42 protein-coding genes and 2 pseudogenes (2 of these 44 running past the window's edge) are annotated in these 57,671 nt (G+C 46.7%); 17 read left to right on the forward strand and 27 right to left on the reverse strand.

All coding sequences use genetic code 11. The features are described 5' to 3' along the window. Both hutU and hutC read right to left on the reverse strand, forming a co-directional pair. Window positions 1-901 carry the 5' portion of a urocanate hydratase gene (hutU, locus tag NE536_RS05060; RefSeq protein ID WP_261271987.1) on the reverse strand. Its footprint begins 767 nt before the window's first position, so the window shows 901 of its 1,668 coding nt (coding positions 1-901); the start codon lies at window positions 899-901; its stop codon lies beyond the left edge, outside the window. Between the two features lie 155 nt (window positions 902-1,056). Further along, complete coding sequence (hutC, locus tag NE536_RS05065; protein ID WP_261271988.1) at window positions 1,057-1,764, reverse strand: histidine utilization transcriptional repressor HutC; 708 nt, start codon at window positions 1,762-1,764, stop codon at window positions 1,057-1,059. 233 nt (window positions 1,765-1,997) lie between these two features. On the opposite strand from hutC, the gene hutI reads away from it, so the two are divergent. After that, window positions 1,998-3,224, forward strand: a complete 1,227-nt coding sequence (hutI, locus tag NE536_RS05070; RefSeq protein WP_261271989.1) for an imidazolonepropionase — start codon at window positions 1,998-2,000, stop codon at window positions 3,222-3,224. Window positions 3,225-3,336: 112 nt separating this feature from the next. Here the strand turns inward: hutI and NE536_RS05075 are convergent, their stop codons facing one another. After that, complete coding sequence (locus tag NE536_RS05075; RefSeq protein ID WP_261271990.1) at window positions 3,337-4,095, reverse strand: siderophore-interacting protein; 759 nt, start codon at window positions 4,093-4,095, stop codon at window positions 3,337-3,339. After that, window positions 4,088-4,648 (reverse strand): MarR family winged helix-turn-helix transcriptional regulator, encoded by a 561-nt coding sequence (locus NE536_RS05080; protein ID WP_261271991.1) that lies wholly within the window; start codon window positions 4,646-4,648, stop codon window positions 4,088-4,090. The genes NE536_RS05075 and NE536_RS05080 overlap by 8 nt, the downstream gene beginning before the upstream one ends. A 479-nt stretch (window positions 4,649-5,127) precedes the next feature. Here NE536_RS05080 and NE536_RS05085 point away from each other — a divergent pair, with 479 nt between their 5' ends. After that, window positions 5,128-7,863: a M16 family metallopeptidase gene (locus NE536_RS05085; RefSeq protein WP_261271992.1), complete on the forward strand. Its 2,736-nt coding sequence runs from the start codon at window positions 5,128-5,130 to the stop codon at window positions 7,861-7,863. Window positions 7,864-8,319: 456 nt separating this feature from the next. Further along, window positions 8,320-8,946 (forward strand): FMN-binding negative transcriptional regulator, encoded by a 627-nt coding sequence (locus tag NE536_RS05090; protein ID WP_261271993.1) that lies wholly within the window; start codon window positions 8,320-8,322, stop codon window positions 8,944-8,946. A 293-nt stretch (window positions 8,947-9,239) separates the two neighbouring features. Here the strand turns inward: NE536_RS05090 and NE536_RS05095 are convergent, their stop codons facing one another. Continuing rightward, entirely contained in the window at window positions 9,240-9,818 is a 579-nt protein-coding gene (locus NE536_RS05095; RefSeq protein WP_261271994.1) for a hypothetical protein, read from the reverse strand. A gap of 309 nt (window positions 9,819-10,127) precedes the next feature. Here NE536_RS05095 and NE536_RS05100 point away from each other — a divergent pair, with 309 nt between their 5' ends. Further along, window positions 10,128-12,023, forward strand: coding sequence for a DUF885 domain-containing protein (locus NE536_RS05100; protein WP_261271995.1), 1,896 nt, complete (start codon window positions 10,128-10,130; stop codon window positions 12,021-12,023). 108 nt (window positions 12,024-12,131) lie between these two features. On the opposite strand, the gene NE536_RS05105 is transcribed toward NE536_RS05100, so the two are convergent. After that, on the reverse strand, window positions 12,132-12,863 hold the full coding sequence (locus NE536_RS05105; protein WP_261271996.1) for a hypothetical protein: 732 nt from the start codon (window positions 12,861-12,863) through the stop codon (window positions 12,132-12,134). A 121-nt stretch (window positions 12,864-12,984) separates the two neighbouring features. Continuing rightward, the gene (locus NE536_RS05110) at window positions 12,985-13,998 is read right to left on the reverse strand and encodes a DUF3137 domain-containing protein (protein WP_261271997.1); all 1,014 of its coding nucleotides are present in this window, start codon (window positions 13,996-13,998) and stop codon (window positions 12,985-12,987) included. A gap of 353 nt (window positions 13,999-14,351) precedes the next feature. Here NE536_RS05110 and NE536_RS05115 point away from each other — a divergent pair, with 353 nt between their 5' ends. Together NE536_RS05115 and NE536_RS05120 are read left to right on the forward strand one after the other, a co-directional pair. Then, complete coding sequence (locus NE536_RS05115; RefSeq protein WP_261271998.1) at window positions 14,352-16,550, forward strand: TonB-dependent receptor domain-containing protein; 2,199 nt, start codon at window positions 14,352-14,354, stop codon at window positions 16,548-16,550. Between the two features lie 138 nt (window positions 16,551-16,688). Next, window positions 16,689-17,099: pseudogene (locus tag NE536_RS05120) on the forward strand (transposase); the annotation flags it as partial. Window positions 17,100-17,457: 358 nt separating this feature from the next. Here the strand turns inward: NE536_RS05120 and NE536_RS05125 are convergent. Next, the gene (locus tag NE536_RS05125) at window positions 17,458-21,555 is read right to left on the reverse strand and encodes an InlB B-repeat-containing protein (protein WP_261271999.1); all 4,098 of its coding nucleotides are present in this window, start codon (window positions 21,553-21,555) and stop codon (window positions 17,458-17,460) included. A 294-nt stretch (window positions 21,556-21,849) separates the two neighbouring features. Here NE536_RS05125 and NE536_RS05130 point away from each other — a divergent pair, with 294 nt between their 5' ends. Next, the gene (locus NE536_RS05130) at window positions 21,850-23,970 is read left to right on the forward strand and encodes an ATP-binding protein (RefSeq protein ID WP_261272000.1); all 2,121 of its coding nucleotides are present in this window, start codon (window positions 21,850-21,852) and stop codon (window positions 23,968-23,970) included. Further along, a complete protein-coding gene (locus NE536_RS05135; RefSeq protein ID WP_261272001.1) occupies window positions 23,963-24,688 on the forward strand; it encodes a response regulator transcription factor in 726 nt (241 codons plus the stop codon). The genes NE536_RS05130 and NE536_RS05135 overlap by 8 nt, the downstream gene beginning before the upstream one ends. Before the next feature lie 35 nt (window positions 24,689-24,723). Here the strand turns inward: NE536_RS05135 and NE536_RS05140 are convergent. Further along, window positions 24,724-25,540: pseudogene (locus tag NE536_RS05140) on the reverse strand (bifunctional UDP-N-acetylglucosamine diphosphorylase/glucosamine-1-phosphate N-acetyltransferase GlmU); the annotation flags it as partial. Between the two features lie 28 nt (window positions 25,541-25,568). Here NE536_RS05140 and NE536_RS05145 point away from each other — a divergent pair. Continuing rightward, entirely contained in the window at window positions 25,569-25,976 is a 408-nt protein-coding gene (locus tag NE536_RS05145) for a TonB-dependent receptor domain-containing protein (protein ID WP_261272026.1), read from the forward strand. A gap of 249 nt (window positions 25,977-26,225) precedes the next feature. Here NE536_RS05145 and NE536_RS05150 read toward each other — a convergent pair whose 3' ends face one another. Both NE536_RS05150 and NE536_RS05155 read right to left on the reverse strand, forming a co-directional pair. After that, window positions 26,226-26,654 carry a hypothetical protein gene (locus NE536_RS05150; RefSeq protein WP_261272002.1) on the reverse strand — a complete coding sequence of 143 codons (429 nt, stop codon included), beginning with the start codon at window positions 26,652-26,654 and terminating at the stop codon, window positions 26,226-26,228. 210 nt (window positions 26,655-26,864) lie between these two features. Continuing rightward, window positions 26,865-28,022, reverse strand: a complete 1,158-nt coding sequence (locus NE536_RS05155; protein WP_261272003.1) for an alpha/beta hydrolase-fold protein — start codon at window positions 28,020-28,022, stop codon at window positions 26,865-26,867. A gap of 242 nt (window positions 28,023-28,264) precedes the next feature. On the opposite strand from NE536_RS05155, the gene mtnC reads away from it, so the two are divergent. Then, a complete protein-coding gene (gene mtnC, locus NE536_RS05160; protein WP_259544565.1) occupies window positions 28,265-28,945 on the forward strand; it encodes an acireductone synthase in 681 nt (226 codons plus the stop codon). Between the two features lie 94 nt (window positions 28,946-29,039). On the opposite strand, the gene NE536_RS05165 is transcribed toward mtnC, so the two are convergent. From NE536_RS05165 to NE536_RS05180, 4 genes are all read right to left on the reverse strand, one after another. Then, window positions 29,040-30,131, reverse strand: coding sequence for a hypothetical protein (locus NE536_RS05165; RefSeq protein WP_261272004.1), 1,092 nt, complete (start codon window positions 30,129-30,131; stop codon window positions 29,040-29,042). A gap of 295 nt (window positions 30,132-30,426) precedes the next feature. After that, window positions 30,427-30,813 (reverse strand): carboxymuconolactone decarboxylase family protein, encoded by a 387-nt coding sequence (locus NE536_RS05170; RefSeq protein ID WP_261272005.1) that lies wholly within the window; start codon window positions 30,811-30,813, stop codon window positions 30,427-30,429. Window positions 30,814-30,866: 53 nt separating this feature from the next. Next, window positions 30,867-31,034 carry a MerR family DNA-binding transcriptional regulator gene (locus NE536_RS05175; protein ID WP_261272006.1) on the reverse strand — a complete coding sequence of 56 codons (168 nt, stop codon included), beginning with the start codon at window positions 31,032-31,034 and terminating at the stop codon, window positions 30,867-30,869. Between the two features lie 3 nt (window positions 31,035-31,037). Further along, window positions 31,038-31,433: a GFA family protein gene (locus NE536_RS05180; protein WP_261272007.1), complete on the reverse strand. Its 396-nt coding sequence runs from the start codon at window positions 31,431-31,433 to the stop codon at window positions 31,038-31,040. A gap of 156 nt (window positions 31,434-31,589) precedes the next feature. On the opposite strand from NE536_RS05180, the gene NE536_RS05185 reads away from it, so the two are divergent. Together NE536_RS05185 and NE536_RS05190 are read left to right on the forward strand one after the other, a co-directional pair. Then, complete coding sequence (locus tag NE536_RS05185; protein WP_261272008.1) at window positions 31,590-32,018, forward strand: acyl-CoA thioesterase; 429 nt, start codon at window positions 31,590-31,592, stop codon at window positions 32,016-32,018. 60 nt (window positions 32,019-32,078) lie between these two features. Further along, window positions 32,079-32,345 (forward strand): GNAT family N-acetyltransferase, encoded by a 267-nt coding sequence (locus NE536_RS05190; RefSeq protein ID WP_261272009.1) that lies wholly within the window; start codon window positions 32,079-32,081, stop codon window positions 32,343-32,345. A 344-nt stretch (window positions 32,346-32,689) separates the two neighbouring features. On the opposite strand, the gene NE536_RS05195 is transcribed toward NE536_RS05190, so the two are convergent. The 7 genes from NE536_RS05195 to NE536_RS05225 all read right to left on the reverse strand — a co-directional run bounded on the left by NE536_RS05195 (window position 32,690) and on the right by NE536_RS05225 (window position 45,031). After that, complete coding sequence (locus NE536_RS05195; RefSeq protein ID WP_261272010.1) at window positions 32,690-37,003, reverse strand: NACHT domain-containing protein; 4,314 nt, start codon at window positions 37,001-37,003, stop codon at window positions 32,690-32,692. Between the two features lie 333 nt (window positions 37,004-37,336). Then, entirely contained in the window at window positions 37,337-37,753 is a 417-nt protein-coding gene (locus NE536_RS05200; protein ID WP_261272011.1) for an acyl-CoA thioesterase, read from the reverse strand. A gap of 119 nt (window positions 37,754-37,872) precedes the next feature. After that, entirely contained in the window at window positions 37,873-40,359 is a 2,487-nt protein-coding gene (locus NE536_RS05205; protein WP_261272012.1) for a toxin-antitoxin system YwqK family antitoxin, read from the reverse strand. A 140-nt stretch (window positions 40,360-40,499) separates the two neighbouring features. Next, window positions 40,500-42,305 carry an AMP-dependent synthetase/ligase gene (locus tag NE536_RS05210; protein ID WP_261272013.1) on the reverse strand — a complete coding sequence of 602 codons (1,806 nt, stop codon included), beginning with the start codon at window positions 42,303-42,305 and terminating at the stop codon, window positions 40,500-40,502. A gap of 128 nt (window positions 42,306-42,433) precedes the next feature. Beyond that, on the reverse strand, window positions 42,434-43,747 hold the full coding sequence (locus NE536_RS05215; protein WP_261272014.1) for an ABC transporter permease: 1,314 nt from the start codon (window positions 43,745-43,747) through the stop codon (window positions 42,434-42,436). Further along, complete coding sequence (locus NE536_RS05220; RefSeq protein WP_261272015.1) at window positions 43,744-44,607, reverse strand: ABC transporter ATP-binding protein; 864 nt, start codon at window positions 44,605-44,607, stop codon at window positions 43,744-43,746. The genes NE536_RS05215 and NE536_RS05220 overlap by 4 nt, the downstream gene beginning before the upstream one ends. Before the next feature lie 52 nt (window positions 44,608-44,659). Beyond that, window positions 44,660-45,031 (reverse strand): GntR family transcriptional regulator, encoded by a 372-nt coding sequence (locus NE536_RS05225; protein ID WP_106648657.1) that lies wholly within the window; start codon window positions 45,029-45,031, stop codon window positions 44,660-44,662. A gap of 93 nt (window positions 45,032-45,124) precedes the next feature. Between NE536_RS05225 and NE536_RS05230 the strand changes: the two genes are divergently transcribed. From NE536_RS05230 to NE536_RS05245, 4 genes are all read left to right on the forward strand, one after another. Further along, a complete protein-coding gene (locus tag NE536_RS05230) occupies window positions 45,125-46,786 on the forward strand; it encodes an alpha/beta hydrolase (RefSeq protein ID WP_261272016.1) in 1,662 nt (553 codons plus the stop codon). A 3-nt stretch (window positions 46,787-46,789) separates the two neighbouring features. Then, window positions 46,790-47,524, forward strand: a complete 735-nt coding sequence (locus NE536_RS05235) for an ABC transporter ATP-binding protein (RefSeq protein ID WP_071940578.1) — start codon at window positions 46,790-46,792, stop codon at window positions 47,522-47,524. Window positions 47,525-47,618: 94 nt separating this feature from the next. Continuing rightward, window positions 47,619-48,758, forward strand: coding sequence for an ABC transporter permease (locus tag NE536_RS05240; RefSeq protein ID WP_261272017.1), 1,140 nt, complete (start codon window positions 47,619-47,621; stop codon window positions 48,756-48,758). 79 nt (window positions 48,759-48,837) lie between these two features. Then, window positions 48,838-49,086 (forward strand): hypothetical protein, encoded by a 249-nt coding sequence (locus tag NE536_RS05245; protein WP_106648667.1) that lies wholly within the window; start codon window positions 48,838-48,840, stop codon window positions 49,084-49,086. A 72-nt stretch (window positions 49,087-49,158) separates the two neighbouring features. On the opposite strand, the gene mog is transcribed toward NE536_RS05245, so the two are convergent. From mog to NE536_RS05265, 4 genes are all read right to left on the reverse strand, one after another. After that, window positions 49,159-49,692, reverse strand: coding sequence for a molybdopterin adenylyltransferase (gene mog, locus NE536_RS05250; protein WP_106648670.1), 534 nt, complete (start codon window positions 49,690-49,692; stop codon window positions 49,159-49,161). 254 nt (window positions 49,693-49,946) lie between these two features. Continuing rightward, entirely contained in the window at window positions 49,947-50,906 is a 960-nt protein-coding gene (locus tag NE536_RS05255) for a carbohydrate kinase family protein (RefSeq protein WP_261272018.1), read from the reverse strand. Window positions 50,907-51,025: 119 nt separating this feature from the next. Further along, window positions 51,026-53,422 (reverse strand): TonB-dependent receptor domain-containing protein, encoded by a 2,397-nt coding sequence (locus NE536_RS05260; protein WP_261272019.1) that lies wholly within the window; start codon window positions 53,420-53,422, stop codon window positions 51,026-51,028. A 278-nt stretch (window positions 53,423-53,700) separates the two neighbouring features. Then, complete coding sequence (locus NE536_RS05265; protein ID WP_261272020.1) at window positions 53,701-54,921, reverse strand: MFS transporter; 1,221 nt, start codon at window positions 54,919-54,921, stop codon at window positions 53,701-53,703. 261 nt (window positions 54,922-55,182) lie between these two features. On the opposite strand from NE536_RS05265, the gene gtfA reads away from it, so the two are divergent. Next, window positions 55,183-56,661: a sucrose phosphorylase gene (gene gtfA, locus NE536_RS05270; RefSeq protein ID WP_261272021.1), complete on the forward strand. Its 1,479-nt coding sequence runs from the start codon at window positions 55,183-55,185 to the stop codon at window positions 56,659-56,661. A gap of 114 nt (window positions 56,662-56,775) precedes the next feature. Here gtfA and NE536_RS05275 read toward each other — a convergent pair whose 3' ends face one another. Further along, window positions 56,776-57,671, reverse strand: partial view of a LacI family DNA-binding transcriptional regulator gene (locus tag NE536_RS05275; protein ID WP_261272022.1) — the 3' portion only. It continues 136 nt past the right edge of the window; 896 of the gene's 1,032 nt are visible here — the last part of the coding sequence; its start codon lies beyond the right edge, outside the window; its stop codon occupies window positions 56,776-56,778.

Consider the following 57,671-nt stretch of genomic DNA (forward strand, 5'->3'; position numbering starts at 1 on the left):
AGGCTTTCGCCGCTTTCACTACGCCCGCTTCATCGGTTTTACGCATGTCGGCGGCCTGTGCCATAGTCCAACCCTGTGGCAAATAGCCATTTAGCGGGTCGTGGGCCGAGGTTTGGTCGGTTACCACATCTGGTGTAACGCCGCGCTTAACCAGTTCGGCAAACACATCGGCGGCATTCGCTAATAAGCCCACAGATACTGGCTTGCCAGCTTGGTTCGCTTCTTCAATCATGGTTAATGCTTCATCGAGCGAAGTAGCTTTCTTGTCAACATAGCGGGTGCGCAAACGGAAATCGATGCGGGTCTCGTCGACTTCACAGGCTAACACAGAGAAGCCCGCCATAGTGCCCGCCAGCGTTTGCGCGCCGCCCATGCCGCCTAACCCGCCAGTGAGGATCCATTTACCTTTGGAGATACCCTCAAAGTGCTGTTTCGCTACAGACACAAAGGTCTCGTAGGTACCTTGAACTATGCCTTGAGTGCCTATGTAGATCCAAGAACCCGCCGTCATCTGGCCATACATGGCCAAACCTAACTTATCTAACTCGTTGAAATGCTCCCAGTTCGCCCAATGTGGTACTAGGTTTGAGTTAGCGATTAACACGCGCGGCGCATCGGCGTGGGTGCGAAATACGCCCACAGGTTTGCCCGATTGCACTAATAAGGTTTCGTCATCTTCGAGGCGTTGTAAGACTTCGATGATTTTGTCGTAGCAATCCCAATCGCGGGCGGCGCGGCCAATACCACCATAGACGACTAAGTCTTCTGGGCGCTCGGCGACATCTGGATGTAAGTTGTTCATTAACATACGCATTGGCGCTTCTGTGAGCCAACTCTTACAGCTTAATTGTGTGCCATGCGGTGCAATAATACGGCGGCTTGGGTCGTGGCGCTTATCCATTGAATTTTCCTCTTTCAACCTGTGGTGCTAACTCGTATTCGCTAAGTCGCTAATACGGGTTAGCACTATTGTTTTTATTGTGTTTTTATCTTTTAACTTATAAAGGTACAGCTATTAGAGTGACTGATTTACATCTGTTAATCACGCCACTGGCGTTACTTGCTAAAGGTTAAGTGGCCGCCGAGTTTAAAGCGGCTACCTGGATGAACTAATTTTGCGAAACTCACGACGCCTTGGCGTGACCAAGTGCGGCGTAAAATCTGTAAACAGGGCTCAGTGGCGGGGATTTCAAGCCTTTGCTGTAATTCGGCGCTGGCGATAATCGCTTCAATCGTGTGATGCGCCTCGGTCAGCGGTGCCACTTGGGACAAATATTCGTGGGGTGTCTGCAAGGTAAAATCCTGCAATAAATAGTCGGGCACCAACTCGGGGTTCACGAAACGCTCTTCGACTTGCAGCGGTAAACCTTGCTCGCAATGCACTAAGATCGAATGAAATACCTTTGCACCGCGCTCAAGCCCAAGGGAAATTGCGATACTCGTACTCGCAGCGACTTGTTCTAACACCCATTGCTGCACGCTATAGCCGTGGCCGCGGTCTTTTATCTCATCGGCAATATTGCGGATCGCCAACATAGACGACTGGGATTTACACCCTGCGACGAAGGTACCTAGCCCTTGAGAACGCTCAAGCACACCGCTATCCGTCAGCTCGGTTAGCGCACGTCGCGCCGTCATTCGGCTGCAGGTAAACAAATCGGCAAGCTGATTCTCAGAAGGCACGCGGGCGCTTCCTTCCCACTCGCCAGATTCGATAGAGGAAATAATGTATTGCTTAATTTCTGCAAACTTAGGAATAGCCAAAACACTTCCTCTTAAATTCAGCTTCTTGTTCCTGTGCCCTTGCGAAAGTCATGCTTGCTAAAGTGGCACTGACGCAGGCGACAAAGACACGGGTCTGTAATGCCACTTTCAAACGTTCAAAATTGCGGCTACAATCCTAGCTTGTATATACAAGTAAATACAAGCCAGCTCACATAAATTTAATAAACCGTTAATCACTTGGTTAACATCTGCCAGCACAGCGAGGGGAATACATGTCTTGGGATCAAGTTTGGATAGACGTTAACTTAGCCACAATGGACCCTTCCATATCAGCACCTTATGGTGCAATCACCAATGCGGCCATCGCAGTAAAAGATGGTAAAATTGCTTGGCTTGGCCCCCGCAGCGAACTGCCTGCCTTCGATGTGTTGTCCATTCCCGTTTACAGAGGCAAAGGCGGCTGGATCACTCCAGGATTGATTGATGCCCACACCCACTTAATCTTTGCCGGTAATCGCGCCAATGAATTTGAGTTACGCCTACAGGGCGCGAGTTACGAAGAAATTGCCCGCTCAGGTGGCGGCATTATTTCAACCGTTAAAGCCTGCCGCGAGGCGGATGAAGCAGAATTATTTGAACTGGGTCGCCAGCGCCTAAACGCGCTCGCCAAAGAAGGAGTAACTACGGTTGAGATCAAATCAGGTTACGGCTTAGATACTGAAACTGAATTGAAAATCCTCCGTGTCGCCCGCGAACTCGGCAAACATCACCACGTAGATGTAAAGACCACATTCCTTGGCGCCCATGCGATTCCGCCTGAGTATAAAGACAACAGCGACGGCTATGTCGACCTAATTATCAATAAGATGCTGCCCGCAGTGATCGCTGAGAACCTTGCCGATGCGGTGGATGTGTTCTGCGAGAATATCGCCTTTAATCTTGAGCAAACCGAACGGGTACTCAGTGCAGCCAAAGCGGCGGGCTTAGAGATTAAACTCCACGCCGAGCAGCTAACCAATATGGGCGGCAGCGCACTGGCCGCACGTCTTGGCGCTAAGTCTGTAGATCATATCGAATATTTAGATGAGGCAGGCGTAAAAGCCTTAAGTGAAAGTGGCACCTGCGCCGTACTGCTGCCGGGCGCGTTTTACTTTTTGCGGGAAACCCAAAAACCACCTATCGATTTACTGCGCCAATACGACGTACCTATGGTGCTCGCCAGCGACTTTAATCCTGGTTCATCCCCGATTTGCTCAACCCTGTTGATGCTGAATATGGGCTGTACCTTGTTCCGCTTAACACCAGAGGAAGCCTTAAAAGGCCTCACCTTAAATGCCGCCAAAGCACTCGGGATTGAAGATAACGTCGGCAGTTTAGTCGTTGGCAAACAGGCTGATTTCTGTCTGTGGGATATCGCCACTCCAGCACAATTAGCCTATTCCTACGGCGTCAATCCCTGCAAAGATGTAGTGAAGAATGGCAAGTTAGTACACCAATAGAATGCGCGTACTCGCCACAAATGTGGCATAAGTAGCAAATAAAATAAGGTCGCAAAATCAAACTTGGCGACCTTATCTTTTTTTAATAGCTCGGTTTGTTTAAAAACAAGATTTAAGCTTTAGCACTGGCACCATTTTCTAACTGCTCATCTTCTTGTTTTACCAACTTATGCTCACCTTCGTTACAACCGATTTTCCAATAGCTCGAGGTATAAAAATGACTCTTAGGCAATGAATGCGCTTGCTTAAAATGCCTTCTTAACGCGCGCATGCTATTAAATTCACATGCAATCCACACGGCTGGCTCGCCAGTAAGCCAAGGTAATTGGGCAATTCGCTCGACCAAAGGACGGCCTTCGGGATCGGCCTCAGGATTGATCACCCAATGCAGCTCAACATTTTCGGGATGCACTAAAGTCTGAATGTCAGCTTCGCTTAGCACTTCAATCACAGCGTAACCCATTGCATTGTTTGGCAATTGTGCCAAGTTCACACTGATGGCGGGCAAGGCGGTCATATCACCTGCGAGTAAAAACCAATCTGCCTCAAGGTTAATCAGTTTTTTAAGCCCAGGTCCGCCGATTTGAATAATATCGCCCACCTGCGCCGTTTTCGCCCAACTCGATGCGGGGCCGTCGGTATCGTGCAGTACAAAATCCACATCAATTTCATCATCGCGTTGCTGGCGAATGGTGTAGGTTCGCATCAGGGGACGTTCACCCGCCTGTGGGAATAATAACTTGATATAGGCACTCTCTTGATCAATAGGAAAACCAGCGAATCCCGCACCGCCTAAGGTCATGCGTAACATATGCGGAGTGATATAAGTCGAGCGGATCACTTCTAGCTCGCGTGGTGCAGGTTTATTCATTATGATTTTCTCCTATGGCGTTTTCTGCCGTTAAGCGCAACTCAATGGCTCCTTTGCCAGCCATGTCTTTTGGCTGACTAGTTGGTCTTTTTTGAGTAAGGCAATCAGTTTCACTTTTGGCGGCAGTCGCCTCATCCACACTTTTGCTAATCCGATTGGCAAGTTTAATAAAAGTATCGACTTCGGCTGAACTGAGCGCCTGCGTCATGCGCGCTACAGTTTTGCGTTCTGAGGTACTGATCTGGGTCATGATCTTTTCCCCCTCAGCCGTGGGTCGCAGCAACTGGCTGCGGCCATCCTTTGGGTTATCGATTTTAGTGATCAACCCGCCCTGCTGTAGCTCATTAAGAACACGGGTAATTTGTGCTTTATCCCGCTGCATTCGCAGGGCAATAGACTGGGCTGTCGATTCAGGATTGCGACACACACCCTTCAAGGCACGGATATGAGTGACAGGTAAATCAATCTCTTGTGCAGCAATATCGCTACGCAATTGCTTTTTGTAGGCATGCACTAATCTGTGCAAAGTTTCACTGAGTGACAATGAAGGCATAGAAGGTTCTCTATATAGTTGACTGTATCAACAATATCGAGATTGGTTGATTATGTCAACCATTCTGCTTTGGTGGTCTTTATAGGTATGTTTGTCACTAATCAGAAACCAGGTGTAAGCACTCATCATTTTTTATTTACTGAACGCAAACCCAAAAACGCAGAGTCAAATTTTATTTATAACTAAAACAATGTAATAGAGATTTAATTTATCGCATTTTTTCGCCGTCTAAATCGAAAAACTCACTCAGAGGCACAGCAATAACTTTGTCTCTTGCAATAACACACGCGGTCATTATCACATCTTCTTCAATCTCAACTGAGTGATAACAATCCCACTAACACTTTTGAAGGATTTAAGCCTTAAAAAGCTAAAACGTGTAATTCTTTGATATTTAATACTTTTAATTATCAGTCGAGAATGTTACATACAAAGGCTCGTTTAACATTGGTTTAACTACTCATAAAAGGACTTTTTAGATGTCGAAAAATGCTAAATATCATCTATCGAATGTGCATGCTGCCTTAATCATCGCCTTATTTGGTCTAACGCCATTACAAGCCTTAGCGACAACTAAGGTGACAGAGGTAGAAGGAATTAGCGAATACCGATTAGACAATGGATTAAAGGTCTTACTTTTCCCTGACCCCAGTAAAGAAACCGTCACAGTAAACGTCACCTATCAAGTCGGCTCAAAACATGAAAACTATGGTGAGACAGGTATGGCCCACTTGCAGGAACACTTAGTGTTCAAGGGCAGCCCAAAACATAAAGACATACCTTCAGAATTAAGCTCTCATGGCGCACGTCCTAATGGCACAACCTGGACAGATAGAACAAATTACTTCGAAACCTTTGCGGCAACGGAAAACAACATCAATTGGGCATTGAGCATGGAATCTGACCGTATGGTCAATTCTTTTATCGCGAAGAAAGATCTCGATAGCGAAATGACCGTCGTGCGTAATGAATTTGAAAGCGGCGAAAATAACCCGCTCCGTATTACGATGCAACGTATGTTGGCGGCGGCATTTGACTGGCACAATTATGGAAAATCAACCATTGGCGCACGTTCCGATTTAGAAAACGTGTCGATAGATAACCTGCAAGCTTTCTATAAAAAATACTATCAACCTGATAACGCGACATTAATTGTTGCAGGTAAATTTAAAACCGAAGACCTCTTAACAAAAATAGCAGATACCTTTGGTCAAATCCCTAAACCAGACCGTACTATTGCGCCGCTATATACACTTGAACCCGCACAAGATGGTGAGCGACAAGTCACAGTACGCCGCGTAGGTGATGTGCAGTTACTTGGAGCCGTTTATCATGCCCCACAAGGTTCACATCCTGACTTTGCCGCCATAAACGTGCTCAATGAAATCCTCTCCGCCACACCCAATGGCCGCTTACACAAATCGCTTGTCGAAGCAAAACTCGCTTCATCAATTATTGGGATGAACTTTCAATGGCAAGATCCCGGTGTCGCCATTTTCCTCGCCAAAGTTGATAAAACTGCAGATATAGCTAAATCTCAACAAGTATTTATCCAGACTCTGGAATCCGTCAAAGAAAATACTATCAACAACACCGAAGTGGAGCTCGCCAAACAAACTTTACTTAAAAATCTAAACCTCAGTTTTAATTCATCCGAAACCATCGCCCTTGCATTGAGCGAATGGCTCGGTATGGGTGACTGGCGCTTATTGTTCCTTAATCGTGATCAGTTAGAACAAGTCACAGTTGCAGATGTACAACGCGTTGCTGAATATTATTTCACTCAGAATAACCGTACACTCGGCCGCTTCATTCCAACCGATAAGCCCGCGCGCGTAGACATTCCCTTAGTTGAAGATGTCGCCGCCTTAACAGCGGGCTACAAGGGGCGCGAAGCTATTGCCCAAGGTGAAGCATTTGATCCTTCACAGGGTAATATCGACAGCCGTACCCAGACTGTCACGCTAGATTCAGGTGCTAAGCTCTCATTACTCGAAAAGAAAACCCGTGGCGAGTCCGTGGTTGTGCAAATAAGTGCTCAAATGGGAAGTGTCGATAGCTTACAAGGCCTAGACGCAGCAGGTAATGCTGTGGGCGCAATGTTAATGCGTGGCACAAATAAATACGACCGGACTCAAATTAAAGCAGAGCTGGATAAATTACAAACTACTGTCAACGTCAAAGCGACAAATGGTAATTTGTTCGTTTCAATTGAAACGAACAAAGCGAATTTATTGCCAAGTTTAGCGATTATAGAAACAGTCCTACGTCATCCGAGCTTCCCCAAAAATGAATTTGAAGTCTATAAAAACGAAACAAAAGTGAAGATTGAGCAGGCCTTGCAAGATCCGCAAAGACTAGCCTTCGAAGAATTTAGTCGTCACCAATCACCTTATGCTAAAAAAGATCCACGATATGCACCTACCTTTGAAGAGCAACTAGTCGACTTAAACGCGCTAACGCTTGAACATGTAAAGCAATACCATAAAAGTCTCTATGGCGCACAGCAAATGCAAATCTCTGTAATAGGTGATTTTGATCCCGCTAAAACCGAACACGCTTTTGCTCAACTCACCAAAGGCTGGAAAGCGGATAAGCCTTATTCACTGCTGATGCGTGAATATATACCATTGAAGAATGAGCCTATTACTTTCAACACACCAGATAAGGAAAATGCCACTTTTGTCGCATCCACCTCTCTACCTGTAGGCGAAAACCATGCCGATGCAGCCGCCCTCACTCTTGGTAATTACATATTAGGAGGAGGCTTCCTCAGTAGCCGCTTAGCGACACGCTTACGCCAGCAAGATGGCCTAAGTTATGGTGCTGGTTCATTTATAGATTTGGATGAAACCACAAATCGCGCGAGCTTAGCTGCCTACGCAATATGTGCTCCGCAGAATCTCAAGAAAGTCGACAAAGGATTCAAGGAAGAAGTCGCCCGTCTATTAAAAGATGGTTTTACAGAAGAGGAAGTTACAGCTGCTAAATCAGGCTTACTACAGAGCCGTAAGGTTAGTCGCTCACAAGACGATGAACTAGCGCGCAACCAAACGACTAATTTACGCCTTGGCCGCACGATGGCATTCAATAAAGATTTTGAAAATCAATTGTCTAAACTAACAGCTGAAGATCTTAACCGTGCTTTCCGTCAATATATCAAAGTAGAAAACTTTGCCATTATTCAAGCAGGTGATATGAGTAAAGCGATCTAATCCAACCTCAATAGTATGTAAAAGACTCAGGGCGCTTTAAAAGGTATTAAATAAGATGGGAGTCGGCATAATGCTTGGCTCCCATCTTTATATTTCGTAACAGCTAAAGCTTATGCCGATATGACAACAGAGGAAACGCGGCGTTAATGAGCAGCAATCATTCCACTGGCAAATTAATGTCTGTCATCAAATCACATTCATCCACTTGATGGATAAAGTTGATGCAGTGAAAAAAACAGCGGTTCATCACGTACTGACTCACCACTTACTGGCAGCCATTCACGGAAAAATCATAGATAGGCGCATCTATACCATCGTGACTACCAAGGTGTGCAATACTGCATAACGTCCACAGGGCCCTCCCACCAACTACACCTTGAGACAGCTCCCCTATCGACTCCCAACTTTTTCCTTGTAATATAACGCTTTCACTCATGTTGAAACCCAAGGATGACAATGTATACCCCTAAGAATATGGCGATGACAGATCAGCAGGCAATCACAGGTTTTATCACGCAAAACAGCTTTGGTTTACTGGTTTCGAGTTCACTGAATGCGACCCATATTCCCTTTGTACTCGATGCAACATCGGGAGAGAAAGGCGTCTTGTATGGCCATGTTTCACGAGCAAACGCACATTGGCAAGAGCTAGAAAACCAGCGGGTATTAGTGGTTTTCAGCGGCGCACACGCTTACATTTCCCCAACTTGGTATGACGCTAAACCTGCGGTGCCTACATGGAATTATGCGGCGGTGCATTGTTATGGCGTCGCAAGCCTGCTGAGTGATACCGAAACCCAAGACATGTTGGACAAGCTAGTCACAAAGTACGAACCCAAGCTATTGCAAGATAAACAAATTATGCCAGATGAGTATCAGCAGAAACTGCGCCAAGCTATAGTCGGCTTTAAAATTGTGATTGATGAGATTCAAGCAAAGGAAAAGCTCGGCCAGCATAGATCCATTAGCGATCAACAGGGTGTGTTCAACGGCTTAAGTGCCAGCCCCCATGCCGATGCAGCACAATTAGCCCACTATATGAATCAACGAGATATTGGCAGGGGTAATAAATCAGATAACTAACCTCGCCTTACTCAGTTTCCAATCTGTTAGCTTTTCCGTATATAGGCTCTATAAATAGTCTCTAAGTAGAATCACGCTGGCCAATCAATTTACCGCCAACTTGTTGAAATACGCCTGAGGCAAAGGACTTAAATTACTAGGCTGTCTATAAATAGACTCAGCCAGTCAGGAATGAGATTGTGGTGATTGATAGCCTGATCTTGGAAGAACAGGCTATCGTTTCATTTGAGCAGTGTGTTAATTAATGCCATCCGAACTAGATGCGAAAGAGTAAAATGCCTAAGAAAATCGAGTTAATTTAGCACTCTCTGCTCATCATCTGCTTGATGATAAAACTTAACTTCTTTAATCTTTTGCTCTGACTCTTCTTCCGTTAGCACTTCTTGTTTAACTAGCCATTTGAATTTGTTGATCTCATTATTCAACTCATTCTCAGGGTTGATATCTGCATACCAATGGGCAAGCTGTGCTTTGCGGCGCGCCATTAACTCTCTAATCAACGCATCATGATGTTTGTCTTTGATAATAAAGATATTAGCGCCATCGGCTTTAAATACTGTGTAAGTTACCTTAGTCATGAGTGCCCACGTTAAGCAGGAAGCCCCAATAAATATCCACATGGGGTCAAAGTAAAAAGCACCTCGCGTAAAACTGCCATAGCCACTTTGAAACAGGCCAAGCAAGATCCACAATACACCTACGTTTCTAAGCCAATCATTTTGCTCAATTTGTTCGGAGCGCTTAAGAGGCAAATCACCGTAATAAATCTCAGCATCTCCTTTACCTGACGCATCTTCATAGGCGTATTCAAACTGTTCTTGCCCTAAACGAAAGGTATGTTTGTTTTTTCCCTTTTTCTGTATAACTTCCATTTTTTATCCTTTTATCATTCGCTTATCCAAAACAAAGAGATTTAAGCAACTTACGCATCGAGTCGTCAACAAGTAAGCAATAAATAAATGCTTTTCAACATCCAACAAAAACGATAACAGTGACTTATAAATTGAGCAGACTTAACCATCCCCCCAATAAAACTAGCGACAAAAATTTTTGCGGTTTGGTTGCAATAAACTGCTAGGATAACCGTTCAAATTTGAGCTTGATCACACTAATCACGGATTAACACTTGAGGTATAGGTTCAATAACGGATTTGCCTCAATGTCTTTGTATGAGTAACCCGATGAAAAGAATAATAAATGCGTTAATGCTGGCCATGTTAGCAACGGGTTGTAGCGATCCAAACCCAACACAGACCAATCAAACCGCTGAGCAGGCCAAGGCCGAAAAGGCCGTCCAAGTATTGAGCCTCAAGCAGCAACTCGCGCCAATCACCCAACGTTATTTTGCCCTAAGACCCGAAATCGCCACCTATTATGGCGTGGCCGAGGATGAAGCGGGTAAAGATGTGCTATCTAAGCTGACCGATTACAGCCCATCGGAGGAAAATCATCGCCGTAAAGCGCTTAAGGCCATATTAGCTGAACTCAATGCTATCGATGCCAGCAAGCTTAGCGCCTCGGAGCAAGTGAGTTTAGGCTCGATAAAATCCGAAATCGCTGGTGCCCTGTTACCCGCCGAAACCGTGGCCTATGGCACTATGCTCGGTGAATACGGTGTTTGGTTTTTACCATATGTTGTCAACCACTTATCTGGATTGCATGTTGAATTTCCAGGGTATATGGAAGATAAGTTTGCGGTCACCACCCCAGAACAAGCTAAGGCCTATCTCAACCGCTTAACCATGTACCCAGCCGCCATGGGCACAGTTATCGATAAGCTGGATCAAGATGTGCAAATGGGGGTGATCCCACCCGACTTTATTATCGATAAGAGCATAGCCGTGTTGCAGCAACAGTTAGTGCACCATGCTAATGAGCATCCCTTAGTCAGCAGTTTTAAAGCCAAATTAACCGCCGCCCAAGTACCTGAAAGTGAGGCGTTGGCGAACTCTGCCGCCGAACTGGTGGAGACCAAATATTACCCTGCGACGCGCCAGTTGATTTCCGCACTGCAAGCTGTGCGCCTCAAGGCCACCCATGTGGCGGGACTCGGCCACCAACCTCAAGGCGCTAAACTCTATAAGGCGATGATTAAACACCTCGCCAATTCGGAGATGACCCCAGATGAGATCCACCAACTAGGATTAGACGAAGTTGCGCGTATTACCGCCGAGATGGATGTGTTACTCAAACAAGTGGGTTACCGCAAAGGCACAGTTGGCGAGCGCATGCAGCGATTGCTCAAGAATCCTAAATACATCTACCCCAACACCGCCGAGGGTAAACAGCAATTAATGACGGACATTCACGGCTATCTCGCCAAAGTGAATACCAAATTGCCGTTATGGTTTGGGCTGTTACCGAATCAAGACGTCGCGATTGAAGCAGTGCCCGATAGCCGCGCCGCCGCGACCAGCGGCGCATTTTACGATGCGCCTTCACAGGATGGTTCGCGTAAGGGCACCTTCTGGATAAGTCTGTACGATATGGCGGCGCTGCCCTCCTATTCGCTGCAAACCTTAACCTATCACGAGACTAATCCCGGCCATCATCTACAGACGCTCATAGGTCTGTCGGATACCTTGCCGCTGCTGAGTACCATTTTTTACTCTAATGCCGCAGGAGAAGGTTGGGCGCTGTATGCCGAGCGCTTAGCCGCCGAGATGGGCATGTATCAGGATAATCCGATTAACGATCTTGGCCGCTTGCAGTCCGAGTTACACCGCGCGGTGCGCTTAGTGGTCGACACGGGTATGCATGCCAAGGGATGGAGCCGTGAGCAAGCCATTGATTATGCGGTGGCTACTGAGGGAATACACCTCTCTGAAGCCACGGGCGAAATCGAGCGCTATGTGGTTTGGCCTGGGCAAGCCTTAGGTTACAAGTTAGGTGAGCTGAAAATTATCGAACTGCGGGCCAAGGCTAAAAAAGCCTTAGGCGATAAGTTTGATATTAAAGTCTTCCACGACAGGTTGCTCGAAAACGGCGCCTTGCCCTTAGATCTATTAGAGCAAAAAATCGATCAGTGGCTCGAGTCTGCGAAGGCGGCCAATGCTGCCGTAGAGACCAAGGTTTAGTTCGGGTAAAACCGCTCACATCATCTCAAATCGGGGCAGCTTAGGCGGCCCCTGTTCTTTTTACGGCTCCCTTTGTTTTTACGGCTCCCTATGCTTTTACGTTTCAGGCTAATCCGCAAAACGACGCTGATACTTGCCGCTTAAATAGCGGATCACCACAAAACCGACAACACCAGGCAGTGTCCACGACAGCAGGCGCAAATTGCCATGGTCGATAAACAAGCGGCTGCCACCAAAGGCGAAAAAGGCGGTGTAGCAGGCGATACCCGAACCAATCATGGCGCCTAAATGCTCAATCCACCATTCTAATTTGGTCAGGGTCGCCTTAAAGCTATAGCGTAGGAATCCCGCCCCAACTGTTGTGCCTAACAGGCCGAAAATCATCGCAAGGATCAGCTTTTCTTGGTATCCCCATAGCGCCATCACAGGGCCAAGTAGCGTCAAGGTAAGCATTAACGACAAATGCAGCGGCGATTTTAATTGCTGACGCTGCGCCTTATAACGCAGAACCAACACGCCATGCCTAACGGTCACTAAGGTTAATAAGCTGATATAGATGAGAAATATCCAAGCATTTTTACGATCCGCAATCTGCGCTGCTAAGGCGTCCGCGCTGGCCGCAGGCTGTTTAATCACGGCGAGCGGTTCAATGAGGCCCGTCGTTGCCATCGCCACACCAGTCGCTGCCACTGTATACATGGCATAGACATAATAACGGCCAAAACGACTATGGTTCGCGCTGCCCTTTTTCAGCATGGCAGGCATCCAAAATAACACTAATGCCAGTGCGCCGGCGGTAATATGCACAAATTGCGACAGGGTGAAAATCGTGTTCATCATCTTGCTCCATCAAAGTTTGAAGCTTGATATTAACGAGCGTGGGAGTCACCCATAAGTGCCAAAAGTCATGTTTTAGGGATTAGCAGAAAGCAGCCACTGGGTGTGGCTGCAATTGGGGCGCTTATAGTCCGGTATGTTTATCAAGTTTTAAAGTGTCGATGATCGAGAAGGTGTAACCTAACTCGGTAAACATTTGCTCGATATTACGCTTAAAATCGATGGGGCGATCTAAATCGAGTTGATTAATAAAGAAGTGGTGTTTTGTCGGGATCTTAATCAGCAACTGTTTTTGATAAAAACAGGCTTCAACCTCGGCATTTAACTCGCGGCTCAAAGCCAACAAATTTTCCATCATCAAGGGATTGAGTAAGTAGCGCGCCTCGACTTGGTCGCTGCTATAAACCTCAAAGCGCCGCTCGAACCTTACGTCCTCAAGCTTGACGCGCGACAGCTTAGTCTTAAAACCCTCAAGGCGATTTTTTAAACTGCCCTTATCTGTGACTAACAGCGTAGTACTATTGAATCGCTTAGGAATATTGCAAACCAGTAGCACACCATTGAAGATGATCTCCCGCTGAACCGAGCCATTATCGTTCGCTTTAGTGTTATAAGCATCGACCTCATAAAACTGGAACGGCACCTTGTTATAGGTTCCCTTAAGGCAATTTTGCGCATACTGCTTATCGGTTTTAGGCAGCAGCCCCAACTCAAGGAAGGGAGAGAAATCGACCTTAGGCTCCCTCGTTAGCGCAAAGTCATCGCCAAAATACTTAAGGCTAATGGGATAGAGTTTTTCAAAGGCGGCATTATAGAGCTCATTGCTTTCCTTACCCGAGGCAATGACCGCTAACGCTATCACGGGAGCGGGCAAGAACGCGACAATCATCAAAGGCACAAAATAATCCATAGGCACCAGCATAAACTGGACCCCGAGCAGCCCGGCGAAGGCGCCCAAAATAATAGTGATACCTATGTAGTAGATTGGGGTAGTGAACTTGGCATTTTCACGCCGCCTTTGGTTCACGCCTTCACGTTTAGCTTCAAACGGTGCGCATTTAGGGGCGACTTTTTGTTTGTAATACTTCTGAAAAGCAATACGGTGATCTTCGGGAATATCAAATTTAATCGAACTCATTGGCTCCTACTCTTACGATTCAAATCCATTTAGGCCAATGATTTTACATAATTTAGTGACCGAAAAACAGTTAAGCAGCCTGTTGGAAACAGTTACTAGTAATAAACAATAAGTAATACCAATCACATTAAATCTCTAATTTAGTTCAGAGCCTCACAGGCATTTCAATCCTAAAATCCAGCGTCCATTTTCAACTCGGCAATCCCTCATCTTATAAAATATAAAACCATCCATACAAAACACATTTACTTTGTTTGAACAATGTAAATTAAATGAGAATCGTTTGCATTTATGCGTTACAAGCTTAGAATCTCTGCGATTTTTAAAGCCTCTCAATAAAAGGACTTAGTTGTATGAAAGCTCATCCATATTCTCCTCTCTATTATGCTTTACTTCCCTTTTTATCCTTCCACGCAGTTGCAGAAGATATCCATAAGAAGACAGAAGAAGCCACTAAACTAGAGGTCATACAAGTTATTGGAACTAAACTCGATTTAAAACAAAAAGCACTTGAAATCCCTAGGTCTATTACTGTTATTACTGATAAATATATCGAAGATACCCAAGCGTCCGAGCTGACCGATGTATTAATGCAAACCCCAAGCATCAGTGTAAATAATAACGATAGGCCTCTTATGGGAGATATCAGTATTCGCGGTTTTGGAAATGAAAGGATTAACCTCCAAGTTGACGGGGTAAATTACAAACAGTATAGCGATGGAAGCAATACTAATGGTTATATTAGTCCGCTCGATTTAGACCCCAGTGTCGTTAAAGCAGTAGAAGTCACTCGTGGAGCCGACGGCATATCAGCGGGAAGCGGTGCTATAGGGGGACAAATTAAAGTTGTCACTAAAAATGCGTGGGATTATACCGCTGGAAACGCGGGGGCAGGCATTTTAGTAAGAGCTGGTATGGGCGATGTCGACTCCATGCGGCGCGGTGGAATTACCGCTTACTATGCAACTGAAGATTTAGGTATCGCATTGCATGCCAATAGACGTACCTTTGGCGATGTTGAAGTTAATCCAAGGGATGATGAAGATTCACTTAGAGGTCAAACTGAAATATTAAAAAATGATGGCAAAAATGATGACCTGCGCTTAAAACTCAATTTGGAAACTCCAATAGGTCGTTTCGACTCGGATACCTTTTACACAAAGTCCAAAATAGCTGAACTCCCCTTTGGTAATAACACCAATTGGATGGATCAACCCTTAAACGAAAGTGAAACGGGTAAGCGTTTAAGTCAGTCATTAGCCTATCACCTCGATAGCCATTCCCCTTGGATCAATCTGCGAGCACAAGTCTATTATCAAGACTACCAAAAAGTTCGCGAACAGCAAGGCAAGATCATACTCAGCCCAACTGAATATCAATTCGATAAAAATGATACTTTTGAGGATAAGAGCTTCGGCCTTAACTTGAGTAATGGCATAAGCCATGAAGTTAATAATTGGCATGGTGAAGTTACTCTATTTACCAATCTTGATTACAGCCAATTTCAAGACGAAGAATTTAATCGCCTCACGAATACCAATGGCACTTACTATGGTAAAAGCCAAGGAGAAACCTTCGCTCTTGGTCTAAGACATGAATCTGACTACAGTACTTGGCTGAGCACAGAAGCGGGATTTCGCTTTGACTCCTACCAAAATGAATCAGATAACTATCCACAATTTGGTGAGAATAGTGATAATGCATGGTCAGCTAATGCAGGCTTAACCATTCGTCCGACTGACTGGTTGCGCCTATATGGTCGCTATACTGAAAGCTTTCGAGGGCCAAATTTAAGGGAGCTATACAAGAAAGATGAATGGATTTGTCATAGACCAAGCAAACAATGCTACAGCGAACCGCAACCTGGCTTAGAAGCCGAAAATAGCCGTAACTATGAAGTTGGATTTGGCTTAGTATTCAACGAACTTGCTTATGCCGATCGGCTCTTATTCAAACTAAACTGGTTTGATACCGAAGTCGAAAATTATATCGACACTGCGCCTTATATGTACAAAATTATCGATGGCCAAAAAGTACCAGCTTCCCCAACAGAAGCCACACACAGAGATTATTCCAGTAAAAATATTGGCATGCTCTATTCAAACGGTATCGAGGCAGAATTGACCTATCAATATAATAATATTGATATTTTTGCTAATTACAGCAAAGTGAAGATGGATGTCAAGGGCATGCCCAACTTCTACCTAGGTACCATTGAAGATATTCGCCAGCCCTACAACCGCGCGCCCCAAGATAAAATCAATCTAGGAATTAGCTGGCAGCTGATATCAGAACTGAGACTGTCATGGACATCGAGTTTTGCAATGGATATGACTCGCCTTCCCGAAGCGCAACTCAAAAGAGGGATGGACGCAGAAGGCTATCAGCTTCACAGTGTATACCTAACTTATCAGGCGCCTTGGTTAGCGAGCCTAGAACTCAGGGCTGGTATTGAGAATCTTATGGATAAGAATTACTCAGTTTGGCCTGATGATGAGGAAAAAACCTTACCTGGACGTAACTACAAACTGGCACTCAGTTATCAATTCTAGAAATATATCTACGAACAATATCTACTGATTAAATTGTAAACTCACAAAATCAAGGCCATTGAAATAACTTTAATGGCCTACTTTTATAAATAACCTGAACTGGGCTAGAGTCGCACAATCATCTGGACAGAAGTCAGGGGTATAGTCGCCGCCAAAGTAACCCCTTCGAATGTACATGACACAGCTGGTGAACGAGATGGTGAACAGTGATATGGATAAACGCTATGCAGATAAAGGCTATATCAATAAAGCACTGTCCAGTGAATTGCTGGAAAAAGGCGTCACACTGGTAACAAACGTGCGTAAGAATATGAAAGCAAAGCGATATCATTGTGGGATAGAGCGATGCTGTCGAGACGTGTCATCATAGAAACCATCAACGACCAGTTAAAAAATATCTCACAGATAGAGCACTCCAGACACCGCAGTATGCATGGTTTTATGCTCAATATGATTGCGGGACTTATCGCCTATCAATTGACAGGCAATAAGCCACAACAGAACATCACTCACGCGGAGTTTAATGCTATTGCAGTTATGGCCCGTTAAATCGGCCTCAGAGGCTGTTCATAATTCTGTGTCAGGTTAACTAAGAATCTGATTTTTAGTCTTCCCATTTTTTTGCCCAACCTCGCCTCGAAACGTCATAAGCCCTAAATAAGAAGTTCAACACTCATCTCAATTCTTCTTGGACATGACATGACATGACATCGCAAGCCATCCACCTCAACACTTTAGTAAAGTCGAGCAGAGTATCCTAAATAATCCGATTTAAGCTAGTTAGCTCGATTTTCGGCGCTGACACAGTCAGATAACTGCGTACAAATAAAAACCCCGCTACAAAGGCGGGGTCAACAATAGAAAGCTGCCAGCGACTAAAACTGTAATTTGCCAGCAGTTAACAAGATCAAAAATGCCACTGAATACCAACAGCGGTCAGATTACTGACTTGTGGTGATGTCTGATAGCTACCATAACTAAGCTGAACGGACCATTGTTCTGACAAGGTCCAGCTTAGACCTGCGGTGTAGGCAGCTTGCCAATTTTGCTGCGAGCGTGATTCAGCAGCAGTATCAAATAACTGCTGCCGCTGCATTAAATACCAGCCACCAGCAGTGCCAAACACGGACACCGGGCCAGCCAGAGGATAAGACAAGCGCACCGCCAATGTTGGACCATAACCTGAACCGCTGACCAGTCGTGCAACATCAGGCAACTCAGTCTGTTGCAACACACCAGGCAGGCGCACCGTTAACTCACCAGCATCCAACCAACCGCCTTCCAGCGCCAGGTATGTATTTAACTGATAGCCCCCATGCAGTTGCCAGGCCAGCCGCTGCTCCTGCTCCGCGCTGAATTGCTGACCTTGTAACTGAAAACGGCTGTCGGTATCCATCTGACCAACAGTCGCACGCAGATACATCTTATCCAGCGCCATGGGCTCTGCGACCACAGGTGCAGAACCCGCCACTAGCAACAGCAGTCCTACCCGACGCCGCAGCACCAATGCCAACAAACCGACCAAAGACCACCAGCCGGTGCTGCCACCCGCAGTGTTATAGACTTTATCGGTCCGTACTACCTGCGCCAGTACTCCGGGATCAACAATGACACCATTGGCTTTACCATCAGCATCATTTGGACCGCCATCTTCAATAATTAACCGCACACATTCATCCTTCGCAGTTAAACCCGGTGTCCACACCACATCTGACACCAACGGACAACGGCCTTCACTATTTTTGCCTGCACTAAACAACTGATTACGGCTGTTTTGCACAAAATCAAACCAGCGGCCATTGTGATGTTTACGCCAGACACTTTCAGTATTGATCTGACGGCCTTGCGGCAACGGGATCACAACAGGCACACTTTCACCCTGATTATTCAGGTTTCGGATCTCAAAATCGACCAACTGGCTTTGTTGCTGGTAGCCTTGATCAGGTAAAGCGCCGTCATTCAACGCCACTCCAAACTGACCACTGGCCCAGGAACTGGCCTCACTTTGTTGACCCAGCGTTAGTTGATATTGCGCCGGAATTTCCAAATAACTAACGCCTGCTTCGGCCGGGGTACAGCTACTGACTCGGCCATTCTGGTCCTGCTCAACTTTCGGACAGAGTGGTAATCGGCCAGACTGATCAGTGAATAAATTCTCTGCCGCTGGCAAACCGCTCTGGTCAAGCTCGCTGCCACAATGATCATGCGCGCAACCAGCCACCACCAACAACACCAGATCGGTTTCCAGAATTTGATTATTGTCAGTCGCTTGCAGCTTAAACTGATAACGGCCTTGTAACTTGGCAGGATCCAGCATCACCACATCATCTTCCACCACAGCAACGGTAGCTAACTCGCCTAACTCCCAGCGATAATCCAGCACTTTTTCGTGACTATTGCCAGCCTGCAACCTGATCAAACCTGCTTCCTGCCGGACGGCATAACCAGATAAACCGTCCTGTTCTATGCTGACCTGCAACGCAGCAGTGCTGGCCATAGCGCCAGTCTGCAGTTGATGGATCGCCGGTGTGCCCAAAACCGCATTGCCTGAACTGACTGCGGTCAGCTTGATCGTGGCATTATTACTGGTCTGCTCCGATAACTGATAACTGCGACGCCGCTCGTCCTGCAGATCAATCAACAGCTTCTCTTCGCTAAGCTGAACGCCTTCAGCGCTAAACTCTACCGTCACCGGATAGCTGATCGCTTCATCACTGAGCCAAATACTGATTTTGGCTGCAGTTTGCTGTGCAACCTGTTGTGAGGCGGCAGTAAAAGCAACAAATGGATGCACTTCCAGCGTCAGTATCTGAATTTGCTGGCTTTGTTCATCCTGCAACTGCAACTGATAACGACCGGTTTGCTGACTGCTAAAGATAAATTCAGTGGCAGAAACCGCCTTGAAAAGAGTGCTGACTTGTTCTGGCGATAGCTGCTGCAGCTGGTTCGCTCGCAACACCTCACCACCCAACCAGCGGAACTGGCCACTGCCACCGCTGACAGTTACCGCAACAGACTGATTGGCAGTGACCAGATTCGTCTGGACGGCTGCTTGCACCGCAAAAGCAGCGAAACTTTGCAATTCGACCATACAATCTGCCGTAATGGCGGCGGTGTGGATGCTTTGTTGTCGCAGCACAGCACCGCAACCACGCACTTGCAGATAAAGCGCCGGATCGGTTTGCGTCAGACTAAACACAGCAGACTGGCCATGGGCAATATTTTGCTGTGCCGGGCTAATGTTGACTCCTGGTACTGAATTCACACTGACTTGATATTGCAGCTGGTTGTACTGAGCTTTCACCGTTAAGGCAGCAGTGACTTTGCTAAAATCAACATCCCACCCCGTGAAAGTATAACCTTCCCGCTCTGGTGCCGCTGGCGCAGTCGCCGTCTGACCATGGGGGATTTGCTGGCTCGATAACAACTGCCCCTCTGCATCAACAAAGGTTACCGCATACACATTCTGGCGGTATTGCGCTGCCACGGTTAAAGCTGAAGTCACGTTAGTAAAGCTAACATCCCAACCAGTGAAAGTATACCCTTCCCGCACGGGTGCTGCTGGCGCAGTCGCCGCCTGACCATGGGGGATTTGCTGGCTCGATAACAACTGCCCCTCGGCATCAACAAAGGTCACCGCATACACATTCTGGCGGTATTGCGCTGTCACTATCAAAGCTGAAGTCACGTTAGTAAAGCTAACATCCCAACCAGTGAAGGTATAGCCTTCCCGCACGGGTGCTGCTGGCGCAGTCGCCGCCTGACCATGGGGGATTTTCTGGGTCGATAACAACTGCCCCTCTGCATCAACAAAGGTCACCGCATACACATTCTGGCGGTATTGCGCTGTCACTATCAAAGCTGAAGTCACGTTGGTAAAGCTAACATCCCAGCCAGTGAAGGTATACCCTTCCCGCGTAGGTGCTGCTGGTGCGGTAGCCGCCTGACCATGGGGAATTTGCTGGGTCGATAACAACTGACCACTGGCATCGATGAAACTAACCTGGTAAGCAGGAGCAGTCACCTGAATAGAAAATGGCGCCAATGACGCACTCAATAAACCATCACTGACACTGATTTGGATATTGGGATAGTCACCAACATGCTCAAAATCTGGACTGCCGGATAGGCCGCCAGTGGCAGTATCAAAAAAAGTTGCCCAAACGGGTTTGTTGGCAATGGAAAATGTTAGTCTGTCTCCCTGAGCATCGAATGCTGTTGGGGTAAAACTATACAAACTGCCTGCAGACACCGCTGTTGCTGGCTTACCGGAAATAGTCGGCGCTATATTGACTGGTTTTGGAATAATGCTAAAACCTTTTAGGTAAACCTCGGCGCCCTGATTAAACTTAATCGATAATTTGCCTGTATACCCATGGGCAGCCTTCAAACTCAGTCCATTGGTGCCCGAGTTAATATCAAAAGTTTCGCTAAAGATTTCGGTATCATCTTCATTCAGAGAGGTAACAGTAGCAACGAGCTGCTTATTTGCTTTGTTAACTAACAGAATACTTTTCGGGGTAAAAGTGGCGCTGAAATTTGTGATGAGAAATCCAGTTGTATTGAACGCATTTGAATGACTCACCAAGCCTTCTTCATTGATTGCACAATAACCGCCTGGTCCCGATAGCGCCAAAATATAAACCCCGCCACCCGGGATCGAAGGATAGAAACCGCTGGAACAGAAACCGTTTGCGGCGAGCGGACCTTGAAAAAGGTAACTATCAGGCAACAGCATTATTAATTTACTGTCTTTGCTGATGTTGTAGTCCGACAAAGTGCGACCATCTGCTAATTTAGCTTGCCTAAAAAACAAAGCATAACTTTCCGGCGGATACGCTTCTTTATCTTCAATTTTAGCTTTCACGTTTTCAATACTGTCTGAGCCTTCCACATCCAACCCAATAGTTTTGCCGGAAGGTGTTTCTACAAAAATCTGCATCGCCCAGCCGGGCCATGCGGTCAGGGCAATACACAAAATAGCTAACTGCAAGAGTCGAATCATATCTGCTCCATAGCAAAGTAATAATCAGTGGTGAGTCATTCACCAGAATAAAAAATTGCCGGATGCTAACATGTTGGTTCCAATTTCTGAACAAAAAGGCCGGATGCTGTGTAACGTCATGTAACAGCTGTCGATGATGTAGCAGTCGGAAAAGTAGAAAAGTAACGGCAGCGCAGGTTAGTCACAAACCCCGTAAAAGGTACGAAAGTTACCCTATGATTCCTCACTAAACAGGGTAAAATAGCCAGGTTGTAGTAATCAGAGATGCCAATTGAAGGCAATCTAGGTGTGGTAATGTTGGATCCGCTCGCGCATTCGTTAGCTTCGGTCATGGTGACTTTGGCCTGTGCTTTATTTATCTGGCCGTTATATCTGCTGAATAAAGATTTTGCTGGCCCGAAACAGTGGGCGATTGGCAATAGCCTGCTGCCGCTGGGTTTGTTATTACTCAGTACTCAAAGCAAGACACCGGTTTGGCTGGGAGTGGTGTTAGCCAACCATATTTTGCTGGCTGCAGTGTTAGCCATTTTATGGGGCACCCGCTTATTCTTCGGCTACCAGCGCAACAAAAGCTTGTTAACTGTACTCACGCTCAGCTTTAGCCTGCCTTTTTTGTATTTCACCTATATCACGCCTTATACCGATGGCCGCATTATCCTGGTCAGTCTGATGTTTTCCCTTTGTAGCTTGCTGAGTATCCGGGTGCTGAGAGCCAAACAAAAAGCCGGATTTTCATTAGGGGTCAAACTGTTTCAGGCGGTCCTGATGTTATTAATCTTGCTGATGAGCTACCGTATTGCTTATATCATGTTGGTCGGTGACTTAGGCGGTATCTTTAGCTTTAATCTATTAAATGTGGCGGTGGCGGCTTTATCATATTTTGTGGTTTATGGGTTGACGCTGAGTTATTTCCTACTCTGCTCAGAACGACGTATCCAGATGCTGGATAGGTTACAACAACAAACCAAAGCCGAAGCCGCGTTAAAAAGCCGCTTTCTGGCGTCATTGAGCCACGAATTACGCACGCCGCTCAATGCCATCGTCGGCAAAGCACAACTGATGAGGTTACAACAACAGGATCCGCAGCTGCAGCAGGACTGCAGCATTATTATTGACGCAGGCATGGCATTATCGACCATGGCGCAACAAGTGCTGGAGCATGCCAGTCTGGAGCATGGTCAGGTGCAAATCCAATCAAAGGACACCTTATTAGTTCCCTGGTTGCACAGTATCGTCGACAGTATGCAGCCACTGGCGCAATCACGGCAATTACACTTGAGTTTGAAAACAGAACAGCTGAGTTCGCAGCAAATCTATAGTTTTGATCAGGGCAAAGTACGGCAGGTGCTAATCAATTTGCTGGGGAATGCCATTAAATATACCGATCATGGCTTTGTCCGGCTGCAGGTGCAACTGACGGATCAGACCGGACCACAACACTGCATCCACTTTGCGGTCGAAGACAGTGGGATTGGCATCAACCCTGACGACCAGCGCGATATTCTGACGCCTTTTATCCGGGCTTCGCAGCAGGAACTGCGGGAAGGTACTGGCCTGGGTTTATCTTTATGTCAAAAAGCACTGCAGTTATTGGGGGCGGAATTAAAATTTACCAGCCAGCCCGGTGTTGGCAGCTGTTTTTACTTTCAGTTGCCGCTGATACCGATCAGCGCTTCGGATTCCATAGCAACAGTCGCCAGCAGTACCATACCACCTCTGCATATTTTGCTGGTAGAAGATGTTGAATTAAATCAGCAGATCATTAAAGCACTGCTACAACACGATGGTCATCTGGTTTTGGTGGCCGCCACTGCGGCAGAAGCGCTTGGTCTCTGTCAGCAACACAGCTTTGAGCTGATATTGCTAGATATGAATCTGCCAGACAGTGATGGCCTGAGTTTGTTCCGTCAGTTGCAACAACAGCTGGCTGGCCCCCTGCCAAGCACACTGCCACCTGTGCTGGCATTAACCGCCGATACCAGCCGGCAATTGCAGCAGGATTGTTTGGCTGCAGGCATTAAACAAGTGCTGACTAAGCCGGTAGAGCTGGCACAGTTACAACAAAGTATTCGTCAATTGTTGCCCTGGCCGTTAATAGCCAACAGCCTGACCTTTCAAAGTTTCGCCTGTTATTTACCGGCGCAACTGGTGCAACAAAAATTAGCCGGGCTGGCTGCCGAATTACAACAGCAGATCAGCCAGTGGCCCAGTTTGCATGGCGCTGAACTGCAGGCCAATCTGCATCAATTGCGTGGTATGGCAGCTACTTTGGGATTGGAATTGCTGGCGGAGCGGCTAGCAGCACTAGAAACCCAGCTCAGTCGAGTGTCCGCATCACAACAGCCATTAAGTCAGCTTGCCAGCCGCAGTGCGCAGTTGCTACGGCAAAAAATCGAAGGAGTGCGGCATGACTGAACAAATCCGGGTGTTGTTGGTTGAAGACGACGAATGGCTTGGGTTGGCGCTCAGTGCCTTCCTGCAACAACAAGGTTTCCAGGTCAGCCTGGCACATTCGCTGGCTGCCGCCATGTCCATGTTGTCACAACCAGATTTACGACTGCTGATCGCCGATGTGCAATTACCGGATGGTTGTGGTATTGAACTGTGCCGCCAGCTATGCCAACCCCACATCGGTAAAATTTTAATCTCGTCCAACGCGTCGGAACAAAGCCGGGTGCAAGGGCTCGGCGCTGGTGCTGATGACTACATTTGCAAGCCGGTATTTCCGCAGGAGTTATTGCTTCGCATCCACGGTTTATTGCGTCGCTTGCCGCCGTACGCTGTGACTGTACCCGATCTGCGGTTTTTACAGTTCCGGCTTAATCTGGAAAATCGTCAGCTGTGCTATCAACAGCATGCACTGCAATTGAGTGAAAACGAGCAACAGTTGCTGATTAAACTGATTGCCCATCAGGGAAAAATTATCAGCCGAACAGAATTAGCGCTGGCATTGGGTGAAACAAATACTTATCTGGCAGGCCGAGCACTGGATATTGCCATCAGCCGGTTGCGGAAAAAGTTAGTGCAACTGAGTGGTCAAGCGGAAGAACTGCTGGTGACTTACCGTAATCAGGGCTACTTATTAGTGCAGGAATGGCCGGAAGCAGGCATCAAAGAAGGAACTGCACGCTAAACCAGTCGTGCTGCTACGATAGCGCTTAAATCAGCTTATTTTTTGATTTTGACCGGTCTTTGCCAACCGCTGATATGCCGTTGTTTGGTCCGTGCGACCACCAATTCGTCGGCAGCGACGTCATGTGTCACCACAGAGCCAGCGCCACCAGTGAACTGTTGGAACCAAAAAACACACCATCTTCAATCGTGGTCTGGAATTTGTTGGCGCCATAGTAGTTACAGGTGATAGTGCCAGCACCGACATTCACTTTACTGCCGATCACCGCATCCCCCAGATAAGTCAGATGATTGGCTTTAGAACCTTGGCCTAACACGGTTTTTTTCAGTTCAACAAAGTTACCGACATGGCTATCATCCGCCAACACAGGAACCGGGCGAAAGGACCGACCGAACAACCGGCACCAACCACTGAACTTTCCAGCATCGAATTCGGTTTAATTTCGCTGTTATCGCCAATAGTGACGTCCTTCAGGATACAGTTAGCGCCAATCGAGACCCCATTGCCTAGCACCACTTTGCCTTCGAAAATAACATTAACGTCAATCATCACGTCATTGCCAACAGTCACTGCACCACGCACGTCAATCCGTGCTGGATCGCGTAAATTGGCGCCGCTCAGCATCAGCTGTTCGGCTTGACGTTTTTGATAAGCACGCTCTAATTGAGCCAGCTGTACCCGGTTATTCGCGCCTTCAGTTTCAATCGGGTCGGCTGGATGGGCGGTAGCAATTTCAACGCCATCCCGATGTGCCATCGCAATAATATCGGTTAGATAAAACTCTCCTTGGGCATTGTTATTTTGCAAATTCGCCAGCCAATGTTTCAGCTGTTTGCCCGGCACCGCCATAATGCAAAATTATATCGACACCGCACCTTATATGTACAATATTGTCGATGGTCAAAAAGTACCAGCTTCCCCAACAGAAGCCACACATAGAGATTATTCCAGTAAAAATATTGGCATGCTCTATTCGAGCGGTATCGAAGCAGAATTAACCTATCAATACAACAGTCTTGATCTATTTGCTAATTACAGCAAAGTGAAAATGGATGTCGAGGGCATGCCCAACTTTTACCTTGGCACTATTGAAGATATTCGCCAGCCCTATAACAGTGCTCCACAAGATAAAATCAATCTTGGGATCAGCTGGCAGCTGATCTCAGCATTACGACTACCATGGATATCAAGCTTTGCCATGGATATGACCCGTCTTCCGGAGGCTCAGCTCAAAAGAGGAATGGATGCAGAAGGCTATCAACTTCACAGCGTATATCTCACATATTAATCCCCTTGGTTAGCGAGCCTAGAACTCAGGATGAGACTTACTCGGTTTAGCCTGATGATGAAGAAAAAACCTTACCGGGACGTAACTACAAACTGGCACTCAATTATCAATTCTAGAAAATGCATCAACGAACACTATCTTCTGACTAAAATTGTAAATTCACAAAATCAAGGCCATTGAAACAACTTTAATGGCCTAAACTTACAATTAAGAACATGATAAATATATTTTTTTAGGCTTCTCAATTTTTTAGTTCAACCTCAACTCGAAACGCTTAGCTCTACGCTGTAGTAACCAGAAGATGATTAACACCCCAAAGGAAGCGGCTAAAGTGGTCAGCGTCAGCGCAAAACCTTTGAATGATAATAGGTTTAAGCTAAAACCATCTAACGCTAACACAGCCAAGCCCAGTGGCATTTGGATAAACACAGCGGTGAACCAATCGAAGGGAAGTTTAGGAAAAATCCTGTGGTAAGCGTAAAGCACTAAACCTGCTAGCAATATCAGCAAACTCGCATCGTGAGCCCCTAACAACAGGTACTCCACACTGTTCGGCGTAATCTTGGGTACAGCACTTAACATATCTAGCATATAACCCGCGCTAGCAACTAATGAGAAACTGATAAAACTCAATAACGCTAATAAGATACCAAAACCAAATGCGGGTAAATATTTCATTTATCTCTCTCTATTCGCAGCTGAAAATACGCAGTCTCATCTCCCAAAAAACCACTGCATAGAAACCACAGGATAGAAAAAGGACTGTAACTACAATAACAGCCAAAATTTCCCTTAGCTATTAAGACCATAGTCTTATGGCTAGCACAAACCCGTGCGCGATATACGGTGAGCAAACAGGTAAAACGCAAGCGCCAAATGTTAATTCACTTATTTATCCGCCTGATATTCAGCTAACTGTTTACGGTATTTGTCTTGGAAGAATGGATGGTCCGTTAACTCAAGTGCTTGCTTTTCATACTTAATCGCTTCAGTTCGCTGACCTTGGCTCGCATAGACACTTGCCAATGCATGGCTGGCCTCGAATGCTGTTGGGATCGCCTTTAAGGTTTGCAGATAAATGTCGATAGCTTTGGCAGGATCAGTCGTCTCGAAGGAACGTGCCAACGCGATAAGCGAATCGGTAGCGGGCACGTCAAAACCATATTTGTCGTTCGACAGGGTTTTATAATGCGCCAAAATAGCGGCTACGCCTTGACGTGATATGGTCGAATCAGGCTTAAGCACTTGGTGTACATCGTTAAAAATAGCTTCAATACCATAAGCCGTCGCCAAAATAGGTTGGGTCATATAGTAAGTGCCATCGAAGCGCTTGATGCGGTAGTCGAGAGAATCCGTGGCGTTCGCTTTGATGATGGCTTCAAGCTTGCCAAAGTCAGCTAACTGATTTTGTTCGAAATCACTGTCGCTAGTGCTCATAAAAAGGAATCTTGGCTTCCCTTTCATCCCTGCGAGCTTCTTTGCAGCATCTGCCATTACAAAAGCGTAGTTATCATCCAGTACCGGACTTGCGGCGATGTAAGCATTAAATAGGCTTGGGCGATTCAAAAGGGTATAGAGGCTGAAAGTGGCATTGCCAGTGAAGCCATTAAGGATCCGAAAACCATTTGTGCGATATTGTTTGTCGATGGCGGGCAGTAGAACTTGTTCCATAAAATCCAAAAACTGCTGATTTTCTTGCTGCTTAATGGCTAAAGTTTTTAACTCACCTAAGCCTGCATGACCATCTGGCGCCGTCACGATAATGGTTTCCAGCCAAGGCCAGCCACCGTTATGACTCATCCAGTCTTCCATTCCAGCGAGATAGCCATGGCTACGAGGGTGTAAATCCACCAGCACCACATAGCGTTTATCCGCTTTCGATTGGTAACTCGCTGGTAATGTCACCTTAAAGTCAGCAGGCTCAGTTAACAGGCTCGAACTGACCTTTAACATCTGTGGTTGAGCGGGAAAGGTATTATCGGCATTTGCTGACACACTGAAGAATGCAAAGCAGTAAATCATCAGCAGAATTAATAGCGTACGCATAAATTTCATTCCTTGAAAATCAACTATATAAGTATCAGCCGAAGTTAACACCCGTATTCTTGAAAGTAAATCCGATATCACGGCCTAACCCTTTCGCCAAACACATACCCAATATTAGCCATTCCCATTTTGGTTGTGATGGCGGTGGTAAGACTCGCGAAATAGACTAGCCAATTTCACCAATAACGCTTAGGATCGGAGTTGCATTTTTAAGCCAACATATTGTGGAGTATCAAAACATTATGGGTATCAGAGCCATAGTCGTAGACACAGCAGGCACCACGACAGACCTAAACTTTATCCAAGATGTACTATTCCCCTATTCTGTCAAAGCCTTGCCAGACTTTTTAGAACAGAACCAACACAATGTATTGGTTGAAAACTGTATTTGTGACACTAAAGATATCGCCCTAGAGCCAGATGCGGACTTAGCACGCGTGACTGAAATTTTGCAGCAGTGGGTCAGCGAAGATCGTAAAGCAACACCGCTCAAAACCCTGCAAGGCTTGATCTGGAAGCAAGGCTACGGCCATGGCGAATTTAAGGGCCATATCTTCCCTGACTTTATTGAAGCAGTGAAACGCTTTAGCGCGCAAAATCTACGTATTTATAGCTTTTCATCGGGTTCGGTCGATGCGCAAAAACTGTTGTTCAGCCACAGTGACGGCGGTGATTTAACCGAGATGTTTAACGGTCATTTTGATACCCGAACCGGCAACAAATTAGATAAACAGGCTTACTGCAATATCCTCAACACTATCAGCTTAAGCCCTAAGCAAGTGCTGTTTGTGTCTGATGTGATTGAAGAATTAAAGGCTGCCGACGCTGCAGGCATGATGACCTGCCAAATGGTACGCGATAGCAAACAACGCACGGGTGAGTTCCGTAAAATCAGCAGCTTCGATGAGTTACTGATTGAATAACGTGATTGTTGAATAACACGATAGTCGACTCACTCAGCCAAGCTGATTTAGCCAAAATGAAAGCGACCTTATGGTCGCTTTTTTATGGGGCGGCTTATTTGCCCTTTTCCGTCAAAGGAAACGCGGCCGAGATACACTTTTTCACCTCAAAACGATAACCATACTCCGCTTTCTTATCCGGCGTTATCTGCAAAATCTCATAGTCATTTAACTCGATCACATTCGACTCGGCGGGCTTTTCACAACGCGAACGGCTATTGGCTTCAAGTGTAAACGCGAACGTCGCCAGCCATTGCCGGACTAAGTACTGATATTGAGTTCGCACCGAGGCGTAGGCCCTTTTGCGTTCTTCCTCTTCTTGCTCGCTGTCATCATGACTATTGTCAGCCTTGCTCGATTTATCGCTTTCAGAGTCAAGAGCTGTCTGAGTCAGCTCTACAATAGGTACCGTCAGCACATCGGTCGCATCCGGCAACTGTCCCGATTTAGGCTCGCGAGGAGCATGCTTAGCGGCTTCTTGGGGAGAGGTAATAAAGTTTCGAAACGAGGTTTCAATGCGAGTCTCTAGATCTATTAACAGGCTCAAGTGATATAAAACCACAGTCGCTAGCACGATACGGATCATAAAGGTCGTTTTACGAAATGAAGTATGCGATGTAAGCCGTAACGATTTGACACCTAAAGGTTTAAGCAAAAAAATCAATACTAAATAGATGGGAATAATCAACTGCAATGCCAGCAGCACAATCGCGCTCACCATTAAAAACCAAGCTGGCATATAGAGTAAAATCGCTAAGTTATGGGTGTAATCCAGATGACTTGCCGACACCCCAACCACTTCGTTCACGATAGCGCCTGACCAACCTAAGGCAAAATTGGCAATAATGGCGTAAAACAGCAACAACACGGCCTTGCCCGCTAGACTGTGCCAGACCCGCTCGAACACAGGCCAAAACTCGATGGCCATGGCGATGACAGCAATCACGGCGACCACACCCATCAAATCGGAACTAAAGGCCAATATCAAGGCAATAAGATACAGCTTTTGCGCAAAGGATAACTTAGCAAACCCTTGGCTTAAGTAGCACCACAACTTGCTCAACCCTAGCTGGAGCTCGCTAGACAAAGGCTTGATGACTTGCCGTAAGTGCTGGCGGGCAGATTCAGTGTAACGACCTAAATTCATTATAATTTTAAATTCCGGTTGCGATTAAGACACGCTTGAGTTGCCGATGTAAGCTGCAAAATCTATGGCGACACTCGCGTCACTTATGCCAGTGTAGCGACTAACTTTGGCAATTTACTAACAAAACTTGCCGAATCGTCCTTTAGCGGCGAAATGAATCTCCCGCGAGATTCTATGTCGATGATGCGGAACAGAAATACCGTTTAAATGGATTTGAAAGTAATACCTATGAATAAAATTAAAGCGACCTTAAGATCGCCTCAATGAAGTGTTATGAACCTAACTCAAAATAGACTCAAACGACACTTAACTCCCGCTCGGCAAAGACAGCTTTCGCGACAAACATGCCATTCAGTGCTGCGGGGAAGCCAGCATAAACAGACATTTGCAGTATCACTTCGACGATTTCCTGCGGTGCACAACCAACATTCAACGCGCCATTAATATGGACGTTAAGCTGCGGCTGACAATGCCCCAACGCTGTGAGCGCCGCGACTGTAACTAACTCACGCGTCTTAAGATCGAGTCCTTCACGTTGATAAATATCCCCAAAAGGATATTCGATAATGTACTTGCCCAAGTCGGGGCAAATATTTGCCAGACTGTTGATCACTTTCTCGCCCGCTTCGCCGTCGATTTCAGTCAGCTTAGCTAAGCCCTGCAAATACCTTTGATTACTCATTTTGACTCCTTAGGATTTGACCACAGAAGTCAGCTTACGCCTTAGAGTTAACTCTAAGTCAACAGTTGATTGATAAACTCAATCCACTGCGCCTCTTTCTCAGCATAATCGCGGTGCCCGCTCGCATTTCGCACCACAGACTGCAGCAGGCCAATTTTCTCGAAAAATCTGAGCGTATGCGCCGACAATCCAGTAAGTGCAGCAAACTGACCTATGTTCATAATCTAACGATCCGCAGGATGGTTAACACCATCATTCGTGGGCACATTTTCCAGATCGAATGGATTGACCCCTTCGAGGCAACCAATGTTGTAACCATATTCATGGGGATTGGAACGCCGCTGGTGATGGGTATAAATGCCACAAACGGAGCAAAAGTAATGCTTGGCGGTTTTGGTATTAAATTCATAGCATTTCAGTACATCATCACCCTTGAGGATCTTAATCCCCGCCAGCGGAACCGAGCCGACAATCGCGCCCTTACGGCGGCAGATAGAACAATCGCAGCGGCGAGGATTTTCAATGCCATTAGGCAGCGATAATTGCAACACCACAGCGCCACAGTGACAAGACGCTTGGTGTTCAGCTTGAATATGGGTGCTTCCGACTCGTTTAATCATACACTGCTCCTTGTTTCGCTTAATGTTATCGCTAAATGCCTATAACGCCATGGCTTGTCGCTTGTTCTTTATGCTGCTAGTCTGACCATCTTAAACGAGCGTTTCAACTCGCATTTTTAGATCGGCAATTCAATGCCAAACACACTGGAAAACACAATGGAAAAGTTTCTCGCACAGCACCCTATAGTGACCGAAATCCCCGTGGCTTGGGGCGAAATGGATGCGTTGCAACACGTCAACAACGTCGTCTATTTCCGTTATTTTGAGACAGCACGTATCGACTTTTTCAATCGCCTTTTCCCGCTAGATAGCCTGTATAAATCAGGTATTGGCCCGGTGATCAGCGAAAATCAGGCCCGCTATAAACGTCCAGTAACCTTCCCCGATACCCTATTGGTCAGCGTGAGTATCAGCGATATTCAAAGCGACAGATTTACCATGCATTATCAGGCGTTTAGTAAACAGCAGCAGGCCATTACGACGCTAGGCACCTCGGTTGCCGTAATGTTTAACTTTAAAACAGGTCAAAAAGCCGAGCTTCCCACAGAATTACTCGCCATTCTTAAACAACACGAACAAGCTTAAGCTAACCGAGTCGCAGGCTTAATTGCCAGCACACGTTAAGCCAAATTCGTAGGAGTATGTATGTCAGAAAAAGAGCAAATAGAAACCATCGTTGAACATCAACAGGATAAACAACGATTTGTGATCCCCGTTAATGGGCATGAGGCGGTACTGGAATATCGACTCGATGGCAAACATATCGACTTTAATCGTACTTATGTCCCCGGCGAACTGCGTGGCAAAGGTCTTGCCGAACGTTTAGTTCGCCACGGTTTGAAGTGGGCAAAAGCCCAAGATTACGAGATACAAGCCAGCTGCTGGTATGTGCAGAAGTTTTTGAAAAACTAGGCTTACAGCATCAGCGATGAAATTGTCAGCGGTACAGATCATTATTCCACCTTTCCTGTTGGGCTAGCGAAAGGCCAGAGGTGGATTTATCAAAGTTTCTAGTTACCAACTAACCTAGGACAAAACTGGATTTTGTTACTTGAACTAGCAGTAGTTTTCGTTCGGTACAGGCATAAGCGCTCCTTTGGCTCGCTGTGAATATATCCCTATACGCTCTACGAAACCATCCATGTTTTCGAAGGCCAAATCGTGCTTATACCTGAACTCAAGTGACGGTAACACGCTGTGATAATTAAAATTTTACAACAACTGCAAAGATCTACGGTCAACATCAATATAACCAGTTAAGTGGCTGACCGCTCTGCTCTCAAAGTTAAATCAATCACAATAATTTCAATTGAAGATACATTTGGGAATTGGTCCGATATCCCAAGCCAATATTCTTCCATAGCCTTTTTTAGCTCAGAAACATTAGTTCTTTTACCTTCAATTTCCCAACACTTACCGGGATCTTTACCTTGCCAAACTAGTAAAAAAATCCCACAACCAGCAGTTTCCTCACGCAAGTAATCTCCTGCAAGCTGATTTCTCAAACGTTCACATAAATCAGGTCCTGACCAACCTTTATCTAATAACTTGAGTTCTATCGGTACTGGGGATTTTATGTTCGGATGCTGAAACCAAATATCTGGCCGTTGATTATTAGCCAAGTTAGCCTCTTCAGCACATGTATAGCGACTATGCGCTTTTTCGTTCAACCAATGCGCGATAATTTTACGCATCTCTGTTTCATCTGCAGCCTTTTGATACGTTTCCGCTAGGCTATCATTGCCACGTTCAACCCAGTTTTTGAAATCATTTAAACGCAATACGCCAAGATCAAAAAGCTGCCGATGAGTGGCTGGAGTCATTTCAAGTGCCACCCCAAAATCTCGAACTTGTTGAGCTGACCAAAGTTCACGTTCGGCATCTTCCTCTGCCCGTTTGTACGCGCGTTTTTTCATCCATTGTCGATAACTATCATCAGGATGGAGTCGAGCTAACTCAATTAAAGCTAGATAAGTATCCTTACCTGGGATTTCTACCAGATAATTAAATAATTGATTTCGAGCATCTTGTGCATCATCACGCAACTCTGGAGAGTAGAAATCCTCACCTGAATGGTCTGTATCATCACTCGCACGAATAAAACAGTGCATCATTAGATATAATGATTTGAGATAAAAGGCCGTACGAAATTTCCCAGCAGCCGTACCATTCCCTAAATCATTACGCCGCCCGCCTGTTAACGCAGTTATAAAGAGTTGTGCAGCCAGCGTTGCTTCGCCCGTATCTGTATCTTTTTCTTCCAACCAAGACTCGACAGCTTGAATACCCGTTTCAGGTTCCATATCCACCCAGAGTGCATACCAGTTGGGTAATAAATCATCGGAGTCACAATGCTCCACTTTAGACTTTGCCAAATCAGCAAGAAACTCAGTAGTAGCGCCACCATTAGTCAGAATTTGAAGGCAATACCGTAAATTTTGCTGATGACTTATCTGATTGATAGAGACCCATTGACTAATGGGCTCAACTAACTCGGAGTGCAACCAAGGTGCGTTATAAACTAGACCGTACAATATATAATGCAGAGGTTTATCGGCTTTGCTATTTTCCAACTCCCAATAAAGCTCTTTAATTACGGCTGCTTTAACTTGATGAGGATGCGCCTTGTACATACTTTCCAACCAACTTGGAAAGCCACTAAGTTCATATGTGGTATAACGTAAAGCATGCTCTACTTCTGCATCGGTAAGGTTTAGTGGAAAGCCAGCGACATCTTGAGCCTCGAACTCCAACCCGACCATAGCAAAAATAAGCGAATAGCTTACGGAACTTGTGTCTGCTCCGTCAGAACGAAGAGCCGGTTGATAAGCTCGCCAATGAGCAATTGCTGCGTCACGAAATGCGTAGGCAACGTCTTCTCCAAACGCATCAATGAGTAAACGCCAGTCGACTTTTCGTCCACGGCTCATTCTCATTCCGTGGCCTTCTTCTATTTCTTTTAGCAACCAATATTGATCATTGCTTAACACTCCAGGACTAAGGTTTTGCGGATTTCTTATCGCATCCGGATTGGCACGCAATCTTTTTATCCATAGAGCCCGTTCATCTTTCTCTTTTTGGCGTTTAGCCTGATATTGGCTTTCATAAGGGCTCTCTTCCCGATTAATATTCCGCTGTTTTAACGAAGCTAAGCGCTCCACAAGCGACGACTCAAGTATTGGATTATCTAAAATGGTTTGTCGTATGCGTTCTAACCATTCTTCGGGCTCATTTTCTTGCTCATAAAGGCGAAACGCTAATGAAAGAGCGACCAGTTTGTCATCCTCAAACTGCTGGGATGTTATAAACGTCAGCACTCGCTCAAAAGCATCGGCGTTAAATTGCCAATAATGCTCAAGCCAATCCACTTGCCATATATTCGTCAATCGATCATTACTGCGTTTATTAGTTTCACGTGACTTGGTTACATTTTTCCAAAATAAAGCATCGTTTAACTCTGGCCAACTTGGAACCAGATCATGAAGTTTATGCTTATGTTCACTGAAATCTTCTCCATGCCAGTAACGAATTGCAGGCACTTTAAGCAAAATAGAGAGTATTGCATCACTCAAGCTTTCAACTGCCCTAGCAATAATTAGTCGCTCAACAACATGACAAGCAGGGCCAATCAACCAAATGAACTCTTTAGAAACCTTACATTCGCTATGTTCAAGATGTGGTTCTAGGCCTAAAAAATGATTTATACCAACCACAAGCTCATAAAGAACGCTCTCTTTAGAAAGATCTACACTGTTGGAGATTCGATCAATAAAAGTATGTAAAGATGTACTTAAGCCTGAATAACTGCGTCGTTCATAAGGTGGGAGTTTATCAATCGATGACAATAAAAAATTGATACTTTGCAAGTTGGCGGGAGCATCACTCAACAATTCAGCCAACAGCTCTCGCGGAAGTTCAGCAGGCACTTCATTTAACGCTTTCCACAGCGTCATTTTTTGCTCAACTGTACCCGTTGTTGAAATCGCTCTTACGGAGGCAATCCGAGCATATATTCCTCTTTCTGATGCTATCGCAATAGGCATAAAATCCTCAACACAAGCAGTCATATTGCCTTGCCAGACAAGCCTGCCCAGAAAGAAAATCGCATCGTCGTTATTTGCATATTCGACGATAAGCTGCCTAACCTCATCAGACAGATCTGGCTGAGCAATTCGCGCAATAGCACTGTTGTTTCGGGCAGAGCGATCATCCTCATCAGCAACGATTCGCCTAACGATATCGATAAGAATACTTTTCCTTTCATTAAGCGGTAGGCGAGCTATATCACCGCCTTCGACGGCAATTTCGGGATGAAGAGCAAGTGCTTTTTTACGAATAGATGGATCGAATAAAATAAGCCAAGGCAGAATAGGTCTTAATCGGGGAGTAACAACCAGCTCACCATATTGAGCTTTGAAGATCAATGACTCTACTGCGCACCGTGAATTCCCGGTTTCAATTAGAGAATAGAGCCACTCGGCAGTAAGAAGCTCTTTTATCTCTCGATGCCGAAAACGTACTGCACCGTAAATAATGTCATTAAATAAACCACGTTCAAGCAATGCTTTTACATCGTTTGGGCTCCAATCATGCAGCACACTCTCGGCATCAATACCCACTTTTTCATGGGTCTGATCAGGTACAAAAATTCCAGCCTCACCCGTCAAGGTAACTGCCGCAGCCAAAATTCTAGCCCCCTCACGCGCTTTTTCTTTATTTAGCGGTTGCGGTTTACGATCAAGATTAACTTCTTTAAGACGTAGTTCGATATTGTGCTGTAATGACTCAAGCCTACTGCCAAGTTTGCCATCGTCTTTCCATTTCTCAAGCAAGCCTTCTAGGTCAAAAGGCCTTTCTGCAATAGTTAGAAGATTTGTGCGTTTGATATCTGCAATTAATTTATCAACGTTAGGTGTAGATCTATATTCGGCAAACTGCCGTATAGCATCCAAGTCTAATGGCCTAAGTTGATAAACCCGAAGAGGGCCTTCTGCCACCTCTTCGCCACTAACTGAATCATTTTCTCTCTCCTCAAATGATTCTTTTTGTTGTGATGAAGCAAAAGGCAGCGAATCTTCAACAATTTTTTTATCAGCTTGAAAACGCCAAGCATAGGGTCGACTAGAAATATAGACATGTGCTCGATGACCAGCCTTTTTTATCTTTTGTGAAAAAAGCTTTATTGCCTTTTCAAAAGTTCTCGGGTTATCCAAACGAGCTTCATCCACTGAATCAAGGAAAAACCAAGCATCTTCCGAAGACTTCAGCCACAATCCAAATTGCGATGCCGTACCAACTTCAAAAGCATCTTCAAAATTAACGCCTATATCTTCAATACGAATAAAAAATGCTGCACGACCTTGCTCAATTGCATATTCGGCTTGTGTATGCATCTCGAAAGTTTTACCTGCGCCCGCATCAGCCAGAATGACGACTCGATATTCCGCCTCTAAATCAGACCAGTCTTTTGGCTTCTCAAGGCCAAGAAACATTTCAAAATTTTCTTCAGATGCAGTATCGCGAGCGACTAGCGAGAAAGTCCGTTTCAGCGGAACATGGCTTGTGTCCATTTTCACCCCAAATAGCGACATAGTGCTTAACCTGGATTCAATAAAATAACTGATCGATCTACATTACCCTTTCAACTTAAGCTTTGCGAATCATTAACTTGAAAACTCAATAACCTATCATGAAAATTGCTTACCATTGAACAAGAGGTAGCAAGAAAAGCATGGGAATAGCAGAATGGATTAAGCACCCGCATGGATGTGACCGTCCGTGGCATGGATGCCACGTCCGAGCATACACGGATGTACTTGCTGCGAGTCACAGAAATGCGTGTGCTTAAGCTTCGGAGTAAGGCTTACTCTGTGAAGGATCTTGTGTATAAGCCGCTGACTGGCTTATATGGAAGCAGTTTCGCCGTTTAGACCAGCTAAGATTTCACGAATATCTTCGGGGATAGGTCGACTCTTTTCACAACTGTAGTCGTAGTGGACTAAGGTGGTTTTCACTTCCGCAGTTTTACTGCCCGCTTGCCAACAGGTTTGGGTCAGTTCGAAACTGCTATTACCGATACGGCTAACATAGGTTTTAACGGTGACATTCTTGCCGTAATAAGTCGGCGCGATAAAGGCCACGGTAAATCCCGCCACGATTAAGTTCCACTGATGCAAATCCAATTCTGGATTAAAAATCTCGAAGATTGGTGTACGCGCCGCCTCGCACCACACGGGGATCACTGTGTTGTTAATATGGCCTAGGCCGTCGGTTTCGGTAAATCTAGGCTGGATGTCGAGGCAGTATTCGGTGGCAGACATGCAAACTTCCTTTTTATAATTGTATGAATGGAAGAGTGTGGCGATTATCGCATTAAAGCCAAACCACCAAACTCATCCATTATCCTAAGCGAAACGACGTCTTACCACTAGCCTAAAACCTAAAACTGACAGCTCGCGGTTTCAGGGGTTTGCTTGCCGTTAGCATCGTACTTTTTCATACAGCCAGCTTTACCCATATCATAGATTTTTTCGTATTCTAGCTGACCGTTACGGTAGGACTTAAACACACCATGGCTTTTTGGGTTTTCTAGGTGATAGATTTTTCGCCCCTTAGTCACATGGGAAAAATCCGAGAATCCTGGTTCTTCCTGATAGATCACTCCGTTGATATAGCGCTTGTGGATCACATGCTGTTCATCGATACGCAGCATTTCATTCGCTATCTTGCCATTCATGTCGTAACACACTTTATCCACGGCATAATTGCTATCGAGGTCTTCAATACAACTCACGGCACCATTATCAAAGTACTCCCGCTGTATACCGCAGCGCGCAATGGCGTTATCCCAGTAGTAAGGTTCACCGTTCCACATTTCGCCTTCTTGCTGGCAGTAGTTCCACAGGCTTCTTAATTGCCCATTAGGATAGAAACTATAATGGGGGCCAGAGACACGGTTATTCACTTGGTGACCATACCGGGAGAGTGAGTAACCACCATCAGTGGAATAACTGATACTTGGGCCGTATTCCTTACCCGCTTTAAAGGCCTTCATATACTTTAAACGGCCGTTAGAATCGAATCGATATTCTTTATCAACTGACCCATTAGTGTAATAAGTTAATTCGGATAGTCGGCCGCCGCGATACACGCGCTGCTCACCATCTTTAATCGAGCTAGTCTCAGCATTTTTTGAGTTTAACACACCCTCACAATCGCCTGTGTAAGGCTCTTTTCGCATCATGCATTCATCCTGCGAGGGTTTAAGCTTAACGGCTGCATTAAACTTATACTGACTCAATTCATTGAGATCGCCGTTAGGCTCGAGCCACATTTGTGGGCCATCTAACTCGCCATAATGATAGTTAGCAACATTGCTGACGGCATTTGGGCCTGAATACCATAAGCTTTCACCGTGGAGTCGGCCCTTATCATAATGTTTAAGGGCAAACATAAAATTATCTTTATTGAATAACTTTGCCTCACCTTGACGTAGGCCATTCTCATAGCTGACTTCAGTCTTGTAGAGATAGGTAACGGATTGCTTAGTGGTAAAAGCATCGTTAGCATCTGGCGTTCGGATATACACCCAAGGGCCTGAACGTTTACCATCAAGGTAGCTGCCTTCACCCGTTTGAAAGCGATAGTCCCCTTGGGTGACCTTTTCCACCCAAGCGCCTTGTTTTACGCCCTTTTGGTATTGGCCTTTACTGCCATCAGACTCAAGCCACTCGCCATCTTTTACGCCATTGAGATAAATGCCCTTTTCGGACAACTTCTTCGCGCCTTCGGTACTGGAATCGTAATCTGGGGTATAGATTTCACTCGGGCCATCGGGCACGCCCTTGTTGTAGTGAATAAAGCCGTAGTTATCGGCGTCATCCATAATAGACTGCAACACCCATTTGCCCTGTTTTTGGCCGTCGAGGTACTCGCCTTCCCAGTAGGTTTCACGGCTGTCGGCTTCAATCCACTTACCCACTTGCTTACCCAGCTTATAGTCACCGGCATACATCACACTGCCATTGCGGGCATCGTAGGCAGCAAAGTGACCATCAAGCTCACCCTGCACATAATGGGCTTCACTGGCAACGCCAGCCCAAGTACTGCCCATGCTCATATATTCATAGAAAGCGCCGGTACGCGGAATTTTGTCGCTGCCATTTTTAAGCCAATCGATGTCGTCGGCCTCGTAACCAATGGCCACCAGCATAAAGCCGCCATCTTCTTCGACATAGGCACTGCGATCAAAGGTCGCGACTAGACTGTATTTTCGTTCACGCCCCTCGGCATCTTTATCGGTGCGAGTCACGGGATAACGCAGCTTGTATTCCACTGCGGTTTTCACATCCGTCGGCGTACCTTCAGAGTTTCGATAACCGATTAAGGTTGGCTTGAGCTTAGATGACCCATCAAGAATCGCTTTGATGTCAGGATCTTGGACACCCTCAGCCTCATAGGTCATACGGTATTGCTGTGGCGGAATTTGGCTTAGCACTTTACGGACGCCGCCCACGGTAAATGTGGTAATGGTCGGTGCTACTGCATCGAGCACAACTTGTAGGCGCGGTAGTTTAGTCAGCTCTTCGCCCTCAAAGCCATAGCCGCGCAGATGCTGACCATCTTCATCCTTGAGCATGACGATCACTTCTTTGGTGCCACCCTTATCGAAGTCATAGTAAAACACAGCCACAATTTCAGCGCGGCCGTAATCGTCAATGCGCACGCCTGGCGCATCGCCGTAGAGCATTTCGCTCCATACGTGCTGGTCTTTTTGGTAGAAATCGAGCCATTGGCCGTTAGGAAGATCCACGGGACCGTGAACCACTTTGTCGAAATCCGCCGCCACCGCAGCAGGAATGACCGCAAAAGAAGAAAGTAACACAGCACCGACAGCGGCGCATAAATGACGAATCGAAAGTTCCATTTAACTATCCTTTACACCGACACCTTGCGCCTCGTGCGCACTAGTAAACGGGGCGAATTTTAAGCTAAGTTAGGCGCTTCAGGAAGTAGCAGAAACAAAAAAGGCCGCAATAGCGGCCTTTAGTAACAATGACTTAACAATCAGTTGTTATACATAGCATTTATTTCATGGGCATATTTATGGTAAATCATTTTGCGGCGCAACTTGAGCGTTGGGGTAATTAAACCCGCTTCCATCGAGAAAGCTTCAGGCAAGAGGGTGAACTTTTTAATCTGTTCAAATCCCGCCAGCTCATGCTGCAACTGCTTTAAACGCTGCTCAAAATGTTCAACCACATGACTATGGCGCAGCAATTCTAAAGGCGACTCATACTTCAGCCCTTTGTCCTTCGCCCACGCTTCCAGTGACTCAAACGCTGGCACAATTAAGGCGGTCACATAGTTACGCGCATCGGCAATAATCGCCACTTGTTCGATAAAAGGACAACAACCCACAGCGCCCTCAACCCGTTGCGGCGCAATATATTTGCCGTTAGAGGTTTTCATTAACTCTTTGATACGGTCGGTAATAAATAAGTTACCTTTCGCATCGAAACGCCCTGCATCACCGGTTTTTAACCAACCATCTTCAAATGCTGCAGCCGTATCTTCAGGACGATTGTAATAACCACGCATCACAGTGTCGCCACGAACTAAAATCTCATCGTCCTTACCCAGCTTAATTTCGATTTCAGGTAGGACTTTACCGTTTGATCCGGCAACACGATTGTCCAAGGTGTTACAGGTCACAGTGGCGTTGGTTTCGGTCATGCCGTACCCACAAAGTACAGGAATATTAATCGCATGAAAGAAACTGCCAACATTCACATCTAATGCCGCGCCACCGCAGGGCATAAACTTCAAACGTCCACCGAGCACAGCTTGCAACTTGCTATACACAAGTTTGTTAGCTAAACGCCATTGCAGCGATAACCATAATCCGCCCTTAGCACGACCTTGGCCGACTTCGAACTGACGCCCGCCAACGCGCATAGCCCAAGCAAACAGCCTCTTACGGCCATCGGCTGACTTGGCGACTTTATCTTGTACGGCACTGTACACTTTTTCGAGGAAACGCGGCACCACACACAAGGTATGTGGACGTACGGCGCTAATCGCCTCTTTCACTCTTTGGGTATTTTGCAGATAAACGTTATGACCGCCACGGCACAAAACGTAGAAACTCCAACTGCGCTCAAATACATGACTTAATGGCAAAAATGCTAAAGACACATCGCCAGCTTTAAAAGGCAAAATATGATCGTGTTGACGTATAGTCGAGGCCATATTGCGGTAATCCAGCATCACGCCTTTAGGATCGCCCGTGGTGCCAGAGGTATAAATTAAGGTCAGTAAATCATCGAGATTAGCCGCCTGTAAACGCTGGTTAAGCTCAACTTCTTGTGTCATCGCTTTCGCATCGCCCGCTAGCAGGGCATCTAAATGCCAATGCTGGAAAGCTTTGTCAGCAGCAAGTGCCACGCTGGCATCAAAAACAATCACATGCTCTAGGCTTGGGCATAAGCTTTGAAGCTCGCAGGCCATAGCGTATTGTTTAGCATCGTCGACAAAAATGACTTTCGCCGCCGCATCGTTAACGATAAAGCTCGCCTGCTCGACGGTACTGGTGGGGTAAATCGGCACCACAACGGCGCGACTTTTAAGCGTCCCGACATCGGCACAGGTCCACTGTGGGCAGTTTTGCGCCAAAATAACGCAACGGTCTTGCACTTGTACGCCAAGTTCGATCAACACTTGTGCAATTTTACTGCTAATTTGGTCAAAGGCTTGCCAGCTCACCTGATACCAAGGAGCGGCCATTTCAAAACCTTCCAGCGCTATCGCGTCTTTTAAAGACTCGCTCTGCTGCTGTAATAGTCGAATAACATGATATTGATCGAGAGACATAAGAGACTCACCTTTTAGCTTACAAGTGTACCGCTTTTGCGCCATTCTACCTGAAGGCCAGTCAAAAACTAAGAGTTTTTGCTCTAATCTTGTGCAAGCTGAGTCCCAATATTGCAATCTATATCCGTTTAGCCGCTAATGACATCTCCCTTCCAGAGGGTTTTCTTGCCCCAAATCAGTACTATGCTCCCAAGTATCATTAAGAGCATATCCCAGATAAACCAATCGCCTAGATTGCCGCCATCGCGTAACGATGCAAGGCTGATGGACACCCACAGGGAATGCCCCGCAACAACCATCATAGTGAGCGTGACATGCAACACTCGGCGACACATGCAGCCAAAACCTAAGGTCAAAGCGCAGGCCCAGTAAGTGCTAAGCACCAGATGACCCACTAATGGCATATTCAGATCACCACTGAGCCAACCCAGCAGCAGACTACACGCCAGCATAATGCCGACGACCACATTCAGCAGTCGTTGCTGGCCACGGCAAAAAGCCGCTATGAGTCCTTTTCGACCATCAAATCCTGGCATCAGTAATAAGGTTTCGGTCGAGCGCGAACGCTGCACTCGACTCCAATGCACCAGAGCACAGCTAATCACGCTGAACTGTGCCAACAGCAGTAATACAGGGAAATTCTGATGGAATTGGTGCGATAACACCCCAAGCACTAGGCAGACTGCCGGTATAAGCAGCAATAAAATCGTCAGCATAGGGCCGATAAAAAAATTAGTGGGATGCAGATAACGCTCAAAGCGGCTCAAAATGCGCATCGATTGCAAATTTGGCAGCCAGAACCAGCCCATTTCGAGGCCATTGAGGTACACGGTTCTCGCCTCAGCACGCCAAGGTAAAGCACGGCAGGCACGGATAATGAAAGCACCTAGCACCACCAGTGCAATCGCACTTAACCATAGGGAAATATAACCTGTAATCAAGGAGATAAATGGCACTAAAACAAACAATAAAAAGGAGGCGTAAAACCACTGAGTGCTGAGTAAACACAGGCAAATAAAGGCAAAACTCATCACCAAGGCCAACACTAAGGTGGGTAGACTAGACGTTGAACCCAAAGCTAAACAAAACAATACGCTTATGCCAAATACGCTGGTTAACACCACAGCACTTTGAATATAAATATGGCGGCGATAATGGGGAATTAACTGGGCGCATTCACTCGCCATCAAGCGTATGAGTTGCCATGCTACCGCCGCCGAGCTTGAGATAATCCCCATAGAAAACAACAGTTCAGCACTGTCATTTTTACCATAAACCGCAGCGATACAAGCTAAGATCACCCCCAGTATAGCCGTACCTAAAAAGCTCACACTGCCGATATCAAAACACCAAAAGCGCAGCATGCCATTGAAAGGATTCATTCGCTGGCTCGTTCTTTTGCCCTTCGCGACTTGTATCTGCTTATGGTGCGCCGCACTCATCTGTGTAGCTCCATAAAAAGCTGTTCCAGATTAAGGGCTTCGTTCTTTGATACACCCGAGATTGGCGCGCTGTGCTCGCCTAAATCCACCAGCACAGAATCACCGACACGGCTGAGCACAGTGACCGACTCAGGCAAAACTGTTGCAGGCGCGAGTGTGAGTAAACGCACTTGTTCCCGTAGAGCATCGATTTCTTTAAACAGCACTAATTCGCCGCGTTTAATCAGCGCCACATGGCTGGCAACCCGCTCGATATCTGAAGTGATATGGGATGAAAACAGTACAGCGGAGCCGGATTCGAGGGCGAGATCGAACAAATCGACCATAAATTTGCGCCGCACAATCGGGTCGAGACTGGCAACCGGCTCATCGAGGATCAATAGCTCAGGACGATAAGCCATCGCCATAATCAAGGCTAGCGACTGTCTTTGCCCCACAGATAAACGTTGCACCTGTTGGGTCACATCTAACTCGAACCGTACTAGCCAATCTTGTTCTAATTGCCTGTCCCAATTGGGATAAAAGCTGCGGTGTAAATCGAGGGCGCGCTCAATGGTAAACCCTTCATAACCAAAAGGTTGCTGCGGCACATAACCTAAGCGCTCCTTTGCCTTTGAGGTTAAGTTTTCGGGCATTTCGCCTAAGGTAACAATACTGCCAGAATCCGGCGTAAGCACGCCTAAGGCGCAGCGCATTAGGGTCGATTTACCCGCCCCATTTTGCCCCAATAGCCCGACCACCATGCCCGCCGACAAAGTTAACGATAAATCCTTAAGCGCCCACTTTTCACCCGCGTCTTTGCCGCGAAAGACTTTATTCACTTGGCTAAATTCAAGTATTGGTGTGCACGCTTGGTCCATCGAATTTCATCCTTTTTTATTCTATTTATCGATAATTGACAGTAGGTTAACGCTAGTCTTGCCAGCGTTCATTTATCAATTGTATTAACTCAGACAGGCTGACGCCTAACTGTTTAGCCTGCGACAACAAAGCATCGAGTTGGGGTTCGAGCATGCTCGCCCCCGATGCCATAGTCTCAGTGCGCAGCGCGACTTTTGTCGCTTGACCGCGGCGGCGCTCGAGCCACCCCTGATCGACAAGCTGCTGAATTGCGCGGGAGACAGTCATAGGATTCACTGCAAGATGCTCGGCAATCTGGCGCACAGAGGGCAAAACATCATCCACTTGCAGTTGACCGCCCACAATTAAGCGCACGACTTGCTCGTGTAATTGTTTATAAATGGGTTCACCACTGCTGGGGTTGACATTTAAAAGTTCTAACATTAGCCTTTACACACTGTATTAATACATTGATACACCGATACACTGGTAGTTAAATTAACACACTCGTCCTGAAATGCAAAAAGGAAAGCGCGCATGATAGATAGCATGACACACAGGAAGTTAAGCCAAACCGCTCAACGCCCTTCGCCCACTCGGCAACTGCATGGTACGGCTAATACCACGCTTGCCACATGGCGCACGCATATTTTAGGCTCGCGCATATTAAGCATAAGCGCACTTATGCTGGCGATGGCAAGTACGGCGACATGGGCGAGTGATGTAAAAAGTCAACAGACACAAGCGGCTGATATCGCGAGTAACATAGCGAATAACACCGACACTTGTTATGTAGAAGGTGTATCCGATCGCCTAAACTGCGGTTTTGTGACTGTGCCAGAAAATCCTAACAAACCCGATGGCAAACAGATCCAAGTGCATTACGTCGTTTTGCCCGCGGTGAAAAACGTCAACCATGAAGAAGCCTTACTCGCCATTGCTGGCGGTCCAGGACAATCGGCCATAGACAATGCCGCGGGTTTCGATGCCATGCTGAGCAAAGTCCGCCAACAGCGGGATATCTTGCTGATCGACCAAAGGGGCACAGGCCGCTCGAATCTGCTGACCTGCGATGAAGGCGCGCAATCTCCACTGTCATTCGATGATGACAATGCCGACACCAAAGCCGAAACCCAAAAATGCTTAGCCAAAATCGATGCCGACGTCACCCAATACGGTAGCCTCAACGCGATTAAAGACTTCGAAGCCGTGCGTCAGCATTTAGGCTACAAAAAACTGCATATTTACGGCATCTCCTACGGCACTCGTATGGCGCAGCTTTACATGCGTTTATACCCAGCACACTTAGCCACAGTGACCTTAGATGGCATAGTGCCGATGCAACAAAGCGTGTTAGAAATCGGCGCATCGATTGATCGGGGCTTTGATTTACTCTTTAAAGATTGCCAAGAAACCGCCGCTTGTCATGCCCAGTTCCCTGAGCTTAAAGCCGAATTCGACCAAGTCGCGGCCTCACTCGCCAAAGCGCCCGTGATGGAAAACGTCTACGATCCTGTCACAGGTGAAAAGACCATGCTGACCATGACGCGCGGTAAATTCTACGGCTCCATCCGCATGGCGCTGTATCAAGCCAATGTGCGCGCCTTAGTGCCCCATGCAATTCATCAAGCCGCAAAACACAACTTCCAACCCATACTCGGTTTGTATTCCCTCACTATCGACAATGCTGGCATGGCGATGGGTATGCACGCATCCGTGGTCTGTGGCGAAGATATGCACCGTATTACGCCCGCCATGCGCGAGCAGGCTCAGCACTCCTTTATGGGCAAAACTATGCTCGAAGGCTTAGAAGCCACCTGTGAAGTATGGAAAGTCCCCGCGGTCGATGACAGCTTTAGCGAGCCCATCAGCAGCGATATTCCGACCTTGTTGTTATCCGGCGAAATCGACCCTGCGACACCACCGAGTTGGGGCGAGTTAGCGATGGAAAAACTCACCAATGCCAAACACTTTGTCGCACCCTATGCGACCCACGGCGTAGCCTATCAAACCTGTGCCAATAACCTGATCGCCGATCTCGTTCGCTCGGGTTCCGTTAAGGATCTCGACGGCGAATGTTTAAAGAAAGATGTGCGCCGCAGCTTTTATTTGAATGCCAGCTCGGTAGAACCGCTTGATGCGACCAGCACAAAAACCACAACGACTGATGATAACGCCAGCACTGGGGCCAAGGAGTAAGCCATGATCAAAGTATCCAACCTTTCCAAGCGCATCGGTGACGTACAGGCGCTCAATGACTTAAGCTTCGTCGCCCAAAACGGCCAAATCACAGGATTACTCGGCCCCAACGGCGCGGGTAAAACTACCTGTTTACGCACGATTTTTGGCTTGCTGAAACCCGATAACGGCAAAGCAGAAATCGAAGGCATAGATGTCGCCATCGACCCTATCGGTGCTAAGCAGCAACTCGGGTTATTCCCCGACCCTTTTGGTCTCTACGAACGTTTAACGCCACGGGAATACATTCGTTATTTTGCCGAGCTAAGCGGCTTATCCTCCAAGGAGGCCAAGGAAGCCACCAGCCAAGTGATTGCGAAATTACGTTTGGAAGACATTAGCGATCGCCGCTGCAAAGGCTTCTCCCAAGGACAAAGGATGAAAACCGCCCTCGCACAGGCCATTGTCCACAGCCCGAGCAATATTATCCTCGACGAACCAACCCGAGGGCTCGATGTGATGAGCACTCGCCTGCTGCGTGACATTCTTATCGATCTTAAAAATCAAGGACATTGCGTGCTGTTTTCTAGCCATGTGATGCAAGAAGTCGCCGCACTGTGTGACCAAGTGATCGTTATGGCTCAGGGCAGAGTCGTCGCCATTGGCAGCCCAACCGAACTGTGCACCCAAACGGGTAAAGACACACTCGAAGAAGCCTTTATTCAACTGATCGGCACAGATGAAGGGATAGCGGCATGATGACTCAGCAAAGATTACGCCCGCTGGTTTTAACCTTTAAGAGCTTGATATGTAAAGGCGTGGAATTAAAGAACATGGTTAAAGGAATGACAGCATGAATAAAATAATGGCTATGGTTCGTAAAGAACTCATCGACGCCGCCCGCGATAAGCGCTCTGTGATGGCGGGGCTTTATTACGCCATTGGCACGCCGCTGATCATGTGCGGCCTGTTTATGGTGTTAATTGGTCAGCTGACGAGTCCAGATGATCTAAAAATCACTATCACCAATCCCGATAAAGCACCGGATTTAGTGCGTTTTTTGTCGAATAAAGGCATCAGCAGCGGTGAAGTGAAGGACAGTGAACTTAAAGCCATAGAGCTTATCATCAGCACCGACTATGCCGCGCAGATGAATCAAGGCAAAGGCGCCGAGATCACGATTGTTGCCGATAATTCCGATGAAAAACTGCAAAAATCAATTCGTAAACTCGAGAAGCAACTGCAGTCCTACAGCGCAGAAATGGGCAGCCTACGGCTGATTGCCCGCGGTATCGATCCCCGCGTGATGCAGCCACTGAAGGTCAGTGTCCACGACCAAGCGACCACAGACTCTAAGGGCGGAATGATTTTAGGGTTTGCGATTTTCACTATGATTTACTCGGTATTTATCTCGGGCATGAACCTCGCCATAGATACCAGCGCGGGTGAACGCGAACGTAACTCGCTAGCTCTGTTACTCAGTCATCCATTGACCACACGCCAATTAGTGCTGTCGAAAATCATCGCAGTGAGTCTGTTTGCCCTCTTAGGCTTAGTGCTGATTTTGCTGGTATCTCGAATCGCCTACACCTTTGTACCTTGGCAGGAGCTGGGCTTTAGCGTCAACATCACCACGGAATTTATGGCGCTGATGTTAGTGGTCGGTATTCCCGTCGCGTTAATGGCCGCTTGCCTACAATTGTTTGTGTCTTTCATGGCGAAAACCTTTAAGGAAGCCCAATCCTATCTGACTATGGTGCTGTTTGTGCCCTTAGCCTTATCGATGGCCGCCAGCTACAACATAGCGCCAGACATGCTGCAGTGGCTGCCAGTTTCGGGTCAGCAACAGGCATTAATGGACTTTATCAAAGGTAAAGACTTGCCCATGTTGCAGTTACTGGTTTCGACCTTAGGCACGCTCGCCATCGCGATATTGCTGGCGTTTGGCATGGAAAGGTCGCTCAAGAGTGAAAAAGTGATCTTCGGTTTGTAAGGTAAATCGATTGCTCAACTTGGCGGCGATCACCAAATCGTCTCCAAGTTGAAAACCTCAATAACTACGGGAGTTTGTTATGGAAAACGAATATGTCTTAATGGTGATTATGGTCACCTTCATCATAGGAATGAGTGCTACTGAGATGCTTAAGCACTATCTAAAAGCGCGCCAATTTGGAGTAGGCGCCGCAGACGATAGCCATCTTAAGGATAAAGTGACTCAACTCAGCCTACAAAACCAAGCACTGATCGAGCGAGTACAAGTACTTGAAAAAATCGTGACAGAGCCAGAGTACGAGCTAAAGCAGCAGATTAATCAGTTATGAGCCCTAAACGAACAAAACAATAAAGCCATTGAATTTCAGTGGCTTTATTGTTTTTATAAGCTAGATAGAAGCTTACTTAGCCTTAGGCCTGAATGGTTTGATAACCGACTCATTGCACTCTAAATACGGGCCTTCCATCAAGTCGATACAGTACGGAATGGCGGGGAACACGGCATCTAAACATTCGCGAATCGATTTTGGCTTGCCGGGTAAATTCACGATCAAAGAATCGCCCCGTAAACCTGCGGTTTGGCGCGATAAAATGGCAGTGGGGACAAATTTCAATGACTCGGCGCGCATCAACTCGCCAAAGCCTGGCATCATGCGATCACATACGGCTTCTGTGGCTTCAGGGGTAACATCGCGTTTCGCTGGGCCAGTGCCACCCGTGGTGACAATCAAACAGCAGTCCTGCTCGTCGGCCATTTTGATTAAGGTAGCTTCAATCACATCCTGCTCATCGGGGATCACTTGATAAATCGGCTCCCACTCGCTGGTGAGGTAGTCGTTGAGCGTGTCGATAATCGCCTTGCCTGAGATATCTTCATAAATCCCCGCGCTGGCGCGATCGCTTACCGTCACAATACCGATTTTTGCTTTGCTCATAGGAAATCCCCAATGATGTTGAAATAAAACCCTGCCGAAATAAAAAATGTCGACATCAAGCATGGAAGAAGCCGCTGCATCTTCGACCTTAAGTCGCAGCTAAAATAGCATAAATGCTCGGAAAAGGGGGCGACTAAAACGTGATGGGGTTCGCGCTATGCTATTGAAAAATGGCGGGCAGAAAATCTAAAAGACAAAAAACCAAGGCAAACTAAACAGGCTCGCCTTGGATTTTATCGTTAATGCAGTCAGGTTTAGCTAACCTGCGCTAACGTAGGTAAGGAGGGAAATGCGCCTTTTTGCCCGCAGGTAATCGCGCCGCAGCGAGTGGCAAATACCACCGCCGCCTCTAAGTGCGCTTTGCTTTCGAGCCTTTGTTTCAAGGTCAAATTGCCTAAATCGTATTCCAGATCTAAGCCTAAGGCGAACAGGAAGCCTGAGATAAAACTGTCGCCCGCGGCCGTGGTATCGACGGCTGAGATTTTAGGAACTGGGACGCTAAACCTTTGCTGCGCTGTGATGCATTGCACTGGGTTGGCGCCATCGGTGACCAAAATCACCTCAACCCCTTGGGCGAGGCAGAACTGCAGATAATCTTCAAAGCTCTTATCCCGCGCCAGCGCTAAATAGTCCGCTTCTTCGCGGCTCATTTTCAGCACTTGGGTGTAACGGAAACACTGCTCAACCCGCTCGGCCAGTAAAGACGTATCCTGCCACAGGGATAAACGCAGGTTCACATCGAAACTCACTAAAGTCGCGAATGCATTGGCACATCGCGCGCCATAAAGGCTAGTGTTAAAGATGGCGGTTTCGGTAAAGGTATTCGAGCAAAGGTGAAAAATATCAATTTCTTGCCATGGAATAGTGTCGAAATTTCGATTGCTGTAGCGCATATCGGCGGTGCCATTACGGTTAAACTCAAAGGTGCGCTCGCCCTGCTCATCTAAGTTGACCAGTACAGTCGCGGTAGCGGCGCCCGGTACTTCGGCCAAATAATCGGTCGCCACACCCTGCTCCGCTAAGGCTTGCTTTAACATGACGCCGTAATGGTCGGCGCTGATGCCGCCAGCAAAGTAACTCTGACCGCCGAGTTTCGCGTAACCTACGGCCACATTGGCGGGCGCGCCACCCGCAATCGGCTGGTGATGTTTGCCCGTGGCATCGGTCGGCAGCAAGTCTACTAACACCTCACCGAAACTGAGTAATACCGTCATTTTCACTCCAACTTTGTATTCTATATTATGCATTTTGTATCAGACAAAAAGCCCACTTTCATGGGCTGTTTTGGGCTTAGCATTTTTTCTGTATAAACAGTTTCTGTACCAATATCCGCTTAGAACTCGTATTTCAGCGTCGCACTCGTGGTGCGGCCATTAATGGTACGGGCACGGATGATATTGTTATCAGGGATTGAGCCTTCTTCCGCTTCAGTAATACCTGTGGCATTAAACAAGTTGTTGACGTTTAAGGACACACTCATGGCTTCGGTCAGATTGTAAGTTGCAAAGGCATTTACTTGGTTGTAACCGTCGAAACTTAAGTCGTTATTATCTTGAGCATAAGAATCCGTGGTACCGATTAAGTTAACGCCCACTGAACCTTGGTCAAAGTTGTAACGGCCCATCAAGGAGTAGATAAAGTCAGCCTGTCTTCTTGGGGTGTTACCCACCACTTCTGGCGTTAATGCATCTTTAGCAATCTCAGCATCGGTCCAGGTCAGGTTGCCTCTAAAGTCGAAGTCACCGATAAAATAGGCCGACTCGATTTCGATACCTTTGGCTTTGTACTTACGGTCGAAGAAACGTTGGCTTGTGGCTTCAAAGTTTTGCTCTTCGGTTTCAGAGTAGAACGCCGTCGCAAACACAGACAAATCATCGTAACGGTACTTAACACCTAACTCATACTGGTCAACGATATCAACCGCATCTTCCTTCGCCACTGAACCATCGGCACGCACCTTACCAAATAACAAACGGTCGGCATTGGCGCGGCCACCGTGGCTCAAGCGTGCAAAAGCAGCTAAGTCACTGGCAAACTGATAGTTAGCACCTAATGAGTAAGAGGTGTAGCTCCAACCGTAGTTCACTGGCTGAGGATTCGCATTGTCGATGGAAGACACACTCTGCTCAGGGACTGAAATCACCCCATCGAGATTCATATCCACTTGCGATTGCACGCTACCGGCGTAGTTACCGCTCGCATCACCGCTGTCATAACGCACACTGGCATCGAGGGACAAGTCACCAAAACTCGAGGCTAACGCGAGGTAAGGCGCTTTAATGGTGTAGTCGGTATCGTAATTACGTTGGCAACAATTTCCCCAGTAAGGTACGCCATAACCATAAAGGCCATTGTCAGAATACGCCGTGCCATCGGCGGCAACCACATCTAATAGCGCGGCATTATCGCCCTTCACTTCCATCAGATAAGAGTTCCACATCCAACTCATGCCGATGTTTTGGGTGGCATTGTAATAGCCTAAGGTCACACTGGTATCGTCGAAGGTTTTAGTCAATTTAAAATCGTTTACGATTGAGCCAAAGTCATTCATCTGCACATCAAAGGTATTGATACGCATGGCTAAACCGTCCATCTGACTACCAGAATTAGGTCCATTGGCGTAAATCAACTTAGCGCCAGTGCCAGCAATACTGGTGGCAATGTCGCTACCGTTAGCCACTTCGGCTGGGAATGGCGCGATGAAGTTGCCGCTCACATCGGAGAAACGGAAACGGTTTTCGACCTGCCAATCGTTACCTAAATCGAAGGAGGCTTCTAAGCCGACAGAATTCACCACAGGATTCATGCCATCGCGCATATCGCCACGGCGACGTTCGCCGTCGGCACCTAAGCTCAAGGTTGATTGGAAATACGCGGATTGAATCGCATCGGATTTAGCATCAAAACCTGGGATTGAACTGCCATCCGAGTACATAGGCATAGGTAAGTAACCTATGCTTTTATCGTCTAAATGTTTGAAATACAGGCGAACATAGCCTTTATCAAATTCTTTGGTTAAGTTGGCTTTGATCTGGCCGCCTTTGTTGGCGTTATAGCCAGCGTCGCGTGGACCTTCACCGGTGCGCACAAAACCACCCACATGGAAACGCAGGCTGTCGTTGATGCTAGTGCCGTATTCAAAGTCGGTACGGAAGGTATCGTAATCCAGCCCTAAGGTGGTAGCCACACTGCCCGAATCCGAAGTACCGGTTTTACTGATCACGTTGATAATACCGCCGGGCGCATTACTGGCCGCAGTCGATGCCGAGCCACCACGGATAGATTCAATGGTTTGCACTGTTGAATCTAAGCGTAAAAAGATGTCTGCGTTACCAAAGGCGATATCGCCAAACTGCAGGATTGGCAAACCATCTTCTTGAATTTGTAGGAACTTAGCACCACCAGACGCCACAGGTAAACCACGCACGGCAATGTTAGCGTTACCTTCGCCACCAGTAGACTCAACCTTCATCCCCGGAATAATACGAAATGCCTCGGCCGATGAACGTGGTGAGCTCACTTCCAGCTCAGCCAGTGACACGCTGCTGACTGACACACTCGAGTCCATAACACGAGTGCCGCGGGCAACCCCAGTCACGGTAATTCTTTCTAAACCTAACGCGTCTTTCTTGGCTTCTTCCTGTTGTGGTGCTTCGGCTGCCCAAAGGTGAGAACTCACCAACACGGCCAATGTACTTAACAAGAATTTCTGTGATGTGCTTTTTATCATTTTTATGTCCCCACCCATATTTGAGATGCAGCCCTATCTCCCCATGGCTGCCTCTACCGAATTGTGATTAATCGAAGAACCATCTTAGTGATTGCTCAAGGTCATATTGAACTTAACCCTGAATCAACTTAATCGATTAAGTTAACAAGTTAGCAACTTAACAACAAAAAGCAAGTGCGTTTTTTGCACAGTTTGGGTTCGCACTCTGGGTGCACTAGGTCAAAGTATTGATTAATTGAAGAAATGTGACAGAAAAATATTTTCTGTCACAGCCCAAATTAGTGCGCTTCAGCCGTTAACAAATGACGAGCAGGATCTTTAACGAGATTAAATCCGCTCAGGAGGCATAACAAAATGGCAAAACCAGTGGCGAGGTAGAAGCCATATTTAACATGGCCGAAAATATCGCCCACGAACCCCATCAACAAGGGCCCTACGGCAGCGGACACGGCAGTAAAAAACAGAATCACCCCAGCCACAGAGCCATGCTGATCCACAGGGAAACAGCTAATCCCCTTAGAATTGAGCGTGGGATACATCATCGACATAAACAGCCCGGACAAGGGCAACAAGATGACAGCGGCCTCAATGCCGTAGATCATAGACCCAAGATAACAAGCACTTATCGCGAAGCTAAACCAGAACATCACTTGCTGCCACGGAAAGCGATCGAGCACCCAGCCCCCTAAAAAGCGGCCACCCGCACGCAGAGTAAAGAAGATCGTCAGGGCATAAGCGGCCAATGTGGTGTAATCGCCTTGATAGCTTTGCAGCAAGGTCGGCATCCACACGTAAATCGCCACTTCGGTGGCAACATATAAACCTATCGCGAGCGAGAACCCTAATGCATAAGGGTTTTTCATCATTTTAAAGGTGCTGGCAAGGTTAATGGCATCCGTCGAGGAACGTTTGATTTGCGGATAATCCGCCCGATAAGCTAACCAACACAGCACTAAACAGAAACAACCAGCGCCAAAATACAAATACTTCCAAGAAACGCCGCTGATCAGTAAATAACTGACGATGGACGGCCCTATCATGGCACCCACACCAAAGTAGCCCTCCACCGTATTCATAGTGCTCGAATGCTGTTTTGAGGAAGTCGAGATATCGCCGATAAGCCCGAGTGCGCCAGTTTTAAAGACGCCAATCGCCGTGCCGACAAAGGCGAGTAGGAACAAGAAATAGTAAAACGACTCCCCCAGCGCGAACATAAAACAGGCGAGCGCGAATAATAATAACCCCAATAGAATGGTTAACTTACGCCCTATCTTATCCGCCAAGAAGCCTAAAAAAAGTCCACTCATCGCGATAAAAATCATCGGCATATAATGGAATGCACTGGCCTGCGACATGGACAAACCAAACTGGGATATCAACTCAGGAATAATGACGCCCACGGCATCTGAGGTCATAGCGAACATGAAAAACATTAAATATGTGAGTACCCGAATACGGGTGTGATTGCGGTTATCGCAACCTTTTGAATCACTTACCATACCATTTCACCTTATCGTTATTATACCTACTCGCTCTCAGCAGCTCAGTAACAGCATGCTGAAAGGGTTTCGGCTTTTGTGTACAGCAGTGAGCCAGCCTCCCCCAAAACTTGAGACTAACTCAAAAATCCAACAAACCACTTGAATAATGTTTCATATTGGTTAAATATACAACTTAATCGATTAAGTTTAGTTGTGCAATCAATTAAAGGATTGCCATAAACCTTTACTCTAAAAAGACAACTCAAGCGTGGGCAAAGTATGAAAAACCAAGTGCAACTGATCACCTATGTCGACAGGATTACCAATGCAGGGCTCAAGGAGCTCAAAGCGCTACTCGATGACGAGTTGCAAGGTCTATTCGGCGGCGTACATCTTTTGCCTTTCTATTTCCCCATTGACGGCAGCGATGCGGGCTTCGATCCGATAGACCATGTACAAGTCGATTCACGCTTAGGCAATTGGGATGACGTTAAACGCATTGGTGACGACTACGACATCATGGCCGACCTTATCGTTAACCACATGTCCGCCGAATCACCAGAATTTAAAGACGTGCTCAAGCACGGCAAGCAATCGGCTTACTGGGATTTGTTTTTAACCAAAGACAAGGTATTTCCTGAGGGGTTAAGCGAGCAAGATCAAGCCGCTATCTATCGTCCGCGTCCGGGCAGTTGTTTTAGCACTTACACCTTAGCCGATGGCTCGACCGAAGAGTTTTGGACCACCTTTACCCGCAATCAAATCGATATCGACGTTCATTCCGCCGCGGGTAAAGATTATTTAAACCGAGTGCTGGCGCGTTTCGACCACAGTAAAGTGAATCTGATCCGCTTAGATGCTGCGGGCTATGCGATTAAAAAGCCCGGCACTAGCTGCTTTATGATTGAAGAATCCTTCGAGTTCGTGGATAAATTAGCTAAGCAAGCCAATGAGTTAGGCATGACAACCCTGGCCGAAATACATTCGCACCACATGACTCAGGTCGAGATCGCCAAACGGGTCGACATGGTGTACGACTTCGCCCTGCCACCGCTCATCCTGCACACGCTGTTTAGCCAAGATTGCCAAGCCTTGACCCATTGGCTGGAAATGGCGCCGCGCAACTGCATTACCGTACTCGACACCCACGACGGCATCGGCATTATCGACGTCGGCCCTATGGATGGCTTGCGCGGATTATTGACCGAAAATCAAATCGATAATCTGGTTGAAACCATACATGGCAACAGTAAGGGCGAGAGCCTTCAAGCCACAGGCGCGGCCGCCAGCAACGTCGATTTGTATCAAATCAACTGCACCTATTACGATGCCCTCGGTCAGAATGACCTAGATTATTTGATGGCGCGGGCGATTCAGTTTTTCGCACCCGGTATTCCGCAGGTGTATTACGCGGGTCTGCTGGCGATTCCAAACGATATGGATCTGCTCAACAACACCCATGTCGGTCGCGATATCAATCGCCCTTATTTGAACCGTGAAAAAGTGCAGCAAGCCATGCAGAAACCTGTCGTTAAGGCGCTGACTCAGCTGATTAAACTGCGTAATAGCAGCCCAGCCTTCGATGGCCGCTTTACGATGGCATCGGCAGAACGCACGTTAACTTTATCTTGGACAGCGGCCGATTCGCAGGCAAGTCTCACCCTCGACTTTGCCAATAAAGATGGCCTAATTATCCTTTTAGATAAGCAAGGTAAAGAGACACAAGTGTCGTTATCAAAACTGTTGGCTCAAGCATAAGCTTGCGTTCCTATTCGGGCTTGAGCTTAGGTTTAAGTTCAAGCCAAGCGACATAGTTTTGAGATAGCAAAAAGGCGCATTGAATGCGCCTTTTTTAGTTAAAAGATGTAGAGACTAGCAGCTCTTACCGAGACGTAATTCATAGCCCAAGACTTCCGCATGCACGGCATCACTGACAAACATTTGCGCCGCTTTTCGGCCCTTCTGCTCAGAGTATTGATAGACTGTCGTTAACGGCGGATTTGAACGTGTGCCTTCATCTATGCCATCAAAGCCCACTACGCGCACATCTTCGGGAACATTCAGCCCCATGGCCTGCGCCTCACCGAGCACACTCAAGGCGATTAAGTCACTCATGCATAAAAACACATTCGGCCGTGGAGTCGAATTCAACGCTTCTTTTGCCGCTATCGCCGCATAGTCGGCATTGCTCTCGGGGATATTCCAAATGCGATCATTGCCAAGCGTTACACCCATTTCTTCAATCGCTTGCAAGTAACCCTGTAATCTTTGATGGGCAACAGAGGTGTCGATTTCTAACAAATTTAAATCATACACGCGGCACGTTAAGTGGGTATCGAGCAAACGTAGCCCCAAAATAGCCACATTGTCTGCGGGTGACTGCAATGCCAGTTTCGCCACTTCATAGGCGGCTAACTTATTGTCTATGCTCACTGATGCATTGCGGTGGATATCAAAATCGACGGTGACGACCTTTTTCTTTACCTGCTTTAACTGCTCGGCCAACAGCGCATTACGCGGGCGACCATAACAAATAAAGCCATCCACAAAGTCGGCCACCGCATTCACGCTGTCTGAACTGCCCGAAAACAGTAGCAAATTGAGTTTTTCTTGCTCTAAGACAGAGGCCACGCCCTTCATAAATTTACTGGCGACGGGATCAGACACCATGTATTCCACGCTGTCCGACAATACCAAGGCGACAGTATCAAACTTGCCCTTACGTAGGGATTGAGCCGCTTTATTTGGCCCGAAATATCCCAACTTAG

This window comes from Shewanella septentrionalis (assembly GCF_025370265.1).
Taxonomy (GTDB): Bacteria; Pseudomonadota; Gammaproteobacteria; order Enterobacterales; family Shewanellaceae; genus Shewanella; species Shewanella hafniensis.

What these genes read in the sequence shown, in the direction of transcription:
- hutI (WP_261271989.1), top strand. Translation starts at nt 1,998, where the DNA reads ATGTCTTGGGATCAAGTTTGGATAGACGTTAACTTAGCCACAATGGAC.
- NE536_RS05075 (WP_261271990.1), bottom strand. Translation starts at nt 4,095, where the DNA reads ATGAATAAACCTGCACCACGCGAGCTAGAAGTGATCCGCTCGACTTAT.
- NE536_RS05080 (WP_261271991.1), bottom strand. Translation starts at nt 4,648, where the DNA reads ATGCCTTCATTGTCACTCAGTGAAACTTTGCACAGATTAGTGCATGCC.
- NE536_RS05085 (WP_261271992.1), top strand. Translation starts at nt 5,128, where the DNA reads ATGTCGAAAAATGCTAAATATCATCTATCGAATGTGCATGCTGCCTTA.
- NE536_RS05090 (WP_261271993.1), top strand. Translation starts at nt 8,320, where the DNA reads ATGTATACCCCTAAGAATATGGCGATGACAGATCAGCAGGCAATCACA.
- NE536_RS05095 (WP_261271994.1), bottom strand. Translation starts at nt 9,818, where the DNA reads ATGGAAGTTATACAGAAAAAGGGAAAAAACAAACATACCTTTCGTTTA.
- NE536_RS05100 (WP_261271995.1), top strand. Translation starts at nt 10,128, where the DNA reads ATGAAAAGAATAATAAATGCGTTAATGCTGGCCATGTTAGCAACGGGT.
- NE536_RS05105 (WP_261271996.1), bottom strand. Translation starts at nt 12,863, where the DNA reads ATGATGAACACGATTTTCACCCTGTCGCAATTTGTGCATATTACCGCC.
- NE536_RS05110 (WP_261271997.1), bottom strand. Translation starts at nt 13,998, where the DNA reads ATGAGTTCGATTAAATTTGATATTCCCGAAGATCACCGTATTGCTTTT.
- NE536_RS05115 (WP_261271998.1), top strand. Translation starts at nt 14,352, where the DNA reads ATGAAAGCTCATCCATATTCTCCTCTCTATTATGCTTTACTTCCCTTT.
- NE536_RS05125 (WP_261271999.1), bottom strand. Translation starts at nt 21,555, where the DNA reads ATGATTCGACTCTTGCAGTTAGCTATTTTGTGTATTGCCCTGACCGCA.
- NE536_RS05130 (WP_261272000.1), top strand. Translation starts at nt 21,850, where the DNA reads ATGTTGGATCCGCTCGCGCATTCGTTAGCTTCGGTCATGGTGACTTTG.
- NE536_RS05135 (WP_261272001.1), top strand. Translation starts at nt 23,963, where the DNA reads ATGACTGAACAAATCCGGGTGTTGTTGGTTGAAGACGACGAATGGCTT.
- NE536_RS05145 (WP_261272026.1), top strand. Translation starts at nt 25,569, where the DNA reads ATGTACAATATTGTCGATGGTCAAAAAGTACCAGCTTCCCCAACAGAA.
- NE536_RS05150 (WP_261272002.1), bottom strand. Translation starts at nt 26,654, where the DNA reads ATGAAATATTTACCCGCATTTGGTTTTGGTATCTTATTAGCGTTATTG.
- NE536_RS05155 (WP_261272003.1), bottom strand. Translation starts at nt 28,022, where the DNA reads ATGCGTACGCTATTAATTCTGCTGATGATTTACTGCTTTGCATTCTTC.
- mtnC (WP_259544565.1), top strand. Translation starts at nt 28,265, where the DNA reads ATGGGTATCAGAGCCATAGTCGTAGACACAGCAGGCACCACGACAGAC.
- NE536_RS05165 (WP_261272004.1), bottom strand. Translation starts at nt 30,131, where the DNA reads ATGAATTTAGGTCGTTACACTGAATCTGCCCGCCAGCACTTACGGCAA.
- NE536_RS05170 (WP_261272005.1), bottom strand. Translation starts at nt 30,813, where the DNA reads ATGAGTAATCAAAGGTATTTGCAGGGCTTAGCTAAGCTGACTGAAATC.
- NE536_RS05175 (WP_261272006.1), bottom strand. Translation starts at nt 31,034, where the DNA reads ATGAACATAGGTCAGTTTGCTGCACTTACTGGATTGTCGGCGCATACG.
- NE536_RS05180 (WP_261272007.1), bottom strand. Translation starts at nt 31,433, where the DNA reads ATGATTAAACGAGTCGGAAGCACCCATATTCAAGCTGAACACCAAGCG.
- NE536_RS05185 (WP_261272008.1), top strand. Translation starts at nt 31,590, where the DNA reads ATGGAAAAGTTTCTCGCACAGCACCCTATAGTGACCGAAATCCCCGTG.
- NE536_RS05190 (WP_261272009.1), top strand. Translation starts at nt 32,079, where the DNA reads ATGTCAGAAAAAGAGCAAATAGAAACCATCGTTGAACATCAACAGGAT.
- NE536_RS05195 (WP_261272010.1), bottom strand. Translation starts at nt 37,003, where the DNA reads ATGGACACAAGCCATGTTCCGCTGAAACGGACTTTCTCGCTAGTCGCT.
- NE536_RS05200 (WP_261272011.1), bottom strand. Translation starts at nt 37,753, where the DNA reads ATGTCTGCCACCGAATACTGCCTCGACATCCAGCCTAGATTTACCGAA.
- NE536_RS05205 (WP_261272012.1), bottom strand. Translation starts at nt 40,359, where the DNA reads ATGGAACTTTCGATTCGTCATTTATGCGCCGCTGTCGGTGCTGTGTTA.
- NE536_RS05210 (WP_261272013.1), bottom strand. Translation starts at nt 42,305, where the DNA reads ATGTCTCTCGATCAATATCATGTTATTCGACTATTACAGCAGCAGAGC.
- NE536_RS05215 (WP_261272014.1), bottom strand. Translation starts at nt 43,747, where the DNA reads ATGAGTGCGGCGCACCATAAGCAGATACAAGTCGCGAAGGGCAAAAGA.
- NE536_RS05220 (WP_261272015.1), bottom strand. Translation starts at nt 44,607, where the DNA reads ATGGACCAAGCGTGCACACCAATACTTGAATTTAGCCAAGTGAATAAA.
- NE536_RS05225 (WP_106648657.1), bottom strand. Translation starts at nt 45,031, where the DNA reads ATGTTAGAACTTTTAAATGTCAACCCCAGCAGTGGTGAACCCATTTAT.
- NE536_RS05230 (WP_261272016.1), top strand. Translation starts at nt 45,125, where the DNA reads ATGATAGATAGCATGACACACAGGAAGTTAAGCCAAACCGCTCAACGC.
- NE536_RS05235 (WP_071940578.1), top strand. Translation starts at nt 46,790, where the DNA reads ATGATCAAAGTATCCAACCTTTCCAAGCGCATCGGTGACGTACAGGCG.
- NE536_RS05240 (WP_261272017.1), top strand. Translation starts at nt 47,619, where the DNA reads ATGAATAAAATAATGGCTATGGTTCGTAAAGAACTCATCGACGCCGCC.
- NE536_RS05245 (WP_106648667.1), top strand. Translation starts at nt 48,838, where the DNA reads ATGGAAAACGAATATGTCTTAATGGTGATTATGGTCACCTTCATCATA.
- mog (WP_106648670.1), bottom strand. Translation starts at nt 49,692, where the DNA reads ATGAGCAAAGCAAAAATCGGTATTGTGACGGTAAGCGATCGCGCCAGC.
- NE536_RS05255 (WP_261272018.1), bottom strand. Translation starts at nt 50,906, where the DNA reads ATGACGGTATTACTCAGTTTCGGTGAGGTGTTAGTAGACTTGCTGCCG.
- NE536_RS05260 (WP_261272019.1), bottom strand. Translation starts at nt 53,422, where the DNA reads ATGATAAAAAGCACATCACAGAAATTCTTGTTAAGTACATTGGCCGTG.
- NE536_RS05265 (WP_261272020.1), bottom strand. Translation starts at nt 54,921, where the DNA reads ATGGTAAGTGATTCAAAAGGTTGCGATAACCGCAATCACACCCGTATT.
- gtfA (WP_261272021.1), top strand. Translation starts at nt 55,183, where the DNA reads ATGAAAAACCAAGTGCAACTGATCACCTATGTCGACAGGATTACCAAT.